The organism is Leptothoe sp. PORK10 BA2 (assembly GCF_034932105.1).
Taxonomy (GTDB): domain Bacteria; phylum Cyanobacteriota; class Cyanobacteriia; order Phormidesmidales; family Phormidesmidaceae; genus Leptothoe.
Map to the genome: position 1 here is coordinate 57,672 of NZ_JAYGIG010000116.1, position 57,671 is coordinate 115,342.

Below are 57,671 nucleotides of genomic sequence, written 5' to 3' on the forward strand. Positions count from 1 at the left end.
CTAGTGTCAGGAAGAAACCTATTTGTACCCGTCACCTCTAACTGTTCAGACGCTCGGACGGTCACTATTCCACCATCAGTTGGTCCGAGGTTAGAGGCTTCCAACACGGCATTACCCAGTAACCTCACATTACGCCCCTGCACTTGGAATCTACCACCGCCATCGCCACTTACATTTGCATAGGTGCCTTGGTCCAGGGTAATATCTTGAAAAAAGGTTGTGTTGGTATAGTCTAACAAAAATGTATTAGGGTCCAAACCCACCTGACTACCTGGAGCCACACTACCCAGAGTCAATTCTCCTGCCGGAGCATTCAAAAAACTGCCCGTAAATTTAAGATCTCCTCCCAAGAAACCTAAAGACTCTCCTGCATTAACGACTAAGGCCCCTTCATTTACAGTAATTGGTTGAGCAACAGCGCCAAACTGTAACCCTACTGGCGTACTAACTGACAACAAAGGAGCTACGCCAGGAGCACGGCTGCTAAAACTCAGTCCATCATTAAATAGGACACTCTCCGCCGTACTGGCAAAAAATGATCCTGGCAACAACAAATTTGCATTAGTACCAAAGGTAATACCATGGGGGTTGATCAGAAATAAATCTGGATTATTACCACCAGTTAACGCTAACTGTCCATCAATCACAGAAGCATTAGCCCCTGTTACCCGACCAATGACGATCTCTACAGCATTTTGGCTACCATCCAGCTGAAACAGTACATCAGCTGTATTCGGTGAAAAGTCTTGAAAACTATGGAATAGCGTCGTCAGTTGCTGACTCCCGCCCGTAATGGTAAAGGGGCCACTGCCTGAAACGAGGGTCCCAACGCTGTCATCCGCGACGACATTCTGGCCATAGCTGGGTAGAGCTAATGCCCAAACACTGATGATTCCCAGCCAGCCCATAGGCCAGACAAACTTGCTATTGCTCATATCTACAGGCTATTACAACCTAGCAACTTACGCATCAGACCTATCATACTCATCGCTTAGTTAGTAAGCTCAGGTCAGACGGCTAGGTTGCACCCAGTTACTTACCATAGGTTTCTATGGGTAGCAAAGATAGCAATGAGGTCGCACCATAGCCAATACTCTAGTAAAGACTTACCCTAAATAAATACGTTTGATCACGGTGCCATGTCGGTCCCCCTCCTAGACCTCCAATCCATTGATAAAGTTTACCCAAATGGTACTGTCGCCCTTCAAGATATTAATCTAACCATATCCCCAGGGGAATTTATTAGCCTAGTGGGGCCATCGGGCTGTGGTAAAAGCACCGTCCTTCGATTGGTGGCTGGGTTGGGTGCTCCCACAGGTGGCACCATGGATTGGCCATGCCCGATTAATCAGCGTAATTTAGCCTTTGTGTTTCAAGATCCGGCCCTGATGCCCTGGGCCAATGTTGTTGATAATATTCATTTACCCCTGAAGCTCAAGGGGCAGTCATTGCGATCGGTCCGAGCCAAAATTCAAGAGGCGATTAATACTGTTGACCTCTGTGGATTTGAAAAAAGCTACCCTCGACAATTATCGGGGGGTATGAAAATGCGCGTATCCATTGCCCGAGCCCTAGTGACTAAACCCCAGGTATTGCTCATGGATGAACCCTTTGGAGCCTTGGATGAAATGACCCGCAGTCGTTTAAATAGCGACCTGCTACATCTATGGCAAAAAAGGCATTGGACCGTCTTATTTGTCACCCACAATATTTATGAAGCCGTTTATCTCTCCACTCGGGTAATCGTCATGGCCGCTCACCCAGGCAGGGTTGTGGCGGATGTTCCGATTGAAGTGACTGCTCCCAGGGAAAATTCGTTTCGCACATCGTCACAGTTTAATCATTATTGCCGCGAGATTATGGCAGTCCTGTCAAAGGAAGAAGGCGTTGGCGTTGGTTAAAGGACAAGGAAAGCAAGAAAAGAAACTGGAGGGTAGGTACGACCTACCCCAAAAAAGAGCATAGAAAAGGTATCCCAGGTGTTTGAAAAGAGAAAATCAGAAACATTTTTGAATTGGTTGGCTCCGACCCTGGTGGGAGTGGCCGCTGTGGCGGGGTGGGATATTTTTGTCCGGGTCACCAACAGTCCGCCCTATTTATTGCCAGGGCCAGGGCTAGTGCTGCAAACCCTGGTGGAAGAGTGGGGGGATTTGTTGCCATCGCTGGTGGTGACTATTCAGATTACGGTGGTGGCTTTTTTGGCCGCTGTGGTGTCGGGAGTACTGATTGCGATTTTGTTTGCCCAGAGTAAGTGGGTGGAGCGCAGTTTTTTCCCCTATGCGGTCATTTTGCAGACGACGCCGATTGTTGCGATCGCACCCCTCATCATCATCTGGCTGCAAAACAATACCTTCATGGCCCTAGTCGTATGCGCTTGGATCGTCGCCTTTTTTCCCATTGTGTCCAACACCACCCTGGGGCTCAACAGTGCCGACCACAACCTGCAAAATCTATTCGACATCTATGGTGCATCCCGCTGGCAAACCTTGATTCATTTGCGGTTACCCAGCGCCCTGCCCTATTTCCTAGGAGGGTTACGCATTAGCGGCGGCCTGGCCTTAATCGGGGCCGTAGTGGCTGAATTTGTGGCCGGGACCGGCGGCACTCGCTCCGGCATTGCCTATCAGATCCTGATTTCCAGCTTTAATCTCCAAATTCCCCGGATGTTTGCCGCATTGCTCATGACTACGGTGCTGGGTGTGGCGATCTTTGTTGGCCTAACGGTATTGTCCGATCGACTGTTGGCCCATTGGCATGAGAGTGCCGTCAGACGAGAAAATTAACCCCAAAAGAAAAAAGATGCCTGGATTTATCAATATCCCCGATACTGCCCACTACTGGTTAACCAATGCTCGGATACCCCGATGTTTACTCAGCCATGATGTAACCCTGGAACCGATTCCAGCATTACAGGCGTTTCCCCATCAGGAGGAGCTAGTGGCGGTGGATGTGGAAGTGCTGGGCGGTAAGATTGCCGCCATTCGGCCAATCGGGGGCATAGCCGACAGCCCCACCGGACTAGACCGAGGGGATACCCCGACGGTGGACCTGGGCCAGGGGCTGGTGTGGCCCTGCTTTGTGGATATGCACACCCATCTGGATAAGGGGCACATTTGGCCCCGTTGCCCTAACCCAGATGCTACCTTCGCAGGAGCCTTGGAGACCGTGCAGCAGGACCATGGTAACTGGCAGCACGATGAGCTATACCAGCGGATGGAGTTTGGCCTTAAGTGCAGCTATGCCCATGGCACCCAGGCGATTCGTACCCATTTGGATAGTTTTGGTCCCCTGGGAGAGACCAACTTTAAAGTATTTGACGAACTCCGTCGCCAGTGGAGCGATCGCCTGATCCTACAAGCCGTCTGTCTGGTGTCATTGGATTACTTCCTGACCCCCGAAGCGGACCCCTTAGCCCAACTCGTAGCCGAGTCGGGGGGAGTATTGGGTGGGGTCGCCTTCATGAACGATGACCTAGTGCCCCAGCTAGATCAGGTGTTTACCCTAGCCAAACGCTACGGTTTAGAGCTCGATTTTCACGCCGATGAAAGTCTGGACCCGGATGATATTACCCTGCGCTATGTGGCCGAAGCAGCCCTGCGCCATGATTTTCAAGCGGCTATCACCTGCGGCCACTGCTGTAGTTTATCGGTACAAGCCCCCGATGTGGTCGAGCAAACCCTGACCCTGGTTAAGGCAGCCCATATCGGCATCGTGAGTTTACCCATGTGTAATCTCTATCTCCAGGATCGTCAGCCCGAGCACACGCCGCGATATCGCGGGGTAACCTTACTGCACGAACTACACCAGCGGGGTATCTCGGTAGCATTGGCCAGTGATAACTGCCGCGATCCGTTCTATGCCTATGGTGATCACGATGGCTTAGATGTATTTAAACAGTCAGTACGCATCGGACATCTGGACCGTCCCTTTGACCACTGGCCCACAAGCCTAACTAGCCGACCTGCCCAGATGATGGGGTTAGACAACTTAGGCACCCTAGGGCCAGGCACTCCCGCTAATCTAATTTGCTTTAAGGCCCGGACGTTTAATGAATTAGTGGCCAGGGAGCAGGGCGATCGCGTCGTCATTCGTCAGGGGCACCCCATTGACACCACCCTGCCGGACTACCAGGAACTAGATATCTTGTTTTAGCGCTATCCCTTAGATGCGCTGATCCATAAACCTATGCATAAACTTAGTTTCTAGCTCTTTAGCCGGTAATGGCTGCGACCAAAGATAGCCCTGTCCCCAGGCACAGCCTAAAGCCTTTAAAGTCTCCCATTGTTGTCTGGTTTCAATCCCTTCAGCCACCACCGTCAGGTTTAGGCTATGGGCTAAATCCACGATGGTTTTGACGAGCACATAGGCTTGGGGTAACTGAACCAAATTTTGAACAAACGATTTGTCAATTTTCAGCCCATCACAACGAATTTGGCAAAGATAGCTTAAGGAAGAATAGCCTGTGCCAAAGTCATCCAGCTGGATATCTACCCCCAGATTTTTCAGTTCGTCCATGGCCCAAGCGTTATCGGTGGCACTACCTAACAGCGTATCTTCCGAGATCTCCAGCTTTAGCCAATCCCCATTTTGCCCCGCTAACCCTGTCTTGACTACATCGATTAATGCTTGGGTGCCCCAGTTGTTTGCCGACACATTGACCCCTACCATCAGCGATTGATCAAGGGTTTGCCATTGCTGATACTGCCGACAGGCGGCCAAGATCACCCACGTATCCAGCTTGGACATAATCCCTAAATTTTCAGCAATGGGGATAAATACAGGCGGGGATAAAAGACCATGGTGAGGATGGTGCCAGCGGAGTAGGGCTTCTACGCCAACCATGGTTTCACTCTTAATTTCAATAATGGGTTGATAATAAAGTTCAAACTGATCCTGTTCTAGAGCTTGCCGAAGAGCGGTTTCCATCTCTATCGCCGCCATGGCTTGCTGATGCAACACATCGTTATAAACTCGATGGCAAGCTTTCCCAGCCGTCTTGGCTTTATACATGGCCAAATCGGCATCACGAATCAGCCGATCGGCTGTCGCTGTGGCTTTCTCCGAGGAGTTTAAATCCCTGGATAAAGTAGATGGTATATGGGCAAAGGCAACACCAATACTGGCACTGACCAATAGTTGGTATCCTTCAAAGGCAACGGGGGTATGGATAGCTGCCTGAATGCGATCGCAAATTCCCAACACCCCTGCTTGATCCACATCCTCCATCAAAATTGCAAACTCATCTCCCCCAAAACGAGCCAGCATATCCTGGGACCTGAGACAGGATTGCATCTGCTTAGCCATCTGTTGCAACAAATAATCTCCCGCTCGATGGCCTAAGGAGTCATTGATAGACTTAAATCGATCTAAATCTAAAAATAAAATAGCTAGGGGGACTTCTTGCTCTAGAGCCGTTTCTAATCGCTTGAGCAATAGGGTTCGATTGGGTAGTTCCGTCAAGGGATCGTATAGCAAGGCTCCTTCTAATAACTGAGCCTGAAGCCTATATTCTTCAGATACATCGTCTAAAGAGAGAATATATCCCAGGAGAAATGACTTTTTAAATCTTGTTGTTTCAACAATGGGCGTCTCCCGAATACACCAGTGTATATCTACATCCACACACTCCACCTTGCTTTGATGCTGCAACAACCGCCAATGGGTTTCTTTGACAAAGGGGAGTAGGGACGCCACCTGGGACATCAGGTTTTGAGGAGATAGGTTGAAATCTTTTTTGGCGCGGTTGTTGTATTCCAATAATTGTCGGTCACGGTTCATCACCAGTATGGCGGTGTCTAAACCGGCAAAGATCTGGCGATAGACCAGAGGTGATGTCTGTAGCAGGCTTCTACGGGATATGCAAACGCAGTAAACGATCCAGACCAGGGTCCAACCCACTGGAGTCGGATCAAAAAACAAAAATTTTTGTCCGAGGGGTGATAACGTCACCACATTCACCATCCCCACGGAGAATGTCAGACCCAGTAACAGTTGAAATTCTCCCCGTTGTATCGGCGGAGACTCTAGGATTACCCGCACCAGTAAGGCCATACCGGCTAAAAACAGGCCATAGCTATATGGAGTATGGACAAATTGAAACCATAGCCCCCGCTCATAGACTGCAACTGGCATATTAAAGAGCTGATGGAATGACGAAAGACGCCACATCCATGGCAGCAGTAGGGGATGCCACGTAATGGCCATGGTGGCGGCTGGCACCACAAACAGCAGACTTTGTACCCAACGCCACCGGTAGCCCACACGTACCAGAATAAATATCAGCCACAATGGCGGAATTAATGCAATTGGGAAAACATGCAACTGTGCCCACAATAGCAAAGCAGCTGGACTTTGGCTCAGGGCTGAACAACCTGCAATTAGGTTCCAGAAAGCACTGATAGCCAATAAAAATCGAAAGCCCCAGTCTGGTTTTCCCTGATTTCGAGGACATAAAAGAATCAGGGCAATGCATAGTATGGCCACAATGGCATTTGCGATCGCATATACCGGCACCAACCAAGCACCCATACAAGTACCATTTCCTACCAATCAGGGCAGCTTTTCAAAAGCCCGATTTTTGCCCAATATGGTCTCATGCCCTCGTAATGGGAAAATGGCACAGCATACAGCATGTGGATAAGTTGCAAGATAGATCAGTTGCAAGCAGAGTTAATCTTTAGATTCAGCCCCTAAACGGGCCAGTGAGAGCCGAGCGGCCTCTGCCACTTGGGGATGACCGTCTTTTACCATGTACCGCAGCGCGGACACTGACTTTTCACTCGGTAAATTGCCTAAAGCTTCTACCAACCGCTGCCGTACTAACCAGTCTTCAGACTGGGCAAAAGCCAGAATTTCATCAACGGCACTGAGATCACCGATCTCACCAAATGCGGCGATGGCCGCCTGCTGCAAAATTACCTCTGGACTGTGAAGGGCTTGAATCAGCGCGTCGTGGGCGCGGGGGTCCTTCAAATTTCCTAGGGATACCGCTGCACTAAAGCGCACTAGCCAATCCGTATCTTCATAAAACGACCGAATCAGCGGCTCAAATGCGCGGGGATCTTCTAAGTAGCCCAAGGCTCCTGCCGCATCCGCCCGAATGCCATAGTCCGGGTCAGTTGCCAAAATTCTGACCAACAGGGGCAAGCTTTCCACCGTTTGCTTGATGCCCAAGGCAAAAATAGCCATGGAGCGCACCTGTTGATTATCATCATCGAGCACTATTTTGATCAGCTCCAGGGCATCGGCGCTGGGGATTTCCCGCAACGCAGCCAGGGATAGCTTTTTATCCTTGAGATCACCGGTTCTGAGTTTTGTGGCGAGGACGGCGATATCAATCATGACATTCTAAATAGTGTCTTTAATTATTGTCTTAAATCAATTATAGCTAAGGCTATCCGTCCATGGGATCAGACTAGTCCTTGGGATAGAGCCCATTTCATTCTACAGGGTAGACTTCAGACGCCAGATAATTTATGTGATCCCCGCCCCCGATCCCTGGCCGCTAATACCCCACAAACGGGTCCTGGCTGAAACCGTGCGGAAAACCGAACTAATTAGTTGAAGAAGTCACCATAGGCGAGTCAATAAATATCCCTGACTGGCTTGCCCCTCAGTACCTGCAACATTCGTACCCATTCGTCAAAGGACCGGCTAAACCCATGGCTTACCTTGCTGCCAGTAAGCGCCAAAAGCGGCGCAATCGTCGTCAGTTTGCCCCTACCCCCGCAGGTAAACCTCGCCGCACCCTTTCCGGTGGTAGTCGTTAAAACATTTAGTTAAAATTCCTGTTTTTGTTAACGTTCTCTTTAGGTCAGAGTTGTTATAGCTAGTAGTGCAACTAGACCTGTCGAGTTATGACTCGTCCTGATCTTTTTGCGAGATACGTTAACTAACCTACCCTGAGACTAATCTATGACGACTACAAATACTGTTCTGCAGTTTATGCGGAAGACCGCCAACAACAATACACTGCAGCAGCAGCTTGAACAGCTCCTGGGCTGTGGTGACGGGGACATTAGCTCCAGCGTCAATATCGATCCCGAAGAGGCCTTAGCCCTAAGTCAGCGTGCACCAAAGGTGATTGAGTTGGCTGCATCCATGGGATATGAGTTTTCTAACGATGAGCTACTCACGGTGATTGAGGCGTTTAAGCAACATCAAAATGGCACCCTTTCTGATGATGCCTTTGCTAATCTCCTGGGGATCGCTCCTGGGGAAAGCGTACGCCCAGCGGTGCAGAACAATTTTAAGCGGATTGCCAACTACCTGAGCAAGACTTATTTGGGTGTTCACCTGTCTTAGGTGGGTCCATAGTGGAAATCCGTTTGAACATCCCATGGACTGAATTTGGGTTCCTAAACGTTTTCGTTGGGGACCCAAATGGTTTGGGTGGCGTATATTTGAGCGGATTGAGTCCATCCGAACAGCGGTGATGTACGATTGATCCCGAGGACGATCCCCGTGGATTTTCCTGATTTTGTTAATGTTGTTAATGTTAAATAACAGCTACGTAAAAACTCTTACATAACAGCTTTTGATCGTGCTTCAGCCGAGTTACCCAATAGGTTATGCCTACCTAGGCGCCAAGAGTGTTTGAAGCTAGATCTAGAATCAACAAAAGAAAATAAGTAGAAATTGTTTTGTTACGTAACGCTGTTTTGAGAAACATAACTTCTCTGGATCGGAAATCCCTGATCAGCTAGAGTACTTGAATCCTGTTCAAGCCCTGATATCGTAGCGAGCGATGACTCCAGTTAGGCTCCATAGGCTAGACTCCTAATCCTGACCCTTCGGATGTGGTGAATTCCAGGGACAGGTTGTCGCCGTTCTCTTTTTAGCTCTTTTCCTATAGTGCAGTGTCACACAACATGGCAAATTCCCATTCTGTGACGACATCGGTCTCTGACTACCCAGAGCTGATGCCGTCGGTTGAAGTGCAAGCTTCTGAGGTGCCTTCAGCCGAGGTATATGTATGTGTTCATGGGCACTTTTATCAGCCGCCCCGCGAAAACCCTTCCCTAGAAGCGGTGGAGCGCCAACCGGGGGCTGCCCCCTTCCACAATTGGAATGAGCGCATTTTACGGGAGTCCTATCGACCCAATGCGTTTGCCCGCATCATGGACCATCAGGGCCGGGTGGTGCAGATTGTTAACAACTACGAGTTTCTGAGTTTCAATATTGGCCCTACCCTGATGAGTTGGTTGGCCCGTCATGATATTGAGACCTACCGCCGGATTTTGGCCGCTGATCAGCAAAGTTGCGATCGCAACAACGGCCACGGCAACGCCATTGCCCAGGTTTACAACCACATCATCATGCCCCTGGCCAATGAGCGGGACAAACTCACCCAGGTCCGCTGGGGCATTGCCGATTTTCGCAAGCGCTTTAACCGTGATCCCGAGGGGATGTGGCTAGCGGAAACCGCCATTGATCAGGATACATTGCGAGTCTTAATCCAAGAGGGGATCAAGTTTACGATTGTGGCTCCTTCCCAGGTGCAGCGCTGTCGTCAGCTATCCCCTAACTATTCAGACTGGCAGGAAGTAGGGGATGGGCAAATTGATCCCACCCGGCCCTATCGCTGCTATGTGCCCGGTTTACCCACAGGACAAAACTATATCGACATTTTTGTCTATGATGGGCCGATCTCTGGCGACATGGGCTTTAGCGATATTTTGCAGTCATCCCAGTCCTTTGCCGACCGTCTGGGCCAAGCAGTCCGTGGCGACCGCCATGGGGCCCAGCTGATTTCGGTGGCCACCGATGGGGAAACCTTTGGCCACCATCGCGGCGGTGCCGAGCGCGCCCTGGCCTATGCCCTGCACCACGAGTTTGTGGACCGGGGTTGGCGGGTGGTGAGCTATGCCCACTACCTCAGTTTATTTCCCCCCACCTGGGAGCTGGAGCTCAAGCCGGTGACCGCCTGGAGCTGTTCCCACGGGGTGGAACGATGGAAAAGTGACTGTGGCTGTGGCGGTGGTGGGGCGTGGCACCAGAAGTGGCGTGCTCCCCTGCGTCAAGCCCTGGACTGGCTGCGGGATGAGTTGATTGAAATCTACGAAATCACCGGGGAGGAGCTATTCAAAGATGTTTGGGCGGCTCGGGATGGGTATATCGATGTGGTGTGCGATCGCACCCCCCTCACCATCGAGCAGTTCTTCACCCAACATCAGCACCACGAACTCACCCAGGCGGAACGCACGGATGCCCTGTGTCTCCTAGAGATGCAGCGCCATGCCATGCTGATGTACACCAGCTGCGGCTGGTTCTTTGAAGAAATCTCTCGCCCTGAAGGCACCCAGATTCTACGCTACGCCGCTCGAGCCATTGAGCTAGCTAAAGATATCTGTGGCGAATCCCTAGAGGCGGACTTTATCGCCAAGCTGGCCCTGGCCCCCAGCAACATACCCCACTTCCGAGACGGCGCTGGGGTATACCGAGCCCAGGTGCAACCCTCCCGCATTAGTGCCGAGCAGGTAGTGGCCCACTATGCCATGTCCTCTCTGTTCCACACTTATCACCGAGAGCAGCGTCTGTACTGCCACACCGTGACCCACCAGGATTACCAAAAGCAGACCCTCGGGGGCCATGCCCTAGCCTTGGGACAGGTCAGTATTGTGTCAGAAATTACCCAGGCCAAGGCCAACTATACCTTTGCCGTCTTTCATGTGGGGGGCCAAGAGTTTCTCTGTGGCATTTGCCCCTTCAAAAATCGCCTGGCCTATACCCGAGCCAAGGATGCTGTGCTGAGGACCTTTGCCCAGGGCAGTGTGGTCCAGACCATTGCGGCGATCCAGAGCCAGTTTGGCCAATACACCTTTAACCTGCAACAACTATTTAGTGAAGAGCGACAGCACATTATGCAGTTGCTCAGCCAAAACACCCTGCATCAGCTCAACCAGCTGTACACCCAAATTTATCGGGAAAACTATGGGGTGCTGATGGCCTTCCATCGCGACCATATGGATGTGCCGCGCGAGCTGCAGGTGGCCGCTGAAATCACCCTGAGCCACCGCGTCATTGATGTTCTGCGGCATTTAGAACAGGACCTGAGTGAGATTGACGAACACATGCTGGCCATTAGTACTGGCTATCTTGGGGAGCTAGAGGGAATCGCCGTCGAAGCCAACCATCTCCATTGTCACCTCACCATCCCGACCGCTGCGCCGCTGCTGGAGGGACTGATTTTGCAGGCTTTGCGCCAAACCCTGCGGATTGAGCCCGATGCCAGCCGTCTAGACTGTATCCTGACGGTCAATCCCTTAGCTGTCCAAGGCATCAAACGTTTGATTACCCTTGGCCTCAACCTCGGCCTCAACCTCAATCTAGATCGGTCCCAGGAAGTCTATTACCACTACAGCCAACACTGTGAGGCCATTCCCAGCCTGGGACAGGCTTTGGGTATAGCTGAATAGCGGGTTGCCAAATGCTCTAGGCAGAGAGTCTACCCAGAGCATTTGGCATCAGGATTAGAAAAGTGAAGGGTAAAGAGTGGGACTTTCTACTCTTTACCCTTCACTTCTTTTACCCTTCACTTTTTATGGATAATCAGCCCTAAAATGACCAAACTTGATTTTTAACGCTGATATAACGTGCGGGCATCAAATCCCAAGCGACGGGCTTCACGTACCCGCTCAGCCGCAGCCGAGCGAGTACTGTAGCTACCAATATTAATGAACCGACCTTGGCGACTGGAGTCAATGGCGGCATTGCCAAAGGACCGCTGCACCTCTCCTAAATCATCTAGGGACTCCGTCACAGCAGCCACATAGGGAAAATTATCATTGGAGAAGTCTTCACTGCCTAGGGCGGCATAATTGATATCATTGCTCCCCGCTGGCACCACCCCTAAGATATCCAAGGTTTCTGGACCCGCCACCCCGGTCACGGGCAAATCGTACCATTGCTGAAACTGCTGTACGGCTGAACGGGTCATGGGACCGTAGGCACCGTCGATGGGCCCCGGGTCAATGCCATTGCGATCCAGGGCGAGTTGCAACGCTTCCACATCCCGTCCAACGTCTCCAGGGCCAAGAGAACGACCAGCACTGGCGGGGCCCACAAACCCACTGGGACTGGGCAATGAAGGCGGCGGGGGTGCCGGCAGTAGCTCGCTCTGGGCATGGACAGCGGCTCCCCAAAAGGTTAGGATGCCGCCCACCACAGCGGCTGTCAGTAATTTAGGCATGAGAAAATTTCCTGATATAACGCTGATAGGTTCCAGCCCGACGCAATAATTTTGGCGACTCAGCTAGAGGGTTTACAAGTCTGCTGGGTTGGATACGCATATACCGCCCCAGCCAGATGGCGTATATATTAGCGAATGATTGACAAAATAGCCGATTAAAGTTTTATCTTCTGGTACTTTGTCGCGTCACTGACCGAGTGGATGTCTAATCGTGTAGCACCCGGGCGTCATAACCGAGGTCACTGGCATCATCAACCAAGATTTCGGCATCGGACCGGTCTTGAAAACGACCCAGGCTAATGTAGTCGCCAAGGCTATTGTTCTCTACGGTGGCATTGGGAAAGCTGCGTCGAATCTGACCCAGTTCGGACCGTCCCGCAATGATGGCGGCCACATAGCGACCTTGGGAACGATTGCCATCATTACCAAAGGAACCAGAAGAGGAAGAGGACCTACCCCCAGAGCGAAAGCCCATGTGGACCAGGGTCGCCCGATCGGCAACACCGTCAACGGGGAGATCGGCGGTGCGCTGGTAGGTCCTCACTGCTTGCATCGTCTCACTACCGTAAACCCCATCCACGCCGATATTAAAACCATAGGACCGGAGCACACGCTGGAGGGTGATAATGTCGTCTGGACTGGATACAGCGCTAATGTCCTCAGAATTGATGGTGCCGTAGTTGGGATGGGTCAACCCCACAGCTAAACGCTGGGTATCAATCCCCAGTAGATTTAAGGTTTGGGGGTCCGCAACACCGGTGACATCTAGCCGACGAATTCGCTGAAACTGTCTTACGGCCTGGGTCGTTGTCGGACCATAGACCCCATCGATCGCCCCAGGAAACAGCCCTCTCTCGTCTAGTTTTCGCTGCAGTTCAGTCACCGCTGGTCCGCGACTACCTTCGCTGAGTCTCGCCTGGGCAATGAGCATGGGAGATACAGTCTGACTGGGAGTCTGGCTGGGCATCTGACTGCCAGTCAGTGCCATGGCGGGTACCGCGCTTAATAACCAAGCCCCCAGAAACAGCTTGACACTGAGCCGAGCGTTCTGGCGATTGGTGGTGAATAACCCCGAAATGCTCATGTTCTATTGTCCTAATGTCATGGTGCTTAACAAATACAACATTCTGGCTCAGTGAAACTACGGCCAGATTCTGTCTAAATTGCTGGATATGTCTATTAAATCATCTGGCTAGGGAATGTAGGCATTCGTCAATAGCCGTAGACATAATTACTGAGAAAAGGTTCATTGTGTAAAGCTAGGATAAGGAAAATTGTCCTTGAGCTGGGTTTCTGTGGGCCAGTGAGGGCGTTCTATCGGTCTTGCCTTTGAGGCTGGAACGATGTCCTCCTAGGAATTCTGGGAAATTAATCGCTTTTAGTTACAATGAGCGGAAACAAAACATGAAAATTTGTAACACTTTCCGGTTTGGCTATCTAGGTTCGCTTAACGCTGATTCGTAGAATCTCGGGCTGCCTGCGCTGAGGTCTAGGTTCAGCGTTAGTACCTACAGCTATGGGGATATACGTATTTGCCCCGCGGCTACATAGGCCAGCCTTTGAGTGGGTTCCGTACCACGGGTTGATCCAATCTGGCTGTAGCGGTTGATAAACCATGTGCCAGTTGAAACCTGTGACGTTAACTCGAGCAACACGATCGGGCCGGACGTGGACAGGTTTTATTTAAGTGTTTCTAGGCTGACGCCGAAGTGTTCTATCTCATCCAGACTGTGTATGTTAAAACCTGGACTCCGTCGTGCTTCAAGAAAGCTTCTGTTGTACCAAGAGCAGCGCTATCCCAATATTGAGCGACTTGGGGTGACCCATTCCTATTGGGGTGACCTCTACCATATATGGCTAACCATTTCCTGGTTCGAATTTGTTCTGCTGGTCAGCGGTTGCTATTTGGTGGTCAATGGCTTGTTTGCGATTGCTTATAGTTTAGATGCGGATGCGATCGCAAGTTTTCGCCCCGGTCATTTTCAAGATCTATTCTTCTTTAGCGTCCAGACCATGGCCTCTATTGGTTATGGTGCCATGCACCCCACCAGTACCTACACTCATTCTCTGGTGGTAATCGAATCGATTTTTAGTCTGTTCTTTACCGCCATGACCACCGGGTTAGTCTTTGCCCGCTTTTCCCTGCCCACCGCCCGCATTCTCTATAGCCGTGTTGCCGTGGTGGCCCCCTTCAACGGTGTCCCCACCCTCATGTTCCGTACCGCTAACGAACGGCGTAACTATATCTTAGAAGCGCAGCTATGGGTCACCCTAGTGCGGGATGAAATCACCGAAGAAGGCGAACATATCCGCCGTTTTCACGATTTACCCCTGGTGCGTTCCCACACCCCGGTCTTCAGCCTTTCCTGGACGGCAATGCATCGCCTCACCAGCGAAAGTCCCTTTTATGGAGAAACTCCAGAAACCCTGCGGGAAAGACGGGCCGAGATTATTGTCACCTTAACGGGGCTAGACGAAACCCTGTCCCAGACGATCCATGCCCGCCATTCCTTTAGCGCCCACGATATTTACTGGAACCACAAATTTGTAGATATTATTTCCACCAGTGAGTCGGGCCGCTCCATCGTTGACTACAATCACTTCCACTCCATTGAGCCCGTGGAGCAGCAGCACTTTAAACATGTGGAGCAACACATTTATCGTCGTAGTCAAGAACGTTTAACCAGTTGGACACCCCATTAGAGATGGGCAAAGTGATGATTGAGCACCAAACTAAAACGGATGCCCCTAGGAGCATCCGTTTTAGTGTCGGGTTTAGTGATTAATGACCTTTTGACTGGATTGACTGGGGAATTTTGAGCCCCAAAGGCAAGGCATTGAATGAGCCCAGCCATTAGAAGCTGTTAATAGATAATCTAATCCACCCAATCAGCCCACCGAATTAAACCAGCAAAGTAAATAACTTCACCATTAGCTGAGTCCGATTGATCGGCTTGCCGAGATAAAAAGACGCACCGCATAGCTTGGCCCGAATCTGTCCAATCAGATTAGCTTTCTTGGCTAATAGGACAATGGGGACATCCTTATACTGTGGGTGACGCCGCAGATGGGCACAAAAATCAAAGCCGTTCAATCCACCCATCGCCGTTGTCAGCATAATCAAATCAGGCTGACACCTGGCTAAGTCGGCAACCGCCGTGGCCACATCGTCCACCGACGTAATCGAGAAGACCGTATCCTCTAGAAATTCCCGCAGATCTTTCAGGGATTGACTGTCAGAATCAATACATACCAACTGATAAGAGGGAGCGACACTGCTACCAAGGGTGGATGTCGCCTGGAACCTCGGCTCGGGGGCGATACCGTTTAAAGCTGGCTCAAACGTATTGGCGGATGCCTGTTGGAGTAGCGCCTTCATATCGCCGCCTGGTGTAGTCAGCTCCTCAATCGTTTTAGGTCTGGCAATGGAGACCTCACTTTTGGGAGCGCTACTGCGCTTTGAGGAAAGTGCCTCGGTTTCCTGATGGCACTGCTCCACTAAAGCCCGAATGTCTAGGCTGCAAAAAGTAGGATAGTCAACGATATTGCTAAAGTTATTGACCTCATAGCTACCGCGATCCACCCTGAGTAAAGATGTAACGGTGGTCACAGCCAAGGCGCGGATCAGCTGACCCGCCTGATCAAAGTTAAGGTAGCCTTGATCCACAAGCCAACGAACGGCCCGATAATCGGCACTTAGGTCATCACCTTGGTGAGTGTATTGCCGATGATAAAGCTGTAACTGCGCTAAAACCAAATCGGAGATTACTTCAGGAAACAGTTGACGCCCTTCAAATCTCAGCGCATCGAATCCATTTTGAGAACTCGTTGCAAATAGGAGCTTGCCCCGCTGCAACCACAGAGACCACCGAACATCATTGGAAACTACTAATAGTTCACCACTGACTTGACGACCTACAAGCTGTGCCAGCAAAGTAAGCGGGTGTAATTTTTTGTGTGTAATAGTGCCTGCTAAAACCATGGGAGAAGTTCCGGTCAAAGAACGGTATTCAAGGGATTAAGAATCAAATAGAGTCGCGATGGATTTAGGGAGTCAAATGAATTGTTGCAATCAGTAATTACTGAAAAGTAGCTATCAAAACCGATTCTTCCCTAAAACAATCAACTATGCACGGGATAATTCCTTCGCACTCTCTTGTTATAAATAAAGATGAGAAGTAATTAACTACTGAGTAGATACACCTAAATAGAAAATAAAGGCAAGTGATGTTGGAAATTCAAACCGTATCTCACTGGGAATTCTTGCGAGCTGACGTTAACCGCAACTGAAGAATATAGACTTTAAAAATTTGTTTGCCCGTCTATATTGACCAATTTCAATCAGTTGTCTTAAAAGTGCAAGTATTTCCCTAGAAGCTGGTCGAAAATTTACATCTTTTGCATTGTTGGTTTATATAAATCGCATTTAAAAATTTCATGTTTATACTGATGCATTGTCCGAATACGTACGTAATGTGCGACGACAATGAGGCCACACCTAATTCAGGGCGATGTTTTTAGGATTATCCAAGGGTTTGAACGTTTCCCGGTAACCCTTTACACAGAGTCTACAAGCGTACTTAACGTAGATCAGTATCGCTTCATTTTTAATAGCCTGTCAAACCCTGAACTACGACTTTTGGCTTAATAAATATCGGCAGTTTGGCTGGTCAAAACAGGTTTTGCCGGTCAAAAAAAATATTTTAACAGCCTTAGTACTGTCCCCATTTATGCCCGTGGGGGTCAGTAAACAGTCGTACCCTTAATCTGGTGCATCAGTTGCACGTGGGTACTTCTTTCCAGTTCATCAGCTTGGGGCTGGCGTTGCAGGTAAGTACCATCCGACTGCATTTCCCAAGCCTGACGGTTATCGTCTAAACAGATATTTAAAATATTTGTTAGGTCACGCTGGAGATGGGGGGCTAGGATCGGTGTGACGGCTTCTACCCGGCGATCTAAGTTACGGGGCATCCAGTCAGCACTGCCAATATAAAACTTTTCGTTCCCCCGGTTGTGGAAATAGAAAATGCGGGAGTGTTCTAAGAAACGACCAATAATACTGATCACTCGAATGTTTTCGCTGACGCCTTTAATCCCAGGGGTGAGGCAGCAAACACCACGCACGATTAGATCAATGCTCACACCTGCCTGGGAGGCCTGATATAACGCTTGGATGATGCCGGGATCGACTAAAGCATTCATTTTGGCGATAATTCGACCATTCGTGCCATGGGCGGTTTCCTGGTTGATTAATGCCAGCATCCGTTCCCGTAGGGTGATGGGGGCAATCAACAACTGACGATAGGCCTTTTGCCGTGAGTACCCCGTGAGGAAGTTAAACAGATCGGTTAAGTCGGACCCCAGCTCCTCGTTACAGCTTAATAAGCCTAGATCGGTATATACACGAGCGGTTTTCGGATTATAGTTGCCGGTACCAATGTGTACATAGCGGCGAATCCCATCGTGCTCCTTGCGCACCACCAGGGCAATTTTGGTATGGGTCTTTAACCCCAGCAGGCCATAGACCACATGTACCCCTGCTTTTTCCAGGGTACGAGCCCAATTAATATTATTTTCTTCGTCAAAACGGGCCTTCAGTTCCACTAGGGCAACCACCTGTTTCCCATTTTCAGCCGCTGATACCAACGCGCTGATGATGGGGGAATCTCCCGATGTGCGATAGAGGGTCATCTTGATGGTGAGTACATCAGGATCAGCGGCGGCCTGGGTAATAAACTGCTGAATCGTTGCCGTAAACGAGACGTAGGGATGGTGCACTAGACGATCGCGACGGCGAATGATGGAAAATACGTCATCCCCTTCCCCATCGGCATCTTCACGGTGAATGCGATGCCAGGGTGGGGGAATCACAGCAGTCCAATCAGGGTCTTTATGCTCCGACAGGGGCAGACTAATCAACTTCATCAAGTCGCCTAGGCCAATCAGCCCGGTAACTTCATAAATGTCAGCTTCTGTCAGATCCATCTCTGTGAGCAGGGTGGAGCGCACAGCGGCAGAGGTGCCTGCCTGTAGTTCTACCCGCACCAGGGATCCTCCCAACCGTCGCTTACGCAACTCTTGCTCCAGGGCCAACATCAAATCATCGGCGTCATCTTCTTCCAAAAACAGATCGGCGTTACGGGTAATGCGAAAGGTGTAATATTCTTCCACCACCATGCCCGGGAAAAGAAAGGTGAGGTTTTTGCCAATGACTTGCTCTAGGGGGACAGCCGCCCAGACGGTCCCTGGATCATGGAGCTCCTTAGGTAACTGAATAAAGCGAGGTAGGACCTTGGGAACTTTAATCCGGGCAAAGTGGGTTTCCTCGGAGTCCGCCTCCCGCACCACAACGGCTAAATTGAGGCTGAGATTGGAAATGTAGGGAAATGGATGGCCGGGATCAACTGCTAAGGGGGTGAGTACGGGAAAGATTTGGTTTTCAAAATAGGATTGTAGGTAGGTAACCTGCTTGCTATTAAGCTCGTCATAGTCAAGCAAATGGATACCTTGCTCCTGTAGCTGAGCATTAATGTCTAAAAAACACTCTTGTTGCTTGGCAAATGTTGGTCTCAGTTTCTGGCCGATGGCCTGTAGGTGTTCGGTGGGGGTGCGACCATCGGGAGTGCGACGACTCACCTCGGCTTCAATTTGTTGTTTGATTCCAGCGACGCGCACCATGAAAAACTCGTCTAGATTATTGCTGAAAATGGCTAAGAATTTTAGCCGTTCTAGAAGAGGTGTACGTGGATCGATTGCTTCATGTAACACCCGCTCGTTAAATGACAGCCAGCTTAATTCCCGACTGATGTAGTAGTTGGGCGACGTTAGGTCGATGGTAGCTGGTGCGCTTATTTTGCCACCTGCAGCGTTGGTTGAAGATTTTTTGGAGGCTGTCTTTTTGGCGTTTTTGTCCAGCATTGGTAGATAGTTTGTTCTGTGATCTGCTAAAAAACATCGCCTTCACGGCCCACCCACCAATCACCCAGCTTCATTAAATCGGTATGGATATCGGCTACCTGCTGCGCATAGTCATCGGCCGATAGCTGGTGACGCCGCTCCTGAAGTTTTTTGAGGCGCAGTTGAATGAGCAGCCAGGGCTTACTGATACCGTCAGTTGCTTCAATATACTTGGCTAACTCCTGGCTGTTCATGGGGGCTACTTCCTGGGAAAGAGTAAGGTAAAACGCTGGGGGCAATAACTAGTTTTGGCGTCCTATCTTTACTTTACTTAAAAAATAAGCATCGTGATCCTGGGAAGGTTGTGATCTAGCTATAAACCCGTAGAAAGGAAACTGGATTAGCTTCTCTCTACGGGTTTATGGTTGGGTTAAGAAATGGGAAATTGACTAGAAACTTATTGCCTTGTGCCGTTTTTTCTAGATCGGCTGACCTACTGTTTTAGGTGCTGGACCCACCGGCACAAGTTTTAGCCTAACCTACTGTTTTAGGTGCTGGACCCACTCTCGTAGGTTATCAGCGGCAACATCGCGACCTCCTAGGCCAAATGCGATCGCAATTGCCACTGCAATCGCCCCCAACAATAGACCAAAGGCCAAGTTGACAATGCTAGTGGCTACACCCATTTGCTGCAGAGCCATGGCACCGACAAAGGCAATGATCACAATACGAGCTGTCTGAGCCAGGGTGTTAGAAGACGCCATACCCATGCCACTAATCATGCGGAAAGCCAGATTAGCCGCATAGAGACCAATAGCAAACACGATGATGCCGCTCAGTACCCGTACCGAAACCGCCATGATATTGTTAACAATCTGAGTCAGAGCCGGGAAGCCAAGAATCTCAGTGGCTGTTACCGCACCAAAAAGAATGACGCCAATGAGTACCAGCAAACCTGCAATCTCAGAAGGAGTCTTCTGGGGAGGCTGTACCGCTTCAATGGGTTGACCATCGAAGGCGATATCGATCGGCTCAGGGTCAGCACTGTTAGTGAGCTGAGAGAGACCCAAAACATCAGTAATGTTGTCAAAGCCTAGGCCAGACAGCAGGTTAATCACTAGGTCAGATACAAACTGCCCGATAAAGTAGAAGACTGTCAGCACCACACCCGCAGAGAGTACCTGGGGGATCTTGGCCATCACATCCTCTAGCATTGCAACCGCAGGTCCCGAAATGGCATCAATATTCAGCTCATTTAAGGCAGCAATAGCAACTGGAATGATGATTAAGGTGAAGACCAGTGTACCTGTCAGACTGGAAATGGACATGCCATCACCAGCGCGGGAAGCCAGTCCAAAGCGGCTACCAAGGTTATCTACACCAGTAGCGGCTAGCAGATTAGTAACAATGCCTCTGACAATATTGGCCACTAGCCAACCGATACCAAAGACAATAGCAGCGGTCAGAATCTGTGGAATCGCAGATAAAAACTGATCCAGCAGTTCTTCTACAGGGCCCAGCAAGCCCGGCAACTGTAGAGCACTCAGAATTAAAGGCAGTGCCAGCAGGAAGATAAACCAATAAAGAACGTTCCCCAGGGTTTCATTCACCTGGAAAGCGTTGCCTTCAGCATCTACACCCGTTTGCTGAGCTAATCGCTCATCTAGGTTCAAGCGGCCAAGACCGTTGGTAACGAATGATTTAGCTATCTTTGCAATGAGCCAGGTAATAAACAGGATTACTCCAGCACCGGCAATGCGTGGGATATACTCAAAAACCGTCTGTAATAGACCACTAATGGGTTCTGATACTGCGGTCAGCTGTAGCGCATTTAAGATGGCAATGATGAAAAAGAGCATCACCACCCAGAACACAATGCTGCCGATCGTGTTTTCAATCGGGATATCGTCCCCTAGACCAGCCTTAGCCGCTAGCTGATTGTCTAGGTCCGTTTTACCTAATAAAAACTTGGCAAATGCCTTCGCCACTGTGGCAACCACTAGGCCCACAATCAGCAGCAAAATTGCACCTAGCAGTCCGGGTATAAAGTTACCGAGCCGACTGCCAATGCTATCCGTAAACTGTGTAATTGAGTTTGCCACAGCCAGATTGAACATTGGGTTCAAACTGAGGGAGTCAAAACCAATCACCCCGTGGAAGTGAGTCATTGTTCTCTCTTATACCTACTGAACATCTACATGGGTCGAGCATGGTACCCAACCTAAGCGCAAATCATTACTCGCACATAAGGGTACCGCTTAATATCATTTTTTTCCCCGGAAGTCTTACTAATATCAGACTTTGTGATGCAAGCTCTGTATTTCTACGCATAAATTTAGGTTAAATTTAGGTTTTTAAGGTCTTATATTTACGATTAGACCAAAAATGGAAGGATTTCCTAGCTTTATCGAGATTATCGAGAATTGAGTCACTGCTGCACTACCGCAACAGCCATAAACCTGATCCACTGTTTTGGTCATAGAGCTAATCACCGTTGCCAGGTTTTTGTCGATTAAAGCAGCCTGAGGAGCAGCCATACCCGTTTGCATTGTTAAAGTAAGCATTTCCTGACCAAACGCCTGAGCTTTGGATCGCCGTAATCGCCGCTCGATCGACAACTAGGTCCCTTTACGCCATGGGATGCGGCTAGCCAGCAAGCCTAGGCCCATCAGCCCCCATAAATTTGAGGATTCTGGCACGTCCTGGGCCGGTTGATCCTGGAAGTTGCTCAGCAAGGCAATCCCATCGTTGACACATTCCAAAAATAGGCTGGCAATGAAGCTACCATTCGGCACTAGGGAGCGGTTAAACCGAACCGTATGGGTTTGCTCGTCACCCACGTCAAAATGGGCAAAGTCCAGTCCTGCCTGAGCCGCCTCCGACTCCGATAAAAAATCGATGGTTCCTACTAAGGTGCCGGTGCTGATGGAGGATAAGACCGGTGTTTCCGCACCAACATAAGCCAACGCCGCTGCCTCAGTGGCCATATCTCCCAAGGTATGGTCTCGGCCATAGCCAGCCCCATAGTAGGCCGTCAAACTGTTATGGCCATTGTTAACAGCTGCCACAGACTGGGCCGTTACATGACGAAACACCCCGACATCAGATACCCCCGAATCATTGGTGGCGGCAAAACGAATACCCCATAATTCACCATTGGCACTGTTCAGGTCAGTGCCGGTGAAATTTAATAGGAGATCGCCCCAGCCAATATTGCCATCCTCAGCGTTGTCCGTATCCACGCCGGTTAAGGCGGTGCCCCCGGTGACCGACACATAGACATTTTCACCCGTTTCCTTGACCGCCAGACCTTCTACCTCATAGGCCGGTCCACCAGAGCCATCGTCTAAGGCGTCAATGCTGTAGGTCCACCCTCGGTGAAAGGTACCAGCCTGGGCCGCGTAAGCAATGCCAAAGCTACAGACAAGGGAGCCTGTGAAAACAGCAAAATAGTTCATTAGATGCGGTAGGAGCAGAGAACAATGGGTCAAGCGAGAATGCCCATAGGATATCTAACGAGGTCAACCCTTTCCTCCGCGATATGCCCTTAATTGAAGGAATATGTCGCTAAAAGTAATACATTGTCGTCTGGGTGGAAATACTAGAGGAGAGAGTGCCGCTATCAATGGCGTTAAGTACGGCATCTGTCTGTCCCCCATAGTCATAAAAAAAGAAGAGCTACCAGGACATTAAGCCTAGTTGCTCTCCATAGTGATACTGAAAAAATTGAAAGCCAAACTGCCTGCGAATTAATCAAGCATCTCTTCCATAAAGAGAACATCCTGATAATCTCTCCTAACAATCAAGACATCGAGCTTGATGCCTATCAGGCACTGACCTATGGGATATAGGTTAGAAGGTTAGTCATCCGAGTCGGAGGTATCATTATCATCATCAGCATCGATTGCTTCAGTCCCTGACTCATCCACTGACTCATCAGTCACTAAGTCATCAGCAACTGAGGCATCTGGGCTGGGGATGCCATCTGATTCAGAATTGTTGATGTCCGCCTCTGAGCCACTACCAGGTTCACTGGGGATATTCTCCTCATCAATTTCTAACTCGGGCACAATGGCAACGGCTGCGATCGCATCATCTCCCCCCAATCGCTGTAGCTGCACCCCAGTGGCCATGCGCGACTGGATAGAAATGGCATCAACGGCCTGACGAATAATAATGCCGCGCTGGGTCACCAGCATCAGTTCGTCGCGAGGATGTACCACCCGCAGAGCCACCAGTTCATCGTTTTCCTTGCGGAATTTCATCCCCACCAGACCCATGCCAGCCCGGTTTTGCAAACGGAAATTTTCCACCCGCACCCGTTTACCCAGCCCCCCGGCAGCAATAATTAAAACCCAAGGACCAGCATCTCCCTCGGCCACCGTTACGTCAGTTTCTGTCGCCTCTGTCGCCTCTGCCGCCTCTGTCTCGGTGGCCTCATCGACATCCGCCCCATCACCCTCCTCCACTTCAGAAGCCGCCACCTTATCGGTGATCGCCGCCGCTAAGATATCCATACTAATGAGCCTATCGCCATCCCGCAGGGACATGGACCGAACACCACGAGTAGGTCGACCCAACGGTCGTAGCTGGGTGTTATCGGCCCTAAAGTGAATGGTCATGCCATGGTGAGAACCAATAATGATGCTGTCCGCGGTCCGGGCCAATCGCACCCAACGTAGCTCGTCGCCATCCTCTAGGGAAATGGCGATCAGACCGTTGGTGCGAATATTACTAAAGGCGGACAGGGCCGTCTTTTTAATAAAGCCGCCATGGGTGAGCATGACCAAATACACATCTTCCGAAAACTCCGGCACCCCCAGCACAGACGTAACTTTTTCCTCCCGGGGGATGGGCAACATTTGCACGATGGGATTCCCCCGCGCCGCCCGAGACCCTTCGGGAATTTGATAGGCCCGCAGGGTGTAGGCCACCCCACGATCGGTGAAAAACAACACATGATCGTGGGTACAACAGGTAATGAAATGATTGATCCCATCGTCATCCTTCATCCGGGTACCCGACTTACCACGGGTGGCCCGGTTTTGGGCCTCAAATGTCGAAACGGGCATCCGCTTGATGTAACCCTGTTCCGTCACCAGGATCACCACCTGTTCATTGGCAATCAGGGAAATATCCGTCAGTTCATCTTCCGCTGCTTCAATGACGGTCCGCCGCTCGTTGGCGTGGGCGGCACGAATCTGCTCCAGCTCTTCTTGAATGATTGCCAGGATGCGCTCGCGACGGGCCAAAATGTCCCGCAGATCCGTGATTTTTTCCTGCAGGGACTCATGCTCTAGCTGGATTTTGTCGGCTTCTAGGGCGGTCAGACGCCGTAGCTGCATCTGCAGAATGGCATCAGCCTGCACCGAGGACAGCTCGTAGGAGTCCATCAGCTCCTGCTTAGCAGTGGCCACATCCGCCGCATGGCGAATCAGGGCAATCACCGCATCCAGGTTATCCAAGGCGATCAGATATCCCTGGAGAATGTGGTCCCGCTCTTCAGCCTTACGCAGCTCATACCGGGTGCGGCGGGTAATGGTCTCCACCCGGAAGTCTAAAAAGACTTCTAAAAATCTCTTTAGGGTTAACAGTTGGGGCTCACCGTTGACCAGGGCCAACATGTTTACACCGAAGTTGTTTTGCAGGGGTGTCTGCTTGTAGAGATTGTTGAGCACCACCTTGGGATAGGCGTCCCGCTTGAGTTCGATCACCACGCGCATGCCGTCGCGATCGCTCTCGTCACGGATGTCAGAAATGCCGTCCAACCGCCGGTCGTTGACCATCTCGGCAATCTTTTCTATCAAACCAGCTTTGTTGGTTTGATAGGGCAGTTCGGTAATAATAATGGCTTCCCGGTCAGGACGACCGGTATATTCTAGGGTTTCAATGGCGGCTACCCCACGCATGGTGACGGAACCGCGCCCGGTGAGATAAGCATCGCGAATGCCACTACTGCCGATGATCTGGGCCCCGGTGGGAAAATCTGGCCCATGAATGTGGTTCACCATCAGCTCTTCGCTGGTAATCTCAGGATTTTGGATCAGGGCAATCACACCGTCCAACAGTTCACCCAAGTTGTGGGGGGGAATGTTGGTGGCCATGCCCACCGCAATCCCCGAGGAGCCATTGAGCAACAGCTGCGGGATGCGCGCAGGCATCACCGTGGGTTCTTGCTGGGAACCGTCAAAGTTGTCGGCAAAGTCAACGGTCTCGGATTCAATATCCTGAAGCAACGCCTCACTGGTCAGGGCATGGAGCCGCGACTCGGTGTATCGCATGGCAGCGGGCGGATCGTTGTCGATGGAGCCGAAGTTACCGTGGCCAGAGATCAGCGGAGCCCGCATGGAAAAGTCCTGGGCCATGCGCACCAAGGCATCGTACACAGCGGTATCGCCGTGGGGATGGTACTTACCCAGCACTTCACCGACCACACGGGCGCATTTTCTAAAGGGCCGATCTGCAGTTAACCCCAGCTCATGCATAGCGTAGAGAATACGGCGATGCACTGGCTTGAGACCATCCCTCGCATCCGGTAAGGCGCGCCCCACAATGACGCTCATGGCGTACTCTAGGTAGGACCGGGACATCTCGCTACGCAGATTGGTGGATACAATCCGCTCTTGGGGATTACTCATACAGAAAGGAGACTCCAAAGACGTCTGGAAAACAATGCCTAACTAAACAGGTTCTCAGTTAGGGTTTTAAGTCCCCTAAACTAGGAATTGTGAGGCCAGATTTTCCTGGAAAATTCTCAATGAGAATGGCTATTTATTTTAGCACATTATTGGGATTCTTGATGGGCGCTGTATCCCTGAAAAATCAAGGGTTTGGGGTTATATTTTCTAGGGTCGTTGAGATGGGGGTGCCAAGGCTGGGAATCACCTCGGAAATAAAGGCCATCACAGGGCAGTCTATTACGTCTGTTAAAGACTCTGGAGAAAAAACAATGGCATTCTCGACTGTGCCGTTTCGGGTAATTTATTCTGATCGGTTTTTAGACCATGACACCGGTATGGGCCATCCTGAAAATGCAGGGCGACTGACGGCGGTGGTATCGGCCTTGAAGGCCCATCCCATGGCCCAAAACCTGGAGTGGGTGGAGCCTTGCGATCGCAACCCCCTACCCCACATCAACACCGTCCACGACCCAGCCTATGTCCTGACCCTCCAACGCATCGCCGAGCAGGGTGGTGGCGACTTAGATGGCGACACCCCCGTCTCCGCTGCCAGTTATGACATTGCCCTCCTAGCGGCGGCCGCCTGGATGGATGGAGTAGACCATGTGTTGGGGGATAAAGACACCTCGGCATTTATCCTGGCCCGTCCCCCTGGTCACCATGCCGAATATGGCCAGGGCATGGGGTTTTGCCTGTTAAGCAATGCCGCCATTGCCGCCCACTACGCCCTGATGCAATCCGGCATCCAGCGGGTGGCGGTGCTGGACTGGGATGTCCACCATGGCAACGGCACCCAACAACTGGTGGGTAACCACCCCCAGCTTGCCTACTGCTCACTCCACCAAATGCCGGCCTATCCGGGTACTGGCCATGCCCAGGAAACCGGCGGTCATGGCAATGTGTGTAATATTCCCATGGCCCCCGGCAGTGCCTTTGAGGACTATCATGCCCGCTTTGAGCAGCAGGTTATGCCATTTCTCCAACAGTTTCAGCCGGATCTGTTGATTGTTAGTGCAGGCTACGATGCCACTGCCGCCGATCCCTTGGCCGAGGTGAATCTGAGGCCAGAAGACTATGGCGTGTTTACTCAGTTGTGCAAAACCGTAGCCCCTAAAATGCTCTTTGGCCTGGAGGGAGGGTATGACTATGGAGCCTTGAGCCAATCGATTGTGCACACCATTCTGGGCTGGTTGGAGGATTAAAATTACAGAACCCATGGGCAAGAAGATCTGAAGGTCTTCTTGCCCATGGGTTAACTGGAATGGATATGGATTGCTGACCAAACGGTTCAGTCAGCTTTTACGTTCTAAACGCCCACCTGGGCAAACGCAGGCAGTTCCATATTGCCCACATCGATGCTGACATGGTCTGGATCGGCCCAGAGGATCAGGCGAGGCAGGTAGGCGCTGCTCAAATGCTCATGGTTGGGCAACACCCGTAGGGAGAATCCCTGCAGACCACTGTGCCCATAGGCCACATTAAGGGTGTATAAGCTGCTGCCATCAGCATCTTGTCCCCGATAGACCATGGCCGTCGCTTGACCACCCTGCAGCTCACCATCCACATCGATGCCACCCTGGTAGAATTCCACCGAAACATCCGATGCCTGGAGGCGACCCAGATAGACCCGTGCCGTTACCTGGAGGGGCTCATTAACCTGCAAATCCACATCGTGGGACAGGCCAATTTGGGCGATGGAAATCTGTTGCCAGTGCTGGTACAACTCAGACTGCCACTGGGCTAGGGCCTTGGCAGGAGCATAGTCATTAACCAACAACTGACGACCCCGATCCGACGCGGCAAAATAACCCAGGTTCGAGTACTCCTGTAACATCCGAGCCGTATTAAAGGCCGGGGTATTTAACCGGATAGCGGCCTTCATCTTGGACACCCAGCCCCGGGGAATACCATGGTTATCGCGATTATAGAAGAGAGGAACTACGGCGGTTTCTAGGAGTTCATAGAGGTCATTGGCCTCCACTTCATCCTGGTATTCCTGGTCTTCGTAGTCTTCCCCAGAACCAATGGGCCAGCCGGTTGCAACATAGTCCGCCTCATCCCACCAGCCGTCTAGGACGCTGAGGTTGGGGAGACCGTTCATTGCCGCTTTCATGCCGCTGGTGCCGGAGGCTTCCCGAGGGCGACGGGGGTTGTTCAGCCACACATCACAACCTGACACCATCCAACGGGCCACGTGAATATCGTAGTTGGGCACAAATACGATGAACCGATCCAAACCTTCGTCACGGGTGAAGTGAATAATGTTACGGATCAGCTCTTTACCAGGAATATCCTTGGGGTGAGCCTTACCGGCAATAACAAATTGGACCCGGCGACCCAGGGAGTTTTCAACAATCTTGCGCAGACGCTCCACATCCCGCAGGAACAGGGTGGCGCGCTTATAGGTGGCAAAGCGACGGGCAAAACCGATGGTTAAAATGCTGGGGTCCAACACTTCCTGCGCCCGCTCCATTTCCAAATGGGAGCCACCGCGCTCTTTAACGGCCTTGCGCATGCGATCGCGAACGGACACCACCAAATGGGAACGACAGCTTTCGTGGTTGCGCCAAATTTCCTCATCGGGGATGGCACTCACCTTGTCCCATAGGGGGTCGTCCACCCCAGCGCTATCCCACTCGACTCCCAGGTAGCGGTCATAGAGTTCCTGGGTGGACTTGGCCACACAGCTACGGGCGTGAACACCGTTGGTAATGGAGGTGATGGGCACCTCATCGGCGGGCAAACTGGGCCACAGACCACCAAACATGGTGCGGGATACGGCACCGTGGAGCTTACTCACACCGTTAACAAAGGAGGCCATCTTAATGGCCAATACTGCCATGCTAAAGGGGGCGTCATTATCGGTGGTCTCAGTTTCCCGACCCAAGCCTAAGAAATGCTCATGGGATAGGCCAAACCGGGCAGCATAGTGCCCCAGGTAATGGAAGACCTTATCGGGGGGGAAGAGGTCAATCCCGGCGGGTACAGGGGTGTGGGTGGTAAACAGTTGGGTAGCTTGGGCCAACTGCTGAGCCTCACTAAAGCTCAAGCCCTTGTCATCCATCAGCATGCTGATCCGCTCTAGGGCCAAAAATGCTGAGTGACCTTCATTTAGGTGGTAGGCGGAGGGCTCATGACCCAGGGCCTTCAGCATCCGCACACCGCCAATCCCCAGCATCATTTCCTGGTGGATGCGCATGTCGATGTCACCACCGTATAAGCGATCGCAAATATCCTGATCGTGGGGAGCGTTAGGCTCAATATTGGTATCCAACAGATACAAAGGCACCCGACCCACATCTACTCGCCAGATCCGAGCATAGACCTTACGACCGGGATAGTCCACGGCAATACGCAGCTCATTCCCCTGGGCATCATGCTCTAGGGTCAGGGGCATATTATAAAAATCATTGATGGGGTAGCGCTCCTGCTGCCAACCATCCGCATTCAGATACTGGGCAAAGTAGCCTTCCTGGTACAGCAAGCCAACGCCCACTAGGGGCAAACCCAAATCGCTAGCGGTCTTTAGATGGTCACCCGCTAGTACCCCTAAACCACCTGAGTAAACCGGCAGGCAGGTGGTGAGGCCAAACTCCATGGAGAAGTAGGCATAGCACTCATGGTCAGTGGGATTAGCCCGATTCTGATCGTACCAAGACTGGGCATTTAGGTAATGTTCTAAACGCTCCACAGCATGGTTCATCTGGGCAAGAAACCCGCCATCTGCAGCTACAGTCTGCAGCCGATCTTGGCTGATGGTGCTCAGCATCAAGATGGGGTTGTATCGACAGGAAGCCCACAGACCCGGGTCCAATCGTTTAAATAGGTCAATAGTCCCCACATCCCAATCCCAATGGATATTCTCAGCCAGCTGACGTAGCGGTGCTAATGAAGGGGGTAGGGTGGGTGTAACGTTAAAAGTACGAATTGGGCGCATATGGTTTCTGACGCGAGTGCTTCAAGTCCACGAACATTCTGACCCTGAAACTGGAATTAGGGCCAACCCTTAATACTCTTTTTGCTCCCCAGGCATATTTTTCCTTAGGCAAACCGTCAGGAATCAAGGGATAGCCCCAAAGCTAAAATCTTTCTTCAATTAAGGACAGTTCGGGTTAGCAGCCTGTACTTCGTTGCCTTTTATTGCCTTTTATTGCCTTTTGTTCTGTATAAGTCATGTAACTTGATGGGAATTTACCAGTGCGCCCCTTTAATGCGGCACCCCACCCCTCCCCGTTCCTGAAGGCTCTTATGGGCTGCCTGTTCGGGACTAAAAAAAACGTTTTCCACGATCTGCCATCCCGTTGTCATTAGGGCTGCAAATCGTTCTTCCTGGGCCTTGATACCGCCGTTAGTGATGTAGTAATTTAAGCCATTTTTACCGGTGACAAATTCGCCATTGAAAAAGTTGTAAAACACCTCGTTTTCTAGCTTCTCTCGCCGCACCTTTAGGCCCGCTGCGGTTAAGTCCTGGGCGGCATCGTTCTCTAGGTTGCATTGCAACTGCAACTTGGCGGCCATTCTCTCTGTGGTCTGGCAAGGGACCATTTCGGCAATCTCAATGGCGTTTTGGAGGGCCTCGCTACTATCGTTTAAAATCACCACCCCATGGCCGACAAATAGCATGCCCATGTCTAAATGGAACTGTCCTGGCTGCTCGACACAGACAACCTGCGCAATGGTGTCCAAGCCAAAATCCTCACAGATCAGTCTCCTCACATCGTTGTCGCTGAGTTGATAAATGTTGGCGGTGGCTGCGATCGCATCTTTGCCCACCAGAACCATCGGTTGGCCGGTTATATCTTCTCCGACCATCATATTACCACCTTCTATATAGGCCCGAATGTGGCCCACCGGTTGTGCTTTTGCCCGGGCTGCCTGTTCCCGCTCCAGTCCCATCCTCAAAGCATTTACCCGGACCCCCAACAGAATCCACAGCTGATCTTCCTGGAGTACTTCTGCCAGATCCTCTGGGGGTACTTTTCCTTGCCACCGTTGTTTTCTTCCCTCAGTCATGGCCCAGATCAACAACTCCTGATCAAATGGATTGAGCACGGCTACCCGGCCATTCTCCAAGTATTCCACACTGTCCTCGGCCCATTTCGAGACCGGATTTTGCAATGCTGTTATGGCATAGTCCAGGGTTTTATAGTCGTCTTTAGCCAACTGTTGTTCAACGTCGTTGCGACCGATGGTGTCGGTTAGAATTTCCAAGCGCAACCCCAGTTCTTTAGCCGTTCTGGCAAGGAACCGGAGGTGCTCCAGCTCTGTCTCGACCGGTTGCTCCGATTGGCCCCGGGTATAGTTCAGATGCAGTACCGTAGTCCGACCACTGGGGGTTTTCTTATGGGGGAGGGAGCGCCCCGTATCCACCTCAGGAACCATAGCCCGAATGCGGGCCTGAATGGATGCCACAGTTTCCCCCAGGGCATTATTTGCCCCATCCTCAGCCGGCTCCTCCATCTGCCTTAACATTTTGTGCAGCCTCGTCAGCAACGGCTCCATCGTCAGTGACGGCTCCATTGAGGCTCCTATGGATTGCGTGCTGGGCTTTTCTGGGGGATGCTCTAGCATATATTTTGGGCTTTCTGAGCTATTTTTGGGCCATTCGTCCGCACGTTCATGGTTGCTTCCTAGGGAAAATGCCTGGAGAAAAGTGCCTTCATGAAAGTTTATTACGGAGTGTCCTCCCTAGAGGTGCCTGGAATTGTAACAATTCCTCAAAGTTGGCAGGGCCTAACCTTAATAAAATTAGGGAATAGCCTGACGCTAAATAAAGTTGGAGTCCCCCCTGATGGGCTAAAGATCTCAACCTTGGGTTTCCATGTACTAACAATATAAAAAATTAGGAGACATTGAATGGTCAGCACGTTTAAAGAATCTGTTGTGAATTCCTCAATTCGCCTAGGAACCCAGGCCTTTGATGAGGCAGATCCGGTTCAACTTTGGCCCAGTGACTCTTTAGAGGCAGTTGAGATCGTTATTCGTGCTGTCTACCGGCAGGTTTTGGGAAATGCCCATGTGATGGAGAGCGAGCGGGCCGCTGTAGCAGATGCGGAATCGCAATTGCAGAACCATGCCATTACCGTACGGGAATTTATTCGCCAGATTGCTAAGTCTGAACTATATCGGACTCGCTTTTTTGAGCCCTGCTCCCGCAATCGCTTTATTGAGCTGAACTTTAAACATCTCCTAGGCCGAGCCCCTGATAGCTATAGCGATATTGCTGTCCATGGCAATCTGATCGAAGCTGACGGGTTTGAGGCTGAAATTGACTCCTACTTGGATAGTGATGAGTATCACCAGGTCTTTGGGGAAGATACGGTGCCGTTTTATCGGGGGCATAAATCCCCCACTGGTCAGAAGGTGTCTGGGTTTGCCAACCTATTAAAGCTGCTGCGGGGGGCCGCCAGTCATGACAACAGTTTGACCCATGATCAGCAGGCCCGGTTAAATCAGGCCATTATGGCGAATCACATTGGTGCGATCGCCCCAGTTACTCGCCCTGCCACCGAGTGGAAAACCCCCATTACGGCTGAAGCCTATGCTCTGATGTTCCCCTCTAGGCAGCCTGCCGCTCCCGAGCCAAAACCGGCTATTCAGCTGGGCACCCAGGCCTTTGATGAAACAGCCCCGGTGGAACTGTGGGCCAACGGCTCATCGGCAGCAGTGGATGTGGTGATACGGGCGGTCTATCGCCAGGTTTTGGGGAATGCCCATGTCATGGAAAGCGAGCGGTTGACCGTAGCTGATGCCGAATCCCAGCTGCGCCATCGTTACATTACTGTCCGCGAGTTTATTCGCAAAATCGCAAAATCAGAGTTGTATCGGAGCCGCTTTTTTGAACCTTGTTCCCGTAGTCGGTTGATTGAACTGAACTTTAAACACCTCTTGGGCCGTGCCCCCAACAGTTATAACGACATTGCTGACCATAGCCACATCTTAGATGTGGCGGGCTTTGACGCTGAAATTGATGCGTATCTCGACAGTTCCGAATATCTTCTGGCCTTTGGCGATAACATTGTGCCCTACTACCGAGGACATCAGTCCCCCACAGGGCAGAAAGTGGTCGGGTTTGCTAATTTATTGCAGCTGTTGCGCGGTGCAGCGAGCAATGACAACAATCCAGTTTATAAGTCCCAAGCTCGTTTAACCCAGGCCCTTATGGCCAATCACATTGGTGCGATCGCACCCCTCAGCAGCCCTGCAGACATCACATACGTTCCCACCTTCCTGCAGAAAGAACCCGAGCTAACCCCGGCCCAACTCGCGTCCCAGCAAACCTATCAGGGCTATGCATCATTCCAGCAAACACCTCCCGTGGAGCTTGTATCCGGGGCATCCGCCGATGACATTGAAGGGGTGATTCGGGCCGTTTACCGCCAGGTGATGGGTAATGCCCACATTATGGAAAGTGAGCGTTTAGTGGTGCCCGAGTCCCAACTAAAACATGGTGAACTGACTGTGCGCGAATTTGTGCGCCAAGTGGCCAAGTCCGAACTCTATCGCTCTCGGTTTGCGGAAAACTGCTACCGTTACCGGGCCATGGAACTCAACTTCAAACACCTGTTGGGTCGTGCCCCCCAAAACTTCGCCGAAATGAAGGCCCACAGTACCATCCTGGACACAGCAGGCTACGAAGCTGACATCGATAGCTACATCGACAGCGATGAATATCAAAACGCCTTTGGTGAGAACCTGGTGCCTTTCTATCGTGGCTATCAGACAGCTCCAGGCCAAACCATGGTGGAATTCACCAACATGCTGCAGCTGCTCAAGAGTGCGTCTAGCAGTGACAAGGATCTAACGGACAATAGGCCGCGTATCGCTAATGCGATTCTGCCCTATCAGCCGGAAAAGGTCAGCCAACCCCGCGATGCCCAAGAGATCCTGGCCGAGGTCTTCAAATTCATACCGGCGACTACAACACCGGCGACCGCCGTGGCCCCCGCCGCCCAGCCCAACGAGCAGGATGTGTTAATTGCTAAACTTCAACAGCAACTGGCCGAGCTGCGCCCCGCCGCCGGCATTGGTGAATCTTTTCTGCGTAAAGGCACACAGCCCAAAGCAGTCCTGGCAGATCCCGGCAGCAGCCCCCAGCAAGCTGACGAAAAAGCTGCCGTGATTGAGCGCTTGCAGGGGGAACTGATGGCCGCCAGATCCTTGGCGGCCATCGGGGAAAGCCGCCTTAACAAGTGGCAACAGCGTAACTTTCGTTAGCCCCTAAGGGATGGCGGTAAAATTTTGGCTAGGTCAGTAACTGGACCTAGCCAAAATTTCTAGTCTGCTTCAACACTAGGCGTATGTTCTACCGCCGTACTAAAGTAATGGTGGAATAAAAAGTGAACTGCATCAGTTCCGTCTAAATACACCATGGTTGACAACGCCCCAAACGCCCAAACTCAAGCTGAGCTAGCTTTAGCCCAGGCCCATGTAGACAATCTCATCAGCAAGGTAACTGAGCAGATTGACACCCTCACCTTTGATCCGGACGATGGTGAATTACTGACAGAGTTGGTGGAAGGGTTTGCGGACAAGCGCGGCATGGTGCGACTGCGGATTGCAGAAACCCTAGGACAAATAGGGGAGCCCGCCACGCCTTTCCTGACCCAGGCGCTATCGAGTCATGCAGATCCGGTGGTACGTCGGGCCTGTGCCAAAACGTTGACCTTAATTGGTGATCCTACAGCGATTCCCGTATTGCTCCATGCCGTTCTCAATGATGAAGACACCGTTGTGAAAGGGTCTTCGGTAGGTGCCCTGGCGCGCACGGGTGAGGCTGCTGTGCCAGAACTGATCAAAATCCTGGAAGGAAACGATCCAAATATTACGGAAAGTATGAAAGGCCATGCGGCCTGGGCATTGGCTTTTATCGGTGCCGAGGCTAAAGAGCTGTTATATGAGGCTTTGAAAACGGATAATGTGGAGGTGCGAGCAGCGGTGGTGGCTGCGATCGCAAAAGTCACCCAAGAAGAGCCCAGCGACAACAACTTTGCCATCCTGATCAACGCCCTCAATGACGATGCGGAGATCGTCCGCAGTGAAGCCGCCGCAGTACTGGGAAATTTGGCCCATAAACCGGCCATTCCCACATTATTAAAGCTATTAGAACACCCACTATGGGAAACTCGAAAATCAGCGATTCTATCCCTGATGAAAATCGGTGACACCAGTGTGATTGACATGCTGAAAGCGTCTAAAGGTAAAGATGCTGAAGCCAGCAGTGGAGGCATCTACACCTTGGCCATTAGTCAACTAGAAAAAAAACAAAGTACCGCTAGCGATTGGGATTAGTTAAACCCTGTTAAACCCTGTTGTCTAAGCTGAAAGTTGTCGTTTCTCCTACGATAAAACGACAACTTTCAGCCCGAATGTAGTTTAAAGAAATCCCACCTTTAGACGCCATTTCTTGTGGTTGCCCTGCAATATTCGAGACAGGCAAACAGAACTTCGCCTTAGAAACCATAAGACAACATCTGCATACAAAAAACAAACCTGGAGACCCATAGGAATCTCCAGGTTTAGACTAACTCAAGCTAGTCAAGTTGTAGTCAAGTTCTCTATCAAAGTCAGATGACTAGGACAGGGAGTTGATTACATAGTCAACCAGAGCGTTGTACTCAGTCAAAGCCTGAGAAGACATGTCGCGGGGAGTGCAACCACGGTTACGAGCAAAGCTAAGAGCAGCAACGTAAGGACCGGTAGGTAGGTTTAGAGCGCGATAAACTTCACGCTGACCAGCAATACCCCACTCATCCAAAGGACCAGTACCGCCAACGATTAGGCTGTAGCTGATCAGACGCATGTAGTGCTTAACGTCACGTAGACACTTGGCTTTGAACGTGTCAGTGGAGTTAGCTTCACCAGCATTGTTCAAGTAAGGATACTTAGAGATACAAGCGTCATAAGCTTCTTTAGCAACGTTATCTAGGTTGCCGGAAAGCTTCTCAGCAGCTTCCATACGTGCAGCAGCACGCTGGAGACTACCTTGTACGGACTCTAGGTCGGAAGAGGAAGGAAAACGACCAGCTGCATCAGCTGCAGCGATCACAGTGGTAACAACAGATTTCATTTCTTAATTTCTCCAGTAGTTAAATTGATCGTGAACAATTAGAGCAATCTCGCTTAGTTGTCAAACAATGACTAACCTAGAGCAGAGATAACGCGATCAAAGTAGCTGCCAGCTTCAGCAACCAAAGAAGCGCAACGATCATCTACAACGGGAGAACCCATCTTACGTAGACGAGCACCAGCGCGAGCTTCGCTGGGGTTGTCTTGAATGTGAGCAGTAGCTTGAGCCTTCATGATCTGTACGGCACGTACAGTGGAAGTCACAGGTACGCCTAGAGCAGCATAAGTCTCTTTTAGACCGTTCAAGCAACGATCATCCAGAACAGATGCATCACCAGCTAGTAGAGCGTAGCTAACGTAGCGTAGAACGATTTCGCCATCACGCAGGCAAGCAGCCATGCGACGGTTGGGGTAGCAGTTACCACCAGCTTGGATTAAGCCTTGGTTCTCGCAAATCATACCAGCGATGGCATCCGATACCATGCAGCTAGCGTTGGAAGCAATAGCGTTTACAGCGTCTAGACGACGGTTGCCACTGGCAACAAAGGCCTTAAGCGCAGACAGATCACCTACAGGTGCAGTGCTGGCGTCAGCGGATAGTACTGCTCTAGAAAAAGCGTCAAGCATGGAGCTCTCCTTACTTCAAAAACACATTGGGAAAGTTCTTTGGGCACCCGCAACAGTTGTTTTGTTTGCCGCATAAGTAACATAAACAATCGCTGTTATCTAAGTCTCTGATATTAACAACAAAGCAATATTCCGTTACATGTCACTCATTTAGATTCACTAAACTAATGACAAACGACGGTTGAACCGTAAAAATAGAGCTACTATAGTTAACTTTGAAAAGCTGGAAGGATTGTGATTATGACTAGCACGGCTGATGCAACTACGCCCCAAGTTACGGTCGAGGAAATTACTGAACTGATCACTGAATTTGAAAAGTACCGAGATCGTTTGACCAGTGAAACGTTAGATGCAGCCAAAAAAGCCAAAATATCTAAGAAAGAGACCATGGCCAAATTAGAGCCGGAACTCGCCAAAATCGATGCAGCCTTGACCCAGCTCCATGCCCAGTTAGCAGCCCTGGCCCCCGAAGCTGCCTCCGAATAGGGCTAACAATGTGCCGAAAAACGCTATGGGCATGACCATGCTAGACGATCAAAATCCGTTGCGTAGCCAGCTAGAAGATGAGCTCAACGGATCAGAGTGGCTGCAAAAGTTTAAAGCTATTAATCGGTTACTCCATAGCCTTAAGGCAGATGTCCCTGAGATGGATGCCTGTGAGCTGAAATGGGATACGGCCACCCATGGCCTAGTGATCCATTGTCCTTCGGTAGATATCGGAGAACGCCTCAGGGCAAAACACTCCGAAATAGTTGCCATTGCAAGCTATGCGGACCGGATCACCCTAGTCCAGCCAGACAGTGCAGCGATTATTTTGAAGGATTGAGCACTTTGGTTTGAATCGATAGTAATCGGCTGAATGCATTCAGCCGATTACTCCAGCCATGGCTGCTATTCCCTAACGCTTTTAGGAATGACTGATATTGTGAACTGACATGATGAACGCTGGACACCAAGCCATGGACACCAAGCTATAGCAGTCTTAATCCTGCTTAGGACGAGAATATTGTCTCACCATTTCCAGGCGAGATAAGGCACTGATAGCAGTTTCTTTGACGTACCGATCCGCCGTGTCATCTTCAGATAGTCTGGTCAGCACTTCTACAGCTTGCTCACCACCCACCGAGGCTAGGGCATTTAAGATGGATACAGAAAGAGCTAAATTATCAGTTGTTTGCAGCGTTTCCAGCAAAATGTCCAGGGCGGCATCACCAATTTCTCCCAGGGCCATGGCAGATGCAATGTGGACCACGGGGTTGGGGTCATTTAGAGATTGTTTTAGTCCCTGTAATCCCAATTCGGGAAAGGGTTCATCTGGATAGTTTAGGGCAACCTGGGCTAAGGCTTTGGCACAGCTACCCCGGACCGTTACATTCTCGCTACTGCCTAAAGCTTCAACAATGGCAGGTACGGCATCTATCCCGACAGCCCCCAAGGTTTTTACCGCAGCACGCCGATAGACCGTATCCTCTGCATCCAAGGCCTGCATTAATCGAGGAATTGTGGTTTCGTCACGATTGTCCATAATATCCACCATGGCGCGGTTGCGGATATTGGGATTAGGGTGCTTGAGCTGTTCAAAAGAAGCGTCCATGGGTTGATAAAAAGATTTTAGCTAAAGAACAAACAAGGGTAACCGGAGGTTGTAGGGTGGGCATGGTCCACCATTCCTAGGAGACCACCTAGACTAAACCTAGATTTGAGCCATTTGAATTGCCCGATTAGCCTTCGCTCTCACGGCCCAATCATCGGCTTCTAATAACAGTTTATGCTGACTGTAATCCCCCAACTTCTCCAGAGCCATTAAAGCGGCATATTGCAGCATCCAAATTTTGCTTTGGGTACTGGCTTGCAAGGGTGCAATCGCTCGCTGATCACCTAGTTCTCCTAAGGAAATAGCGGCACCAGCCCGAGACTTCATGAATTGGGGGGAGGTGTTGTCCAACGCATCAATCAGCAAGTCGTAGGCTGGTTGATGGTTGAGCCAACCCATTAATTTCATCACATGGTAATGGGCTCCATAGTCATTATGGGCTTCGGCCTCATAGGTGGCAAATAGAGCCTCTGGGGCCGCATCAATTTTCTGTTCTATAAGGGTTTGAGTGGCCAAATAGGTGCGTCCAAAGTCAGTGTGGTACAGCTCTTGAATCAGAAATTCTAGGGCCGGCGGCTGATCGTATTCATGCACAAGTGCCAAATCTTTCGGATGATCTAGCAAAATTTGCTCAATCACTGGCAGTACCTGCTCAATGGTCACCTCTCCAGAGGCCATGCCGTTTTCAGCTAATGTGCGCACCGCCCTCAGTCGAAACATCAGGGAAATGGGGCAGCGGGCAATGGCAGGAATGGCTGCATAATAGCGGGCGTTAATCAGGTCTTCGAGGCAAGCTCGGCGAGCATTAACGTTATCACTTTGTAGCAGGGAAACAACTCGATCAATTTGGCTAAAGTCTCGGGCAAAGCAACAGACGGCTGCGATCGCAGCACTCGCCGTCGGTTCATTGGGATGGTCCGTAAAGGGACGCACCCGATCCACTGCTGCATCGTAGCCCAGCTTGATCAGGGTATGGATAATCACCCGATAGGTCTGGTCTGGCTTTGCCAATAACTGGGTAATTTCTTCTAAAATCTCAGCGTCGTCCGTGCCAATTTCCCCGATTGCCCACACAGCAGCCTCTACGGTGTAGCGATCCTCATCAGCCAAACAAGTACGGATAGCCTCTATTCCCTGGATTGCCTTCAATTTCCCCAAAGACTCTACCGATTTACGTCGGGCAATCCGGTTATCTAAAGAGTCGTAAGTAACATTAACAGCTCGAATCAGGGCCTCAATCGATGCCTCTGATGAATAATTTGCCAATTGGGAGGCCGCCACATAGCGCTCACTCTCATCATCAGCTTGTTCAGGGGGAGTATCCAAAAGAGCAATGGATTGTTCTTCCGTCAACCCAAAAATATTGGCAAAACGCTTATCCATAGGACAGTCAAGCAGAAAACAAAGCGAGTAATCGGTAACCCTTCTGGGCGGCAACCTGAACGCGAACAGCGCTCAATACTAGCCTAATACAAAAACAAACCTGGAGACCCATAGGAATCTCCAGGTTCAGACTAACTCAAGCTAGTCAAGGTGTAGTCAAGTTCTCTATCAAAGTCAGATGACTAGGACAAGGAGTTGATTACATAGTCAACAAGAGCGTTGTACTCAGTCAAAGCCTGAGAAGACATGTCGCGGGGAGCGCAACCACGGTTACGAGCAAAGCTAAGAGCAGCAACGTAAGGACCGGTAGGTAGGTTTAGAGCGCGATAAACTTCACGCTGACCAGCAATACCCCACTCATCCAAAGGACCAGTACCACCAACGATTAGGCTGTAGCTGATCAGACGCATGTAGTGCTTAACGTCACGTAGACACTTGGCTTTGAACGTGTCAGTGGAGTTAGCTTCACCAGCATTGTTCAAGTAAGGATACTTAGAGATACAAGCGTCATAAGCTTCTTTAGCAACGTTATCTAGGTTGCCGGAAAGCTTCTCAGCAGCTTCCATACGTGCAGCAGCACGCTGGAGACTACCTTGTACGGACTCTAGGTCGGAAGAGGAAGGAAAACGACCAGCTGCATCAGCTGCAGCGATCACAGTGGTAACAACAGATTTCATTTCTTAATTTCTCCAGTAGTTAAATTGATCGTGAACAATTAGAGCAATCTCGCTTAGTTGTCAAACAATGACTAACCTAGAGCAGAGATAACGCGATCAAAGTAGCTGCCAGCTTCAGCAACCAATGAAGCACAACGATCATCTACAACGGGAGTACCCATCTTACGTAGACGAGCGCCAGCGCGAGCTTCGCTGGGGCTGTCTTGAATGTGAGCAGTAGCTTGAGCCTTCATGATCTGTACGGCACGTACAGTGGAGGTCACAGGTACGCCTAGAGCAGCATAAGTCTCTTTTAGACCGTTCAAGCAACGATCATCCAGAACAGATGCATCACCAGCTAGTAGAGCGTAGCTAACATAACGTAGAACGATTTCGCCATCACGCAGGCAAGCAGCCATGCGACGGTTGGGGTAGCAGTTACCACCAGCTTGGATTAAGCCTTGGTTCTCGCAAATCATACCAGCGATGGCATCAGATACCATGCAGCTAGCGTTGGAAGCAATAGCGTTTACAGCATCTAGACGACGGTTACCGCCAGCAACAAATGCCTTCAGGGCAGATAGGTCAGCAACAGTTGCAGTACTGGCATCGGCGGCTACAACCGCTCTAGAAAAAGCGTCAAGCATTGAGAGCTCTCCTTGTTTTTTAAAAACTTATATCTGGTGATCAGTCCGTTTCGTTTGGTTCAATCACCATACAAACAATAAATAATGGTGGTTACCAATGTCTCAATTAACAGGGAGAAAGCAACATTCCGTTACAAAAGGCACAAAAGAGTTAAAATCCAGGAGTTCCCACCGGCCCATCTCAAGTAGAGCAACGAGGATTAAACCCGCTCGTCAAAGCGAGTGTGAAAGCTACCGTACTTGATCCAATACTGTTGCAAATCGTGGTGGGGGGTATGCAAACTAGCCTTGACCCGGTACAAAACCACTCGTCGATGCTGACCGATCCAAATCTTTTTGACCGGGTCGACACAAATCAAAGTGCCCCCTAACGCCTTAAGGCAGTCCTGAAACTTTTCTATGGTTGAGTATTCTACGGTTTCAAAAATAAAAAAGTTACCCGAGCGAATCAAATGACGACTGCGGATCCAAGATTTCATTTTTTTTTGGGCTTGGGGAGGCAGCATGGAAATTTGAACCGCTCTAGGGGCTATGTCAAGGTCTGCTTCAATCTCTTTAGATAGGTAATTCGTGAGCAAAGCTGGCGCGTTTACGGAACTGTAAAATTCCTTCCGTCGAACCCCACACATGCTCATCGGTGTCGACGTCCATCCCCTGATCGATGCTCATCCAGGTGCTGTCGGTAATCTCCACATGGCTGGTGAGATAGGTGGTTTTGCCCTCCTTAGGAATAATGCAAGCTTTCCCCGGTTCTACACTGCCCACAAACATATCCCCCTGCCGCTTAAACACCATTGAACAGCCTTCACGACGCTCAATACAGTCAGGGGTGATGGTTTTTAGGATATCTGCATTATGGCCAGCCCCCGCATACAAGAGCCGGTCCTTGAGGCCATAATTTTCAATATAGATGAGCTCACCCTGGTCCACTAGTCGATGCACCCCCTGTCGATAGGGGCTCCATAGATCATAATCCTGGGTTTGTTCAGAATAGAGACCCACCCCTGAAAAAAAGTCATAGGGTAGGGGGCGAAAGAAAATGCGAATATGGGCAAATTTAGTGGGTTGATCAAATGCTTGTTGTTGGTTACTAAAATCCCCGGACATCCAACGGGCAAGGGTTATAAAATCCTGAGAGTAAGTGACGTCAGCATTGCTAGAAAGCAGCATTTCTTAACAAATTTTAAATTTTCCAGAGGGACTCTATTTAGAAAACTGGCAACGACATTTTTGGATAGGTGGCAGATGCGATCGCATCTGCCACCTATCCAACCATCCATTTATAGCCATTTCTCTGTTTAAGTGTACGCAGGCAATGGATAAAAGCGCTAGTTGAAAAGCCTGATCGCCCAACGGATTATCAATATTCGATGACTCAGTTACGAGTGCCGGTTAACAACGTCAGGGACCCAGTAATGCAGCAACCCATAAAAAGCAATAGCCCAGCACTAAAAAAGCCAGGACGTCCTGGCTTTTTTAGCAGTTTTTAGCAATATTGATAGCGATGCATTGAGGCTGAAACGATGGTCACACCGTTATTCTTAACAGCCCTTCTTCAGAGTATTCAAGTGGGCAGGTAAACCCCACCCAAGCATCAGCCCCAGACTACTTGCGAGAACGGCGACCTTTGCGGCTCCCCCCGTGGGACTTCGTCTTTTTCTGATGGGATGCCTTTTTGTCAGGCACGACAGCCTTAACTTCCTGATTAGACTCGATAGATTTAACCTGTAGAACGGGAGGCTTCTGGTCTAAAGACGGCTGGACCACTCCTAAAGATTGAGCGCCGAGCACCTCCACATTCACCACCTTGCCACCTTGGCAAGAAATATTGTGCATCGCTGTCGACATCTGGCTCAACGGCACTTTAATCTGGTAATTACTCACCCTGGATGTTGCCTGGTTGATGACCCCAGCCACATCAATGGCAACATAGCGTGCACCATAATTACCCACGACGGAGCAACCAGTCGTCATTCCTACCATAGGACTGTCCTCTTGCGAAACTGCATCCAAGGATAGCGCTAATTTTTAAAACTGCAACAACGTCTGTTTTAAAGGACGACCATCCAGAGGATAAGGGTTCTAAACCCAGTCCAGGTTGAGAACCCTAGTTCTGGCCCACCCTACGGGAAGCAAGCTACACCTCCAGCCCTCCCCCGGAGGGCGTTCGCGAAGCGTCTCCCGAGGAGACAGGAACCAAGAAAAGCATCAAAGTCCCTCTCCCCTCGGGAGGGATTTAGGGAGAGAGAGAGGGAGAGGGATTTAGGGTGAAGGAAACTCCAGGTTTCGAGTTAGATAAGGTTTTTAACATTTACATAAAGTTTCTTTACAGAGCCCCTAGGCAACTACACCCCGCCGAACCTCAGACGAAAAACTAGCCGTTGTCACGCCCTTACCACTGCTGGTTTTAATCAAAGACACTCGAAACCGTAAGTTAGGCGTAGCAAACCAAATTTTTTCCTCCGCCGCCGCGCGATCATAGGCGGTAGTCAAAATAAAGGTGCCATCCTCCGTCAGTTTATAGGTTCCCGCAGATTCCATTGTTTCGGCGTACCCTTTCTCCCTCAAGAGCTTTCCCGTTGTCGCACTATCGGGTACAGGTACCAAAATCGTAGACCCTTCAATGACTTGATCCTCATCCCAATCAGACTCGCCCTCCCAGCTCATCTTAAATGGACTCACAATCGTCTCAGGAGAAACCCCATAGAGCTTACACAGCGCTAACACTCCAGGGGCATCCGCCCCAATGGCTTCGATGTTAATCGTCGAACGGACTTCTTCAAAGTGCCCAAAGGCTAGATGATGGGCACTACGTTGAGATCGCCATTCTCCCAGGGATTGTTCAACAAAGGTTTCAATATCCATTTAGCAAAAACGAGGCTTTAATCAGTTTAATTTTGCACCGATTTATAATTTTATCTCTTAAAACAGATCTTGATCGGAAATCCTGCCATACCAAGGGGCCGAACAAGGTACAAAACAAAATACCTAAGGGCAAAAAGCAGCTAAATGTCTGCAGCAGTTTACGACCACTGGCCAAACCATCACACCCTTAACAGAAAACCTCCAGAAATCAGGGGTGCTTGGACAACATCCCATGATTCTGAAGGCTTTAAAGTATCGTTAACCAACCCCGTTGTCAGCCTAAATCATAGGCATGGCAACAAAATATGGAAGAAGTTTATGCTTCTGAAATGCTGACGATTTTTGCACCAGAACGCTGCATAGTTTGAATCCGCTTAGATAGCTGGCTAAAGCCCACTTCTACGCTGTAGTTACTCTTAGTAACCCGAGAGCCAAAGTTAGCCTTGGTCGCTACAATGCGGAAACGCTTGCCAGTGTTGTTGTAAGCGCCTGAAGCAGTAGCCGGAGACTTGATTTTGGTGCCTAAGTTACCCGCAACATCACTGATCAGCTTGGCAGATTTGCCAGTATCGTTAGCCGCATAGCCACGATCCAAGGCAAACAGACGATTAAACGCAACATTCTTAATACCTGTCTGGGTGGCAGCACCGCAGGCATAGGGAACAACGTTCTCACCAAACGCCGCTAGATACTCATCACTCTCCAGGTAAGAATCAATCTCAGCGTCGTAGCCCTGGGTATTGTAAGTCTGCACATGGGCAGAAATTTCCGTTTGATCCTGGGGAGCACGGCCTAGCAAATGCTTAAAGTTCAGCTCAATAAAGCGATAGGGAGAGGAATTATCAAAAAAGCGCGCCTTATAAAAGTCCGATGTAGCCACCGCCCGCACAAAGCCACGCACGGTAATTTCACCGTTTCTTAACATGGACTCAGCACTGGTTAGGGACTGACTCTCTAGCACATGGGCATTGCCTAAAACCTGCCTATAGACTGCCCGAATGACGACTTGCAAATCTTCTTCGGACGCATTGGGGCGTAATTCAACCGCTGAATCGTTGATCCACAGTGACATATCCGTTTCTCCTAAACAATAGTGATGATTGATTGACTAGTGACGTTAAAAACCATGGCAACTTAAACAACACAACTCCAGCAGAGAGAATTTCTCTGCTGGAGAAAGCCAGGCCTAAACCTAATTTGTTTCGGAAACGCTCAAAATCTTCCCGCCAGATTTCAGAATAGACTGAATGCGCTGGGTCATCTGGCTATAGGAAACAACGTACTCCTGCTTGCTCATGCGGCCAATGGCAGCAGCGGCAGTGGAAGTAGTAGCCGTAATCCGGAACCGCTTATTGGTACTGGTACGCCCCGTGCCAGCTTGGGGTTTGGCAATTTTAGTAGACAAGTTACTGCCCAAATCACTGATCAATTTGGCTTTGTTGCTACTATCACTCGTGGCATCACCCCGAACAATGGCAAATGTACGGTTAAAGCCAACATTCTTGATACCTGTCTGGGTCTCGGCTCCCCGGACAAAGGGGACGCGATTTTCGCCGAAGTTAGCGATGTACTCATCGCTATCAACGTAGGCGTTAATCTCGGCTATGTAGCCAGATTCGTTGTAACGGGTAACATGATCAGCAATTTCAGTCTGATCCTGAGGCGCACGACCTAAAAGGTGTTTGAAATTTAGCTCAATAAAACGGTAGGCTGATGAACTCTCAAAAAAGAGGGAGCGATATAGCTCTGACTGGGCTACTGCCCGGACGAATCCTCTAACTGTGATATCGCCATCACGCAGCAGGGACTCAGCGCTCGTTAAACGCTGACTCTCCATTACATGCTGGTTGCCTAAAACTTGCTTATATACAGCACGAATAACCGTTTGTAGGTCATCCTCGCTTGCATTGGGGCGAAGTTCAACGGGCACAGCATTGGTCACCCAAAGTGCCATGGAACAATCCTCCGAAATTAATTTGAGTTTGCTAAAGGGCTTACCGCTAGAGCTAATGGAGTCAACAGCGCCCATCAGATAACGGATAGCGGGCTAACTTAAGTCTCAAAATATCAGCATTAGGTGCTTGAAAACGGCATTTTCCTGTGATAAACACCTGTTTAATTAGGACTGGTTGATGAGCCCTACCGCCTCTAAAACTGACACTTGATAAAAGCGCCCTATATTACACAGATATCGGATTTCGAGGGTCAAATGAGAACAACTTTACTTTTCTTAATGCTTTTAACATCACGTTTATTGACGGAACGTGATGAGAATGACAGAGCGGTAGCAGATATGCTGATATGAGATCGCAAAGGTGCGAATAGATCAATCTACAATTCCAATACTTACCGAGAAAGTAAAGACAGTAAAAAACTACCTTGGCAGCAAGGTAGTTTTTTAGCAATTACATCAAAAGAGATTAAACAATCTCAGTAATGCTGACAATCTTTGCACCGGTACGGTGAATACGCTGAATCTGGGGCGTCATCTTATCAGCGGATACGATGTACTCGTTCATGCTGACGCGACGTGGGGCATCAAACTTAGCAGCGGTGGTCTTAATCTTGAAGCGCTTAGTTGTGCCAGAATTCAAGTTAGTCGCTGCCCGCTTCACCTTATTACCTTTCTCACCACCAGCTACCTGGGCGACGAGTTGGGCAGATTTCACAGCACTGCTCACCTGGGCAGGGCCACGGTCAATAGCAAAGATCCGGTTGTAGCTCACCTGGGACTGACCTACCTGGGTCAAACTGGCACTGTAGTAAGGCACCAAATTCTCACCAAAGGTAGCTTGATACTCATCGCTGTCGATATAGGAATCGATTTCAGCATCGTACCCTTCTTCCACACAGCGGCGAATGTGCTCGGAAACCTCAGCCTGGCTTTCAGGAGCACGGCCCAAAAAGTGCATGAAGTTTAGCTCTACAAAGCGGTAAGGAGCGCACTTCGCGAAGTAGCGGCTGCGGTAAAACTCAGATTTACCAACAGCGCGAACAAAATCACGTACAGAAATGCTGCCATCACAGAACTGGGATTCAGCCGTGACGAGACGCTCACTTTCCATTACGTGGGGGTTACCCAAAACGTGGCGATATACAGCACGGATAATAGCTTGCTTATCTTCGCTGCTGCTAACGGGCCACAACTCAAACGTTGTCATTGGAAATCTCCTACTGTTTTTATCTAAAACGTTCTCAACAAACAGCTCATTCAAAACCGGGTCTAAAAAACTAGGTGGTCCGTAATCTAAACCCAGTTAGGTCTAGTATCGACTTTTCTATGCAACAGGAGTGATGCTAGCGATCACGCCGCCTTCCTTGTGAATGCGCTTGTACTCATCCGACAGTTTGTCAAAGGGCACCATGTAAACCTTGTTCGAACGGCGGAATTTGGATACACGATTGAAGGCGTTGGAACGGTAGCTCGTCACCTCAACCCGATAGATCTTGCCGTTAGCACTAGCGCCTACACCGTGGCGAGTACGGGAAGAATCGGGAGGATTCTGGAAGGTACCACCAGCAGACAGTGGAGACAGAACCGGGGTCGCCTTAGCATTGATGACCAATGCATTGAGGCGAGGCTTCTTACCGTTGATGCTACCTTTCAAGGAGCTACTGGAGGCACCCCGTACCAATTCGAAGGTGTGGGTAAAGCCAACCATATTGCTAGCTTCGGTCTTATAGCCACGAATGTAAGGTACAAAGTCCTGGCCAAAGACGTTCTGATACTCATCGCTATCAATATACGAATCAATCTCGGCCTCAAAGCCACCCGCATCCAGCACGGCGCTGTGGGCCTTCATCTCAGCAAAGCTATTGGGAGCCCGGCCAAGCAGATGGCGGAAGTTGAGTTCGATATTGCGATAGCGGGGGCAGCTCTCAAAAAACCGAGCACGGTACATGTCGGACTTGGCGACTGCACGGACAAAATCCCGAACGGTTAATTCGCCACGCTTAAACTGGGATTCAGGCACCGCGAGGCGCTCGCTCTCCATCACGTAGGCATTACCTAAAACCTGTCTATAGACGGCTTTGATAATAGACTCGAGGCCCTCACTATCAAGGCCAGGAACCCACTCGACTGGAGGGGTCTCGTCGAAAAGGCTCACGCCCAATCGTGAAGCTGGTCCAAAAGCCATTAATGCTATCTCCTAGACGACAACAATGGTCTAAATAATTTATCTCAGAATGTCAAGAAGATTAGGATTGACTATGCCCTGAAAAAACTGAGCCTCTTAGTATGAACCTTCAAATCAGCGGGCAGCGGATTGTATATGTAGATTCCAAGGCAAACAGCTTAAAAAAAGTCGCACCGAAAACTAAACATGAACACTCACTAAGATTCATCTTCGTATATAACAGGAGCCTCTAATCATCAAGAATTGTGAACTGCACGACAATTACACATCTGTATTTTTGGCGGTGGTTTCATGGTTTTTCTTGAGGGTCAAAAAAGGCCCCAAACCTCTGAATTAAAAGTAGATTAGCCTCTAGTCGATGAACCAGGATAGAGCACGTCAATTGGGCAGGCTACCTCGACTGAGGATACAGAAATATACATTTTGGGGTGCAACCTGAGACAGATGTGCATCATAAATCGAGGTTTTGCCAAGGCTGCCCCTCTAGGGTCCCTCCTAGGAATCCCGATTTATGTTCAATCAGTGGCATAAAATTGACTGAGAGATTGAATCAGATGGTCGAAATAGGGATTAACTCGATTATCGTTAAGTGCTAAATTAAGCTGCTTCCGACTAGCCGTTTTAAGCGATTGTAAACCATACACCATGGCATCTAAGGGCACTTGTAGCTCCTGGTAAAGCTCCCCCATATAGTGCAAGCCCATGGGATTGGTGTAGTCCGTCCGTTGGGCTGCAATGCCGTAGCTGATGCAGCGTAGAAATTGCCAGAAATCTCGCCAGCAGGCTTCGGCGCGAACTGCCGGATAAAGACCACCTCCGGGCTCAGTAATGCCAGGAAACTGGTCGAGGACTTGGGACCGGGCCGCGTCAACAATGACGGTTGAGTGATCGCGTAGAGCACGGGCAATATCTCCGGCGGGCATACCTGCCAGGGTGGAGTCGTCTAGATAGGCTCGTTTGTCGTCAGCCGACTGGAAAGATGCGATCGCATCTTCCCCAAACTGCCCTTGCCAGCCATCAAAACTGACGATTCTGGCCTTCTCAATCAGCTCTTTTACCCGGGGACTGAGTTGAGCCGCCATAGACATGCCTCCTTACAAGCCAAATTAAACTCATAATTGATTTCCTTTCCTTATATTGTGGCAGGCGGATTGCCCATGCACCCATCCGCTTCCAATCCTGCGCTAAAACCTGCTGGAAAATGCATATGATGCTCCATAGGCCCAGGCTCTGCCCATGGCCCTAATGCTCCGGTTGAGGCCTCTGCCATAGCCTGATAGCTGATTCCCCTCTTCCCAACCCATGGACCTTGCCGAAATTAAAGCCCTGCTGGCAAACAGCGATTCCCAACAACGCCGCAAGGGCATTATCGCCCTCAGGGACTATGACACTGACGTGGCCAGCCCTTTATTAATCGCCCGGCAGGAGGACCCCGAATTTACCGTGCGGTCTTTTGTGGCCATGGGGCTGGGGCACAAGCGCAGTGATGCCGGGTTTGCCGCCTTGCTCACGATGATCGATGCCGACCCAGACGCCAATGTCCGGGCCGAAGCCTGCAATTCCCTATCCATGTACGGGGATGTCGCCATTCCCCAATTGGTCAGCACCTTCCATACCAATGACAACTGGCTGATCCGACGCAGCATTCTGGCTGCCATGATTGACCTCCACAGCCCAGAACCCATGCTCGATATTTGTCTAGCGGCCATCCAGGATAAAGACATGACGGTGGTGAATGCGGGGATTGACCACCTCACCACCCTGGTGGACACCGAGCAAAGCGCGGCAGCCCTGGCGGCGATTTTACCCCTCAAAACAGCCGAAAGCTGGTATACCCGCATGCACGTGGCCTCTGCCCTGAAGCGATTTGACCACCCAGCCGCCCAAGCCGCCTTAATCGAACTACGCCAAGACAAACACCATAAGGTAATCGCAGCAGCCCTAGAGGGACTGTTGCCTTGAGGCCAGTGCTTTGAGGCCAGTGCTTTGAGGCCAGTGCCCAGCGCCTGGAGCCGGGCACCTTAAACCCTGAGCAGCTGAGGTTACATCTCAGTAAGGCTAGGCAACAGGGTTTTGTGCGGAGAACATCACCGATGACCTGTAGCTACAGGTTGTAACGGATAATTAGCACCCCCTGGGACAGAACTGTAGAGTCTGCTACAACCCCTAAGCTGGGGCTCTGTTAGTTTGGCTTGGATACATTGGACAACCTAAAGTTGCCATGCTTAATAAAGGCTTTATTGCTGTTTCAAGGGATTTTCGCTACCTTAAATGTAAATAAATATAAACTTGTTCCGTCATAGCTTGCGCTCAGGCACTTTATCTAAACTTAAGGTTCTAAATTCTATGTCGTCATCTGTGATTACCACCTCCACTGCAGCATTAGAAACCCTGGCCGTTAGCTTTTTTGAGCGGTCAGTGGGGCAGTGGAATTCCAAACGTCGTTACTACACCCTTAAAAATGGTGAAACCCAAGAAGTGGTCAGCGACCTCACCATTGAATTTCTAGACCATGGACATCCCACCCTGGTGGATCTGGCGGACACCCATGGGGTAGAAGAGGCCCTGATCTGTGGCATTCAGTTTGCTTGGGAAAGTCACTACATTAGCCCCAGTCGCAAGCAGTCCACCGGCTCCACAGCCTTTGGCATTTACGGCAACACGCTCTATCGCGACCGGGGTTTTGCCACCCCCAAACCAGTGGTGGCTAGCTATGAATTTCGCGATCGCAACACCATGCAACTCCACACTGAATACAGCGGCTCCGTCTTTGACGAAGAACTCAAGCTGATCGGTGAAAACTACCGCACTCGCCAAACCATCATTTCCCGCGCTGGTGAGGAAATCATGATCGGTCAATATCTAGAAACCAGGGCGTAAATTAATTAGACGCAGGGTGGGCACCGCCCACCAGAAATTTTGCGGAGGGTGAGCACCGCCCATCAGACCATACTTACATTGATGGGCCGAATTAATGGGCCGACCTGCTTACCCCGCCGCCCCATCCACATCTAAACTCCGACGGGTGGTATTCCGAGTCAGACCGTTCCACACATCCAGCTCATTAGATGAGCGCCCTAACAGTTGTGCCCTAGAGTTTTTGGTTAGCCCTTGGGCCATCGTAAAGTCGGCTCCAGCGATACTCGCTACCATGTCAAACTCAACACCAGTGAGGTCACTCGCCCGCAGATCGGCCCGTTGCAGTTCAGTGCCGCCAACTCGGGCATTGCGCAAACTGGCCCCAGTGAGAAAGGCCCGTTGCAAATTAGCACCGCTCAAACTGGCCCCATCCAAGATCGCCCCGGTCAAATCAGCCCCACTCAGATAGGTGCCCATGAGCTTAGCCCCCCGCAGATTAACCCCCCGCAGATAGGCCGTATTCAAAAACTCACCATTCAGTACAGCCTCTGGACCCACCGCACCAGAACTTTTGTAGCGAAAGTCCTCCGGCCACTGGGTATGGTCATCGTAAAGGGCAATCTTTAACCTAGCGTCCGTTAATACTGCACCACTCAAGTTAGCCCCCCGCAGGTCAGCCCGATGGAGAAATGCTCCGGTCAGATCAGCCCCGCTTAAATCTGCCTTGCTCAGCTCAACACCTCGCAAATCTGCCTGCTGTAGTTGAGCGCCGGTCAGCATTGCCCCAGCTAGATTAGCGCCAATCAAGGTTACCCCTTGTAAACAGCTATGGGTCAGATTTGCCGCCGACAAATTGACTCGGTACAAATCAAACCCGCGCAGATCTTTGCCAGAGAGATCAGCCCCCGACAAATCACAGTTTACTGATAGGCGTTCTAGCAAAGACGCATCTAAACTTAGAGTTTCAGGATGGCTCATAGATAGCTAAACTTTCTAGATAGATAATGATTTAAAGGTGTTCTTTAAAGTCAGTGTAACAGTGCCCCTGAACACATTTCTGAGCAAAAATCTACATTAATACGGACCATAGCCCATGTCATTTCAATCTCCCATGACCATGATGGACTTCTTTCGCAAAAGCGAAGGCATCTGGTTTATTCAGCGAGCCGTGCATCATTTTGACTCGGTGACCGATGAATCGGGAGAATCCAATCTGATTGTGGATGTGATTGAGGCCCAGGATCCGCGCATTGTGGAAATTTGCCAAAGCCAGGGGGTGGATCCGAGCAAAGCGGCTGGCGGAGCCCAGTTTTCCTGGCAATCAAATACCAAAGAATTTACCTACAATTCTGATTACGCCGCTATTCTGGTGGATGTTCCCAACGCCGATCAGGGCCTTACAGGCCAGCTCCTGAGGGACCGGGGCTATGTGGAAAATAGGCCCGTGGTCGGACGCTATGGGTTTGCTGATGACGGCGTTTTGACCATCGACAACGAGTATGACAAAAACCAGGGGCAAGAACGCTGCTGGTTCCTCTCAGAGGATTTTCGGGTGCGGGTCAGTTCAGCTCGCCTGGCCAATGGCATTAATCTGATCGCCTATTGCTCAGAGCGCCGGTTTGTCACCCAGGATGACTTGGCCAAAATGGTAACAGCCAATACGGCAAAATTACGTGCAGAGTGATGTAACGGAATGTATCTTTGTCTCTAACAATGAAGACATGTCCCTCAGATATCTCCTATGCTGCAAGTGGCAGACGGTATCTGTCACATCCGTTATAAATTAAGGCGAAGACAAATGTACCGCCCTTTTCTAGAGCATTTAGAAGCTGCATTAAAAAAGAGATTTGAACTTCAACCACGGGCTATTCCGGAAGGGTTAGAGTGTCAAATTAGCGAACGAGGGCGGAACCCAGCATCGATTCAAAGCTGGTGCTACCAGTCACCTGAATTAAGAAAGATTCGCTATACCTATATTGATGCGGGTAAAGGCGCACAGATATTTAATGGGGTGCTCTATCCCAACCACTGTTACGACGTGCCCCTTTTGGGAATTGACTTTTTGTCCTTTGGTAAGGTCAAAAATTTAATTGTGCTCGATTTTCAGCCCCTGTTCCAGGACGAAGCCTACGAAGCGAAGTACCTCATGCCCCTGAAGGCGATTCGCGACAACTATGCTGAATTGGCCCAGGGACTGGAAATGAAGTTCTATGATGCCAATCAATACTTTTCAAAGTACCTATTGTTTGCCAAAACAGATACAGATAGCGTGTCTACCCGAGTATTAGCCGCTTTTAAAGAGTATCTAGACCTCTATTGGCAAATATTGGCGGAGGCTGAGCCCCTCACGACGGATGAGGAGATCGCTCGGGTGAAGAAAGCACAGATCGACTACGATCAGTACAGTGCCGAGCGTGACCCCGCCCACGGTCTATTTACCAGTTACTTTGGTTCGGAGTGGGCCGATCGCTTCCTCTATGAATTTCTGTTTGAGGATGCTGTTCCTGTTACTGTCAAGGCCCACTAGTCAAGGCCCACTAGAACCCCACCCGGTATTCCGGACAGTCCAAAAATCTTAAAGGGTAGCCCTAAGGGCTGCCCTTACTGTTATCCCCATGACCCTATATCAACCGTTTTTAGACTATGCGATCGCCACCCTCCAAGATCGCCTAGACCTATCCCCCTACCCAATTCCAGCTGGGTTTGAGAGCAACAGTGCCACCACCGGCAAGGGCAAGCGTGAAGTGACTGTACTCACTACCAGTCATGGCTTTTCCTCCCCCAAGCTGAGGCAAATCCGAGCAGCCCATGTGCAAGCTGGCGAAGGTTTGCAGGTGCTGAACTTTGTCATTTTTCCCCGGCTAGAGTATGACCTGCCTTTTTTTGGCGGCGACTTAGTCACCCTGCCCGGGGGACACCTGATCGCCATTGACATGCAGCCCCTATTCCGCGACAGCGCCGACTACCAGGCCCGCTACAGCGATCCGATCATGCCCATGTTTGAGCGCTACCAACAGGTCTTACCCTGGGGCGGCGATTTCCCAGAAGAGGCCCAGCCCTTCTTTTCCCCGGCGTTTCTGTGGACCCGACCCACCGAGCTAGAGTCAGTCACCACCCACGTCTTTAACGCCTTCAAGGATTACCTGGAGGCCTACCTTGGCTTTGTGGAACAAGCCCAGCCCGTGACCGACCCAGGGCAGCTCAAAGGCATTGAAGCAGCTCAGCTCAGTTATATTCGATATCGGGCCGAGAAAGACCCCGCCCGGGGCATGCTCACCCGCTATTACGGGGCCGAATGGACCGAAGAATATATCCATGGCTTTTTGTTCGACTTAGAACGTCACTTACAAGCGGCCTAACGCTATTCATGGCCAAATGGATAGCCTGAATAACAACTCAAGCTTTCAATCGTCCAATGCATAGATAAAGCATAACAACATAGCTTTTTCTTGTTCTTTGGATTGATATTTTTGGATTGACAGAACGCTAAATCCATGGATTCAAAAGGAAAGAACCTCTTATCCCGATGGATTCTCTATTGCGGCCAACTAAATGGGCGTAATTTTGCCCATTCTGTCTGTTACCAACTCCCCATAACCCTTATAATTCGTAATGTATTGTGGCCCCGTCGCAGTATATAAAATAGACTGATGGCTTTTCGCAGACAGGTTTGCAGCTATCTTTAGCAGAAGGCAAATGAATCTGTTGCTAAGGGTGAAGTTTCTTTAACTTTGTTAGATTCTTTCCCTATTCGCTTTAATCTTCAAATTGGGGAGAGCGAAGTTTGCTGAGATGATTCATGGCTTCTGTAAAGTCGTTTCAAATTGTCTGCATTCGCCTATCTATTTTGAAACTGTTTTTTATGCAGTTGCTTGACGGGTTCTCGTCCCCACTTTTTTGGAAACTTACTTCGACGAATCAAATTTAGGAGAGTCAATCTATGTTTGATGCGTTTGCTAAGGTCGTCTCCCAGGCTGATGCAAGAGGCGAATATCTCAGCAGTGCTCAATTGGATGCTTTGTCAGCCATGGTGGCTGACAGCAATAAGCGGATGGATGCGGTCAACCGCATCACCAGCAATGCTTCCGCTATCGTGACGAATGCCGCTCGCTCCCTGTTTGCCGAGCAGCCTTCTCTAATCGCTCCCGGTGGTAATGCCTACACTAGCCGCCGTAATGCTGCTTGCTTGCGCGATATGGAAATCATCCTGCGCTATGTAACTTACGCTGTGTTCACAGGCGATGCTAGTGTGCTCGACGATCGTTGCTTGAACGGTCTACGGGAAACTTATCTTGCCTTGGGTACTCCCGGTGCATCTGTGGCCATTGGCGTTCAGAAAATGAAGGAAGCTGCCCTTGCGATCGCTAACGATTCAAATGGCATTACTCCTGGTAACTGCAGCAGCCTCATGGCTGAGATTGCTGTTTACTTCGATCGCGCAGCTGCAGCTGTTGCCTAAGTTGACTTTCTAAGTACCTAAATTTAAGCGTTCTTAGTGAGTTTGGTATTTGACAGATCAAGAGAGTTCTCTAATCGCCTGCTTTCTTTTTCTGTCGGTCTATTTTAGAAACTTTGGGAGATATCTCAAGCAATGAAAACCCCTCTGACCGAAGCAGTGTCTACTGCTGATTCGCAAGGTCGTTTCCTCAGTTCCACTGAAATCCAGTCTGCATTTGGCCGTTTCCAGCGTGCAGGTGCTTGTTTGGAAGCAGCTAAAGGTCTTTCTGCTAAGGCTGATAGCCTATGCTCTGGCGCTGCCAATGCTGTTTATAGCAAGTTCCCTTACACCACTTCTACGCCTGGTCCTACCTATGCGTCTGATCAAGTGGGTAAAGACAAGTGTGTTCGTGACGTTGGTTACTACCTACGTATGGTTACCTACTGCCTAATCACGGGTGGTACCGGTCCCATGGATGAGTACTTGGTAGCTGGCCTAGATGAGATCAACCGTGCTTACGAGTTGTCTCCTAGCTGGTATATCGAAGCATTGAAGTACATCAAAGCTAGCCACGGTTTAAGTGGTCAGGCTGCGACTGAAGCCAATGCTTATATCGATTATGCTATCAACGCTCTAAGTTAGTTGAAGCTTTAGCCTGTAGCAAGATTGTCTGCATTGGTTAGGTTTTAATTATTGCCCAGAGGTATTTGTGAGCGCCCACCAGCGTTTGCCTTTGCCTCTGGGTTTGTTTTTATGTGGGCTGTAGCCTGAAATGAGGTGATGGTGAGTGGCGTTCCCCATAATCCGGATGGTCAACCGTTAACGGTTGATCAAGCTTTAATCAATATTAATCAGACCACTGATCCGGGGTTTCGTTATTACGCAGCTTGGTGGTTGGGTAAAATGCGTATCCGTCTCCCTGAGGCCATTGATGCACTGCTCATAGCCTTAGAAGATGAAACTGATCGCTCGCCGGACGGTGGGTATCCTCTACGGCGCAATGCGGCTCGATCGCTGGGCAAAATTGGACAAGGAAATGACCGTGTTTTATTTGCCTTGATCGCTTGTCTTGGCTGCGATGATTATTATGTGCGAGAAACTGCGGCCCAATCTCTTGAGAGTTTAGACGATTCAAGGGCTGTCACTGCACTCACGGATCTGCTGGATGGGGGTGTTGTGGCGGCGGTGCAAATGGCAGGCAAGCCTCATTTAGTCCAACCGTATAATGCGATTTTAGAAGCCTTGGGCAGCTTGGGGAGCAAAGAGTTAGCCCCCGTCATCGCTCCTTTTTTAGAGCATGATGTTCCCCAAGTACAAAATGCGGCGGCGCGGGCCATGTACCAAATTACTGGAGAAGCTCCCTACGCAGAGCGGCTGGTCAAGGTACTGGAGCACAATCAGCTACAACTGCGACGGGCCGCACTGATGGATTTGGGGAACGTGGGGTATTTGGCTGGGGCGGATGCGATCGCAAATACCCTAGCCGAAAACAGCATGAAGCTGATCGCCCTAAAAGGGGTGCTGGAACACCAACTAAAGAGTGAACTAAAGGGTGAACTAAACTCTTCTGAGCACCATAACTGTTTCCTATCGGCCGATAGCCGTCGAGTGATGAAACTCATGGATAGTCTATTGTGATGATTGCCCCACCGATTAAATCTTTCGAGGCCTGTTTGCAAGCCGTCAACGCAGCAGACTCTGCCCAGGGCTTATTAGATGCCGTGGAAGATTTGGCTGCCCTGAATGATCAGCGATCCATACCCACGCTGATTCAAGTATTGGGATTTAACAATCCAGGCGCGGCGGTGGCAGCGGTTGATGGCCTGGTTCAAATTGGTATTCCAGCGGTATCAATGCTGTTAGATCAGCTGGATGGTTATAACTATGGAGCCAGGGCTTGGGCCATTCGAGCTTTAGCCGGCATTGGCGATCCGCGTGGTCATGACCTGCTGCTAGATGCCGCCGCCAATGATTTTTCCCTCAGTGTGCGGCGCGCTGCCGCCCGTGGCTTGGGCACCATTCGCTGGGCTGACATAGTGGAAAACAAGCGCAGTGCGGCCATGATGCGGTCTCAAACCATTCTTTTACAGGTCACCCAGGATGATGAGTGGGTGGTGCGATATGCGGCGGTAGTGGGTTTAGAATGTTTGGCTCTGGAACTGAAGCAAAGGGATGCCGTTACCCAATGTCTGGGGCAGCTGCGGGATCAGGACGAAACCTTAGCGGTGCAAGCCAGAGCCCATTGGGCCTTAAGTAAACTGGGTGTTGTTATCCGGTAAGTTAACAACACCCATAGCAAAAAGAATAGGGAGACCTTTGGTAAAGGTCTCCCTATTCCTAGCTTGCTGCCTTTAGAGAGAGTTGTTATTAAACAGCGACGGGCTGCAAATAACCGAGCTCTTCCAGTTTTGCCATTACCTTATTAACGGACTCGTCCAAAGTCTCGTTAGCGGTCTCGCAGTTAACTTCAGGAGCAAGAGGTTCTTCGTAAGGATCGCTAACGCCGGTGAAGTTCTTGATTTCACCAGAGCGAGCCTTTTTGTACAGACCTTTCACATCACGCTGTTCGCAAACTTCAACCGGGGTGTTGGCATAAACCTCTACAAAATCACCAATGCGCGCACGCAC

50 protein-coding genes (2 of these 50 cut by a window edge) are annotated in these 57,671 nt (G+C 50.3%); 20 read left to right on the top strand and 30 right to left on the bottom strand.

Going from position 1 to position 57,671, the window contains the following annotated elements; genetic code table 11:
* On the bottom strand, positions 1 to 935 hold the start of the coding sequence (locus VB741_RS16755) for an S-layer family protein (protein ID WP_323366333.1). It extends 1,741 nt beyond the left edge of the window; 935 of the gene's 2,676 nt are visible here — the first part of the coding sequence; its start codon is at positions 933 to 935; its stop codon lies off the left edge, out of view.
* Between the two features lie 204 nt (positions 936 to 1,139).
* Between VB741_RS16755 and VB741_RS16760 the strand changes: the two genes are divergently transcribed.
* The 3 genes from VB741_RS16760 to VB741_RS16770 all read left to right on the top strand — a co-directional run bounded on the left by VB741_RS16760 (position 1,140) and on the right by VB741_RS16770 (position 4,152).
* Positions 1,140 to 1,901 carry an ABC transporter ATP-binding protein gene (locus tag VB741_RS16760; RefSeq protein WP_323366334.1) on the top strand — a complete coding sequence of 254 codons (762 nt, stop codon included), beginning with the start codon at positions 1,140 to 1,142 and terminating at the stop codon, positions 1,899 to 1,901.
* 108 nt (positions 1,902 to 2,009) lie between these two features.
* Positions 2,010 to 2,783, top strand: a complete 774-nt coding sequence (locus VB741_RS16765; protein ID WP_323366335.1) for an ABC transporter permease — start codon at positions 2,010 to 2,012, stop codon at positions 2,781 to 2,783.
* 16 nt (positions 2,784 to 2,799) lie between these two features.
* On the top strand, positions 2,800 to 4,152 hold the full coding sequence (locus VB741_RS16770; protein WP_323366336.1) for a cytosine deaminase: 1,353 nt from the start codon (positions 2,800 to 2,802) through the stop codon (positions 4,150 to 4,152).
* A gap of 9 nt (positions 4,153 to 4,161) precedes the next feature.
* On the opposite strand, the gene VB741_RS16775 is transcribed toward VB741_RS16770, so the two are convergent.
* Both VB741_RS16775 and VB741_RS16780 read right to left on the bottom strand, forming a co-directional pair.
* Positions 4,162 to 6,528, bottom strand: a complete 2,367-nt coding sequence (locus VB741_RS16775) for a putative bifunctional diguanylate cyclase/phosphodiesterase (protein ID WP_323366337.1) — start codon at positions 6,526 to 6,528, stop codon at positions 4,162 to 4,164.
* Positions 6,529 to 6,669: 141 nt separating this feature from the next.
* Positions 6,670 to 7,341, bottom strand: coding sequence for a HEAT repeat domain-containing protein (locus tag VB741_RS16780; RefSeq protein WP_323366338.1), 672 nt, complete (start codon positions 7,339 to 7,341; stop codon positions 6,670 to 6,672).
* 573 nt (positions 7,342 to 7,914) lie between these two features.
* Here VB741_RS16780 and VB741_RS16785 point away from each other — a divergent pair.
* Together VB741_RS16785 and VB741_RS16790 are read left to right on the top strand one after the other, a co-directional pair.
* Complete coding sequence (locus VB741_RS16785; protein ID WP_323366339.1) at positions 7,915 to 8,304, top strand: hypothetical protein; 390 nt, start codon at positions 7,915 to 7,917, stop codon at positions 8,302 to 8,304.
* 566 nt (positions 8,305 to 8,870) lie between these two features.
* Positions 8,871 to 11,417 (top strand): DUF3536 domain-containing protein, encoded by a 2,547-nt coding sequence (locus tag VB741_RS16790; RefSeq protein ID WP_323366340.1) that lies wholly within the window; start codon positions 8,871 to 8,873, stop codon positions 11,415 to 11,417.
* Positions 11,418 to 11,578: 161 nt separating this feature from the next.
* Here the strand turns inward: VB741_RS16790 and VB741_RS16795 are convergent, their stop codons facing one another.
* Positions 11,579 to 12,190, bottom strand: coding sequence for a peptidoglycan-binding domain-containing protein (locus VB741_RS16795; RefSeq protein ID WP_323366341.1), 612 nt, complete (start codon positions 12,188 to 12,190; stop codon positions 11,579 to 11,581).
* Positions 12,191 to 12,395: 205 nt separating this feature from the next.
* On the bottom strand, positions 12,396 to 13,274 hold the full coding sequence (locus VB741_RS16800; protein ID WP_323366342.1) for a peptidoglycan-binding domain-containing protein: 879 nt from the start codon (positions 13,272 to 13,274) through the stop codon (positions 12,396 to 12,398).
* Between the two features lie 650 nt (positions 13,275 to 13,924).
* Here VB741_RS16800 and VB741_RS16805 point away from each other — a divergent pair.
* The gene (locus VB741_RS16805) at positions 13,925 to 14,893 is read left to right on the top strand and encodes an ion channel (RefSeq protein WP_323366343.1); all 969 of its coding nucleotides are present in this window, start codon (positions 13,925 to 13,927) and stop codon (positions 14,891 to 14,893) included.
* Positions 14,894 to 15,092: 199 nt separating this feature from the next.
* Here VB741_RS16805 and VB741_RS16810 read toward each other — a convergent pair whose 3' ends face one another.
* The 6 genes from VB741_RS16810 to gyrA form a co-directional block, all read right to left on the bottom strand.
* The gene (locus VB741_RS16810; RefSeq protein WP_323366344.1) at positions 15,093 to 16,124 is read right to left on the bottom strand and encodes a response regulator; all 1,032 of its coding nucleotides are present in this window, start codon (positions 16,122 to 16,124) and stop codon (positions 15,093 to 15,095) included.
* A gap of 809 nt (positions 16,125 to 16,933) precedes the next feature.
* Positions 16,934 to 19,108 (bottom strand): polyphosphate kinase 1, encoded by a 2,175-nt coding sequence (gene ppk1, locus VB741_RS16815; RefSeq protein ID WP_323366345.1) that lies wholly within the window; start codon positions 19,106 to 19,108, stop codon positions 16,934 to 16,936.
* 26 nt (positions 19,109 to 19,134) lie between these two features.
* A complete protein-coding gene (locus tag VB741_RS16820) occupies positions 19,135 to 19,341 on the bottom strand; it encodes a hypothetical protein (RefSeq protein WP_323366346.1) in 207 nt (68 codons plus the stop codon).
* Positions 19,342 to 19,626: 285 nt separating this feature from the next.
* Positions 19,627 to 21,255 (bottom strand): mechanosensitive ion channel, encoded by a 1,629-nt coding sequence (locus VB741_RS16825; RefSeq protein ID WP_323366347.1) that lies wholly within the window; start codon positions 21,253 to 21,255, stop codon positions 19,627 to 19,629.
* 450 nt (positions 21,256 to 21,705) lie between these two features.
* Positions 21,706 to 22,545: an XDD3 family exosortase-dependent surface protein gene (locus VB741_RS16830; protein WP_323366348.1), complete on the bottom strand. Its 840-nt coding sequence runs from the start codon at positions 22,543 to 22,545 to the stop codon at positions 21,706 to 21,708.
* A 402-nt stretch (positions 22,546 to 22,947) separates the two neighbouring features.
* Positions 22,948 to 25,725 (bottom strand): DNA topoisomerase (ATP-hydrolyzing) subunit A, encoded by a 2,778-nt coding sequence (gene gyrA, locus VB741_RS16835; protein WP_323366349.1) that lies wholly within the window; start codon positions 25,723 to 25,725, stop codon positions 22,948 to 22,950.
* Between the two features lie 311 nt (positions 25,726 to 26,036).
* On the opposite strand from gyrA, the gene VB741_RS16840 reads away from it, so the two are divergent.
* Positions 26,037 to 26,969 (top strand): histone deacetylase family protein, encoded by a 933-nt coding sequence (locus VB741_RS16840; RefSeq protein WP_323366350.1) that lies wholly within the window; start codon positions 26,037 to 26,039, stop codon positions 26,967 to 26,969.
* A 104-nt stretch (positions 26,970 to 27,073) separates the two neighbouring features.
* Here VB741_RS16840 and glgP read toward each other — a convergent pair whose 3' ends face one another.
* Complete coding sequence (glgP, locus tag VB741_RS16845) at positions 27,074 to 29,704, bottom strand: alpha-glucan family phosphorylase (RefSeq protein WP_323366351.1); 2,631 nt, start codon at positions 29,702 to 29,704, stop codon at positions 27,074 to 27,076.
* A gap of 254 nt (positions 29,705 to 29,958) precedes the next feature.
* Positions 29,959 to 31,287, bottom strand: a complete 1,329-nt coding sequence (locus tag VB741_RS16850) for a hypothetical protein (RefSeq protein ID WP_323366352.1) — start codon at positions 31,285 to 31,287, stop codon at positions 29,959 to 29,961.
* Positions 31,288 to 31,650: 363 nt separating this feature from the next.
* Here VB741_RS16850 and VB741_RS16855 point away from each other — a divergent pair, with 363 nt between their 5' ends.
* A complete protein-coding gene (locus VB741_RS16855) occupies positions 31,651 to 33,984 on the top strand; it encodes a phycobilisome rod-core linker polypeptide (RefSeq protein WP_323366353.1) in 2,334 nt (777 codons plus the stop codon).
* A 153-nt stretch (positions 33,985 to 34,137) separates the two neighbouring features.
* Positions 34,138 to 35,058, top strand: a complete 921-nt coding sequence (locus VB741_RS16860) for a HEAT repeat domain-containing protein (RefSeq protein ID WP_323366354.1) — start codon at positions 34,138 to 34,140, stop codon at positions 35,056 to 35,058.
* A 283-nt stretch (positions 35,059 to 35,341) separates the two neighbouring features.
* On the opposite strand, the gene VB741_RS16865 is transcribed toward VB741_RS16860, so the two are convergent.
* Both VB741_RS16865 and cpeB (VB741_RS16870) read right to left on the bottom strand, forming a co-directional pair.
* Entirely contained in the window at positions 35,342 to 35,836 is a 495-nt protein-coding gene (locus VB741_RS16865; protein WP_323366355.1) for a bleomycin hydrolase, read from the bottom strand.
* Between the two features lie 71 nt (positions 35,837 to 35,907).
* Positions 35,908 to 36,462 (bottom strand): C-phycoerythrin subunit beta, encoded by a 555-nt coding sequence (cpeB, locus tag VB741_RS16870; protein ID WP_323366356.1) that lies wholly within the window; start codon positions 36,460 to 36,462, stop codon positions 35,908 to 35,910.
* A 240-nt stretch (positions 36,463 to 36,702) separates the two neighbouring features.
* Between cpeB (VB741_RS16870) and VB741_RS16875 the strand changes: the two genes are divergently transcribed.
* Together VB741_RS16875 and VB741_RS16880 are read left to right on the top strand one after the other, a co-directional pair.
* On the top strand, positions 36,703 to 36,948 hold the full coding sequence (locus tag VB741_RS16875; RefSeq protein WP_323366357.1) for a hypothetical protein: 246 nt from the start codon (positions 36,703 to 36,705) through the stop codon (positions 36,946 to 36,948).
* A gap of 10 nt (positions 36,949 to 36,958) precedes the next feature.
* The gene (locus VB741_RS16880) at positions 36,959 to 37,288 is read left to right on the top strand and encodes a hypothetical protein (protein ID WP_323366358.1); all 330 of its coding nucleotides are present in this window, start codon (positions 36,959 to 36,961) and stop codon (positions 37,286 to 37,288) included.
* Positions 37,289 to 37,444: 156 nt separating this feature from the next.
* Here the strand turns inward: VB741_RS16880 and VB741_RS16885 are convergent, their stop codons facing one another.
* The 13 genes from VB741_RS16885 to VB741_RS16945 form a co-directional block, all read right to left on the bottom strand.
* Positions 37,445 to 38,056: a HEAT repeat domain-containing protein gene (locus VB741_RS16885; RefSeq protein ID WP_323366359.1), complete on the bottom strand. Its 612-nt coding sequence runs from the start codon at positions 38,054 to 38,056 to the stop codon at positions 37,445 to 37,447.
* A gap of 99 nt (positions 38,057 to 38,155) precedes the next feature.
* Positions 38,156 to 39,439 carry a HEAT repeat domain-containing protein gene (locus tag VB741_RS16890; RefSeq protein ID WP_323366360.1) on the bottom strand — a complete coding sequence of 428 codons (1,284 nt, stop codon included), beginning with the start codon at positions 39,437 to 39,439 and terminating at the stop codon, positions 38,156 to 38,158.
* Positions 39,440 to 39,621: 182 nt separating this feature from the next.
* Positions 39,622 to 40,116: a bleomycin hydrolase gene (locus tag VB741_RS16895; protein ID WP_323366361.1), complete on the bottom strand. Its 495-nt coding sequence runs from the start codon at positions 40,114 to 40,116 to the stop codon at positions 39,622 to 39,624.
* Between the two features lie 71 nt (positions 40,117 to 40,187).
* Positions 40,188 to 40,742 carry a C-phycoerythrin subunit beta gene (gene cpeB / locus VB741_RS16900; RefSeq protein WP_323366362.1) on the bottom strand — a complete coding sequence of 185 codons (555 nt, stop codon included), beginning with the start codon at positions 40,740 to 40,742 and terminating at the stop codon, positions 40,188 to 40,190.
* 200 nt (positions 40,743 to 40,942) lie between these two features.
* Positions 40,943 to 41,248, bottom strand: coding sequence for a CpeR family transcriptional regulator (locus VB741_RS16905; RefSeq protein WP_323366363.1), 306 nt, complete (start codon positions 41,246 to 41,248; stop codon positions 40,943 to 40,945).
* Between the two features lie 49 nt (positions 41,249 to 41,297).
* Positions 41,298 to 41,912 carry a chromophore lyase CpcT/CpeT gene (locus VB741_RS16910; RefSeq protein WP_323366364.1) on the bottom strand — a complete coding sequence of 205 codons (615 nt, stop codon included), beginning with the start codon at positions 41,910 to 41,912 and terminating at the stop codon, positions 41,298 to 41,300.
* Between the two features lie 435 nt (positions 41,913 to 42,347).
* A complete protein-coding gene (locus tag VB741_RS16915) occupies positions 42,348 to 42,725 on the bottom strand; it encodes a phycobilisome linker polypeptide (protein ID WP_323366365.1) in 378 nt (125 codons plus the stop codon).
* Between the two features lie 354 nt (positions 42,726 to 43,079).
* Positions 43,080 to 43,607: a phycobiliprotein lyase gene (locus VB741_RS16920; RefSeq protein WP_323366366.1), complete on the bottom strand. Its 528-nt coding sequence runs from the start codon at positions 43,605 to 43,607 to the stop codon at positions 43,080 to 43,082.
* 316 nt (positions 43,608 to 43,923) lie between these two features.
* Complete coding sequence (locus tag VB741_RS16925) at positions 43,924 to 44,679, bottom strand: phycobilisome rod-core linker polypeptide (protein ID WP_323366367.1); 756 nt, start codon at positions 44,677 to 44,679, stop codon at positions 43,924 to 43,926.
* Positions 44,680 to 44,799: 120 nt separating this feature from the next.
* The gene (locus tag VB741_RS16930) at positions 44,800 to 45,561 is read right to left on the bottom strand and encodes a phycobilisome rod-core linker polypeptide (RefSeq protein ID WP_323366368.1); all 762 of its coding nucleotides are present in this window, start codon (positions 45,559 to 45,561) and stop codon (positions 44,800 to 44,802) included.
* A gap of 466 nt (positions 45,562 to 46,027) precedes the next feature.
* Positions 46,028 to 46,768 (bottom strand): phycobilisome rod-core linker polypeptide, encoded by a 741-nt coding sequence (locus VB741_RS16935; protein WP_323366369.1) that lies wholly within the window; start codon positions 46,766 to 46,768, stop codon positions 46,028 to 46,030.
* A 117-nt stretch (positions 46,769 to 46,885) separates the two neighbouring features.
* A complete protein-coding gene (locus VB741_RS16940; RefSeq protein ID WP_323366370.1) occupies positions 46,886 to 47,746 on the bottom strand; it encodes a phycobilisome linker polypeptide in 861 nt (286 codons plus the stop codon).
* Between the two features lie 515 nt (positions 47,747 to 48,261).
* On the bottom strand, positions 48,262 to 48,828 hold the full coding sequence (locus tag VB741_RS16945; RefSeq protein WP_323366371.1) for a phycobilisome protein: 567 nt from the start codon (positions 48,826 to 48,828) through the stop codon (positions 48,262 to 48,264).
* A 220-nt stretch (positions 48,829 to 49,048) separates the two neighbouring features.
* Here VB741_RS16945 and VB741_RS16950 point away from each other — a divergent pair, with 220 nt between their 5' ends.
* Positions 49,049 to 49,708, top strand: a complete 660-nt coding sequence (locus tag VB741_RS16950) for a HEAT repeat domain-containing protein (protein ID WP_323366372.1) — start codon at positions 49,049 to 49,051, stop codon at positions 49,706 to 49,708.
* 384 nt (positions 49,709 to 50,092) lie between these two features.
* Positions 50,093 to 50,626: a phycobiliprotein lyase gene (locus tag VB741_RS16955; protein WP_323366373.1), complete on the top strand. Its 534-nt coding sequence runs from the start codon at positions 50,093 to 50,095 to the stop codon at positions 50,624 to 50,626.
* Positions 50,627 to 50,734: 108 nt separating this feature from the next.
* Here VB741_RS16955 and VB741_RS16960 read toward each other — a convergent pair whose 3' ends face one another.
* The gene (locus VB741_RS16960) at positions 50,735 to 51,583 is read right to left on the bottom strand and encodes a pentapeptide repeat-containing protein (protein ID WP_323366374.1); all 849 of its coding nucleotides are present in this window, start codon (positions 51,581 to 51,583) and stop codon (positions 50,735 to 50,737) included.
* Positions 51,584 to 51,698: 115 nt separating this feature from the next.
* On the opposite strand from VB741_RS16960, the gene VB741_RS16965 reads away from it, so the two are divergent.
* The 7 genes from VB741_RS16965 (at position 51,699) to VB741_RS16995 (ending at position 57,322) form a co-directional block, all read left to right on the top strand.
* Entirely contained in the window at positions 51,699 to 52,289 is a 591-nt protein-coding gene (locus VB741_RS16965; protein WP_323366375.1) for a phycobiliprotein lyase, read from the top strand.
* A gap of 114 nt (positions 52,290 to 52,403) precedes the next feature.
* Complete coding sequence (locus VB741_RS16970; RefSeq protein WP_323366376.1) at positions 52,404 to 53,132, top strand: 15,16-dihydrobiliverdin:ferredoxin oxidoreductase; 729 nt, start codon at positions 52,404 to 52,406, stop codon at positions 53,130 to 53,132.
* A gap of 88 nt (positions 53,133 to 53,220) precedes the next feature.
* Positions 53,221 to 53,964, top strand: coding sequence for a phycoerythrobilin:ferredoxin oxidoreductase (locus tag VB741_RS16975; protein ID WP_323366377.1), 744 nt, complete (start codon positions 53,221 to 53,223; stop codon positions 53,962 to 53,964).
* A 581-nt stretch (positions 53,965 to 54,545) separates the two neighbouring features.
* The gene (locus tag VB741_RS16980; protein WP_323366378.1) at positions 54,546 to 55,064 is read left to right on the top strand and encodes a phycocyanin subunit beta; all 519 of its coding nucleotides are present in this window, start codon (positions 54,546 to 54,548) and stop codon (positions 55,062 to 55,064) included.
* Between the two features lie 132 nt (positions 55,065 to 55,196).
* The gene (gene cpcA, locus VB741_RS16985) at positions 55,197 to 55,685 is read left to right on the top strand and encodes a phycocyanin subunit alpha (protein ID WP_323366379.1); all 489 of its coding nucleotides are present in this window, start codon (positions 55,197 to 55,199) and stop codon (positions 55,683 to 55,685) included.
* Positions 55,686 to 55,823: 138 nt separating this feature from the next.
* Positions 55,824 to 56,681: a HEAT repeat domain-containing protein gene (locus tag VB741_RS16990; RefSeq protein WP_323366380.1), complete on the top strand. Its 858-nt coding sequence runs from the start codon at positions 55,824 to 55,826 to the stop codon at positions 56,679 to 56,681.
* A complete protein-coding gene (locus VB741_RS16995) occupies positions 56,681 to 57,322 on the top strand; it encodes a HEAT repeat domain-containing protein (RefSeq protein ID WP_323366383.1) in 642 nt (213 codons plus the stop codon). The genes VB741_RS16990 and VB741_RS16995 overlap by 1 nt, the downstream gene beginning before the upstream one ends.
* 88 nt (positions 57,323 to 57,410) lie before the next feature.
* Here VB741_RS16995 and cysC read toward each other — a convergent pair whose 3' ends face one another.
* Positions 57,411 to 57,671 carry the 3' end of an adenylyl-sulfate kinase gene (cysC, locus tag VB741_RS17000; RefSeq protein ID WP_323366381.1) on the bottom strand. 282 nt of this gene lie beyond the right edge of the window, so 261 of the gene's 543 nt are visible here — the last part of the coding sequence; its start codon lies beyond the right edge, outside the window; it ends in the stop codon at positions 57,411 to 57,413.

Excerpts from the sequence above, each read along its gene's own strand:
- VB741_RS16760 (WP_323366334.1), top strand. The coding sequence starts at position 1,140 with ATGTCGGTCCCCCTCCTAGACCTCCAATCCATTGATAAAGTTTACCCA.
- VB741_RS16770 (WP_323366336.1), top strand. The coding sequence starts at position 2,800 with ATGCCTGGATTTATCAATATCCCCGATACTGCCCACTACTGGTTAACC.
- VB741_RS16775 (WP_323366337.1), bottom strand. The coding sequence starts at position 6,528 with ATGGGTGCTTGGTTGGTGCCGGTATATGCGATCGCAAATGCCATTGTG.
- VB741_RS16780 (WP_323366338.1), bottom strand. The coding sequence starts at position 7,341 with ATGATTGATATCGCCGTCCTCGCCACAAAACTCAGAACCGGTGATCTC.
- VB741_RS16785 (WP_323366339.1), top strand. The coding sequence starts at position 7,915 with ATGACGACTACAAATACTGTTCTGCAGTTTATGCGGAAGACCGCCAAC.
- VB741_RS16790 (WP_323366340.1), top strand. The coding sequence starts at position 8,871 with ATGGCAAATTCCCATTCTGTGACGACATCGGTCTCTGACTACCCAGAG.
- VB741_RS16795 (WP_323366341.1), bottom strand. The coding sequence starts at position 12,190 with ATGCCTAAATTACTGACAGCCGCTGTGGTGGGCGGCATCCTAACCTTT.
- VB741_RS16800 (WP_323366342.1), bottom strand. The coding sequence starts at position 13,274 with ATGAGCATTTCGGGGTTATTCACCACCAATCGCCAGAACGCTCGGCTC.
- VB741_RS16805 (WP_323366343.1), top strand. The coding sequence starts at position 13,925 with ATGTTAAAACCTGGACTCCGTCGTGCTTCAAGAAAGCTTCTGTTGTAC.
- ppk1 (WP_323366345.1), bottom strand. The coding sequence starts at position 19,108 with ATGCTGGACAAAAACGCCAAAAAGACAGCCTCCAAAAAATCTTCAACC.
- VB741_RS16820 (WP_323366346.1), bottom strand. The coding sequence starts at position 19,341 with ATGAACAGCCAGGAGTTAGCCAAGTATATTGAAGCAACTGACGGTATC.
- VB741_RS16825 (WP_323366347.1), bottom strand. The coding sequence starts at position 21,255 with ATGACTCACTTCCACGGGGTGATTGGTTTTGACTCCCTCAGTTTGAAC.
- VB741_RS16830 (WP_323366348.1), bottom strand. The coding sequence starts at position 22,545 with ATGAACTATTTTGCTGTTTTCACAGGCTCCCTTGTCTGTAGCTTTGGC.
- gyrA (WP_323366349.1), bottom strand. The coding sequence starts at position 25,725 with ATGAGTAATCCCCAAGAGCGGATTGTATCCACCAATCTGCGTAGCGAG.
- VB741_RS16840 (WP_323366350.1), top strand. The coding sequence starts at position 26,037 with ATGGCATTCTCGACTGTGCCGTTTCGGGTAATTTATTCTGATCGGTTT.
- glgP (WP_323366351.1), bottom strand. The coding sequence starts at position 29,704 with ATGCGCCCAATTCGTACTTTTAACGTTACACCCACCCTACCCCCTTCA.
- VB741_RS16850 (WP_323366352.1), bottom strand. The coding sequence starts at position 31,287 with ATGGAGCCGTCACTGACGATGGAGCCGTTGCTGACGAGGCTGCACAAA.
- VB741_RS16860 (WP_323366354.1), top strand. The coding sequence starts at position 34,138 with ATGGTTGACAACGCCCCAAACGCCCAAACTCAAGCTGAGCTAGCTTTA.
- VB741_RS16865 (WP_323366355.1), bottom strand. The coding sequence starts at position 35,836 with ATGAAATCTGTTGTTACCACTGTGATCGCTGCAGCTGATGCAGCTGGT.
- cpeB (WP_323366356.1), bottom strand. The coding sequence starts at position 36,462 with ATGCTTGACGCTTTTTCTAGAGCAGTACTATCCGCTGACGCCAGCACT.
- VB741_RS16875 (WP_323366357.1), top strand. The coding sequence starts at position 36,703 with ATGACTAGCACGGCTGATGCAACTACGCCCCAAGTTACGGTCGAGGAA.
- VB741_RS16885 (WP_323366359.1), bottom strand. The coding sequence starts at position 38,056 with ATGGACGCTTCTTTTGAACAGCTCAAGCACCCTAATCCCAATATCCGC.
- VB741_RS16890 (WP_323366360.1), bottom strand. The coding sequence starts at position 39,439 with ATGGATAAGCGTTTTGCCAATATTTTTGGGTTGACGGAAGAACAATCC.
- VB741_RS16895 (WP_323366361.1), bottom strand. The coding sequence starts at position 40,116 with ATGAAATCTGTTGTTACCACTGTGATCGCTGCAGCTGATGCAGCTGGT.
- cpeB (WP_323366362.1), bottom strand. The coding sequence starts at position 40,742 with ATGCTTGACGCTTTTTCTAGAGCGGTTGTAGCCGCCGATGCCAGTACT.
- VB741_RS16905 (WP_323366363.1), bottom strand. The coding sequence starts at position 41,248 with ATGCTGCCTCCCCAAGCCCAAAAAAAAATGAAATCTTGGATCCGCAGT.
- VB741_RS16910 (WP_323366364.1), bottom strand. The coding sequence starts at position 41,912 with ATGCTGCTTTCTAGCAATGCTGACGTCACTTACTCTCAGGATTTTATA.
- VB741_RS16915 (WP_323366365.1), bottom strand. The coding sequence starts at position 42,725 with ATGGTAGGAATGACGACTGGTTGCTCCGTCGTGGGTAATTATGGTGCA.
- VB741_RS16920 (WP_323366366.1), bottom strand. The coding sequence starts at position 43,607 with ATGGATATTGAAACCTTTGTTGAACAATCCCTGGGAGAATGGCGATCT.
- VB741_RS16925 (WP_323366367.1), bottom strand. The coding sequence starts at position 44,679 with ATGTCACTGTGGATCAACGATTCAGCGGTTGAATTACGCCCCAATGCG.
- VB741_RS16930 (WP_323366368.1), bottom strand. The coding sequence starts at position 45,561 with ATGGCACTTTGGGTGACCAATGCTGTGCCCGTTGAACTTCGCCCCAAT.
- VB741_RS16935 (WP_323366369.1), bottom strand. The coding sequence starts at position 46,768 with ATGACAACGTTTGAGTTGTGGCCCGTTAGCAGCAGCGAAGATAAGCAA.
- VB741_RS16940 (WP_323366370.1), bottom strand. The coding sequence starts at position 47,746 with ATGGCTTTTGGACCAGCTTCACGATTGGGCGTGAGCCTTTTCGACGAG.
- VB741_RS16945 (WP_323366371.1), bottom strand. The coding sequence starts at position 48,828 with ATGGCGGCTCAACTCAGTCCCCGGGTAAAAGAGCTGATTGAGAAGGCC.
- VB741_RS16950 (WP_323366372.1), top strand. The coding sequence starts at position 49,049 with ATGGACCTTGCCGAAATTAAAGCCCTGCTGGCAAACAGCGATTCCCAA.
- VB741_RS16955 (WP_323366373.1), top strand. The coding sequence starts at position 50,093 with ATGTCGTCATCTGTGATTACCACCTCCACTGCAGCATTAGAAACCCTG.
- VB741_RS16960 (WP_323366374.1), bottom strand. The coding sequence starts at position 51,583 with ATGAGCCATCCTGAAACTCTAAGTTTAGATGCGTCTTTGCTAGAACGC.
- VB741_RS16965 (WP_323366375.1), top strand. The coding sequence starts at position 51,699 with ATGTCATTTCAATCTCCCATGACCATGATGGACTTCTTTCGCAAAAGC.
- VB741_RS16970 (WP_323366376.1), top strand. The coding sequence starts at position 52,404 with ATGTACCGCCCTTTTCTAGAGCATTTAGAAGCTGCATTAAAAAAGAGA.
- VB741_RS16975 (WP_323366377.1), top strand. The coding sequence starts at position 53,221 with ATGACCCTATATCAACCGTTTTTAGACTATGCGATCGCCACCCTCCAA.
- VB741_RS16980 (WP_323366378.1), top strand. The coding sequence starts at position 54,546 with ATGTTTGATGCGTTTGCTAAGGTCGTCTCCCAGGCTGATGCAAGAGGC.
- cpcA (WP_323366379.1), top strand. The coding sequence starts at position 55,197 with ATGAAAACCCCTCTGACCGAAGCAGTGTCTACTGCTGATTCGCAAGGT.
- VB741_RS16990 (WP_323366380.1), top strand. The coding sequence starts at position 55,824 with ATGGTGAGTGGCGTTCCCCATAATCCGGATGGTCAACCGTTAACGGTT.
- VB741_RS16995 (WP_323366383.1), top strand. The coding sequence starts at position 56,681 with ATGATTGCCCCACCGATTAAATCTTTCGAGGCCTGTTTGCAAGCCGTC.